37 protein-coding genes (2 of these 37 running past the window's edge) are annotated in these 57,671 nt (G+C 71.9%); 20 read left to right on the top strand and 17 right to left on the bottom strand.

Annotation, left to right across the window (positions count from 1 at the left end):
* From K8640_RS11415 to K8640_RS11425, 3 genes are all read left to right on the top strand, one after another.
* On the top strand, positions 1 to 141 hold the end of the coding sequence (locus K8640_RS11415; RefSeq protein WP_223747077.1) for a TIGR04013 family B12-binding domain/radical SAM domain-containing protein. It extends 1,143 nt beyond the left edge of the window; 141 of the gene's 1,284 nt are visible here — the last part of the coding sequence; the start codon falls outside the window, past its left edge; the stop codon is at positions 139 to 141.
* 57 nt (positions 142 to 198) lie between these two features.
* Positions 199 to 534, top strand: a complete 336-nt coding sequence (locus K8640_RS11420; RefSeq protein WP_141325406.1) for a hypothetical protein — start codon at positions 199 to 201, stop codon at positions 532 to 534.
* A gap of 104 nt (positions 535 to 638) precedes the next feature.
* A complete protein-coding gene (locus K8640_RS11425; RefSeq protein ID WP_223747078.1) occupies positions 639 to 890 on the top strand; it encodes a hypothetical protein in 252 nt (83 codons plus the stop codon).
* Between the two features lie 9 nt (positions 891 to 899).
* Here K8640_RS11425 and K8640_RS11430 read toward each other — a convergent pair whose 3' ends face one another.
* The 3 genes from K8640_RS11430 to aceB form a co-directional block, all read right to left on the bottom strand.
* Positions 900 to 1,331: a hypothetical protein gene (locus tag K8640_RS11430; RefSeq protein ID WP_223747079.1), complete on the bottom strand. Its 432-nt coding sequence runs from the start codon at positions 1,329 to 1,331 to the stop codon at positions 900 to 902.
* Between the two features lie 193 nt (positions 1,332 to 1,524).
* Positions 1,525 to 2,811, bottom strand: coding sequence for an isocitrate lyase (aceA, locus tag K8640_RS11435; RefSeq protein WP_223747080.1), 1,287 nt, complete (start codon positions 2,809 to 2,811; stop codon positions 1,525 to 1,527).
* A 40-nt stretch (positions 2,812 to 2,851) separates the two neighbouring features.
* A complete protein-coding gene (aceB, locus tag K8640_RS11440; protein ID WP_223747081.1) occupies positions 2,852 to 4,477 on the bottom strand; it encodes a malate synthase A in 1,626 nt (541 codons plus the stop codon).
* 270 nt (positions 4,478 to 4,747) lie between these two features.
* On the opposite strand from aceB, the gene K8640_RS11445 reads away from it, so the two are divergent.
* From K8640_RS11445 to K8640_RS11460, 4 genes are all read left to right on the top strand, one after another.
* Positions 4,748 to 5,098: a PspC domain-containing protein gene (locus K8640_RS11445; protein WP_223747082.1), complete on the top strand. Its 351-nt coding sequence runs from the start codon at positions 4,748 to 4,750 to the stop codon at positions 5,096 to 5,098.
* A 231-nt stretch (positions 5,099 to 5,329) separates the two neighbouring features.
* On the top strand, positions 5,330 to 6,724 hold the full coding sequence (gene fumC / locus K8640_RS11450) for a class II fumarate hydratase (RefSeq protein WP_223747083.1): 1,395 nt from the start codon (positions 5,330 to 5,332) through the stop codon (positions 6,722 to 6,724).
* A gap of 151 nt (positions 6,725 to 6,875) precedes the next feature.
* Complete coding sequence (gene clpP, locus K8640_RS11455) at positions 6,876 to 7,484, top strand: ATP-dependent Clp endopeptidase proteolytic subunit ClpP (RefSeq protein WP_141325392.1); 609 nt, start codon at positions 6,876 to 6,878, stop codon at positions 7,482 to 7,484.
* A 182-nt stretch (positions 7,485 to 7,666) separates the two neighbouring features.
* Positions 7,667 to 8,089, top strand: coding sequence for a hypothetical protein (locus tag K8640_RS11460; protein WP_141325391.1), 423 nt, complete (start codon positions 7,667 to 7,669; stop codon positions 8,087 to 8,089).
* Between the two features lies 1 nt (position 8,090).
* On the opposite strand, the gene K8640_RS11465 is transcribed toward K8640_RS11460, so the two are convergent.
* The 3 genes from K8640_RS11465 to K8640_RS11475 form a co-directional block, all read right to left on the bottom strand.
* Complete coding sequence (locus tag K8640_RS11465; RefSeq protein ID WP_223747084.1) at positions 8,091 to 9,878, bottom strand: bifunctional UDP-sugar hydrolase/5'-nucleotidase; 1,788 nt, start codon at positions 9,876 to 9,878, stop codon at positions 8,091 to 8,093.
* Between the two features lie 137 nt (positions 9,879 to 10,015).
* Positions 10,016 to 11,971, bottom strand: coding sequence for a bifunctional UDP-sugar hydrolase/5'-nucleotidase (locus K8640_RS11470; RefSeq protein ID WP_223747085.1), 1,956 nt, complete (start codon positions 11,969 to 11,971; stop codon positions 10,016 to 10,018).
* 121 nt (positions 11,972 to 12,092) lie between these two features.
* Positions 12,093 to 12,551, bottom strand: coding sequence for a DUF3293 domain-containing protein (locus K8640_RS11475; RefSeq protein ID WP_223747086.1), 459 nt, complete (start codon positions 12,549 to 12,551; stop codon positions 12,093 to 12,095).
* Positions 12,552 to 12,807: 256 nt separating this feature from the next.
* Between K8640_RS11475 and K8640_RS11480 the strand changes: the two genes are divergently transcribed.
* Positions 12,808 to 13,437, top strand: coding sequence for a hypothetical protein (locus K8640_RS11480; RefSeq protein WP_223747087.1), 630 nt, complete (start codon positions 12,808 to 12,810; stop codon positions 13,435 to 13,437).
* A 12-nt stretch (positions 13,438 to 13,449) separates the two neighbouring features.
* Here the strand turns inward: K8640_RS11480 and K8640_RS11485 are convergent, their stop codons facing one another.
* Together K8640_RS11485 and K8640_RS11490 are read right to left on the bottom strand one after the other, a co-directional pair.
* Positions 13,450 to 13,962, bottom strand: coding sequence for an ester cyclase (locus tag K8640_RS11485; RefSeq protein ID WP_223747088.1), 513 nt, complete (start codon positions 13,960 to 13,962; stop codon positions 13,450 to 13,452).
* A gap of 68 nt (positions 13,963 to 14,030) precedes the next feature.
* Positions 14,031 to 16,370: an acyl-CoA dehydrogenase gene (locus K8640_RS11490; RefSeq protein ID WP_223747089.1), complete on the bottom strand. Its 2,340-nt coding sequence runs from the start codon at positions 16,368 to 16,370 to the stop codon at positions 14,031 to 14,033.
* Between the two features lie 143 nt (positions 16,371 to 16,513).
* On the opposite strand from K8640_RS11490, the gene K8640_RS11495 reads away from it, so the two are divergent.
* Entirely contained in the window at positions 16,514 to 17,794 is a 1,281-nt protein-coding gene (locus K8640_RS11495) for a phosphatidylserine/phosphatidylglycerophosphate/cardiolipin synthase family protein (protein ID WP_223747090.1), read from the top strand.
* A 3-nt stretch (positions 17,795 to 17,797) separates the two neighbouring features.
* Here the strand turns inward: K8640_RS11495 and nth are convergent, their stop codons facing one another.
* Both nth and K8640_RS11505 read right to left on the bottom strand, forming a co-directional pair.
* Positions 17,798 to 18,487: an endonuclease III gene (gene nth / locus K8640_RS11500; RefSeq protein ID WP_223747091.1), complete on the bottom strand. Its 690-nt coding sequence runs from the start codon at positions 18,485 to 18,487 to the stop codon at positions 17,798 to 17,800.
* A 186-nt stretch (positions 18,488 to 18,673) separates the two neighbouring features.
* Entirely contained in the window at positions 18,674 to 19,180 is a 507-nt protein-coding gene (locus tag K8640_RS11505; RefSeq protein ID WP_223747092.1) for a GNAT family N-acetyltransferase, read from the bottom strand.
* A gap of 201 nt (positions 19,181 to 19,381) precedes the next feature.
* On the opposite strand from K8640_RS11505, the gene K8640_RS11515 reads away from it, so the two are divergent.
* Complete coding sequence (locus tag K8640_RS11515) at positions 19,382 to 25,498, top strand: hypothetical protein (protein WP_255652922.1); 6,117 nt, start codon at positions 19,382 to 19,384, stop codon at positions 25,496 to 25,498.
* A 71-nt stretch (positions 25,499 to 25,569) separates the two neighbouring features.
* Positions 25,570 to 26,484 (top strand): NlpC/P60 family protein, encoded by a 915-nt coding sequence (locus K8640_RS11520; RefSeq protein ID WP_223747093.1) that lies wholly within the window; start codon positions 25,570 to 25,572, stop codon positions 26,482 to 26,484.
* A gap of 14 nt (positions 26,485 to 26,498) precedes the next feature.
* On the opposite strand, the gene K8640_RS11525 is transcribed toward K8640_RS11520, so the two are convergent.
* Positions 26,499 to 26,849, bottom strand: a complete 351-nt coding sequence (locus K8640_RS11525) for a DUF2019 domain-containing protein (RefSeq protein WP_141324046.1) — start codon at positions 26,847 to 26,849, stop codon at positions 26,499 to 26,501.
* Positions 26,849 to 28,204, bottom strand: coding sequence for a hypothetical protein (locus tag K8640_RS11535; protein WP_223747094.1), 1,356 nt, complete (start codon positions 28,202 to 28,204; stop codon positions 26,849 to 26,851). Before K8640_RS11535 ends, K8640_RS11525 begins: the two co-directional genes overlap by 1 nt.
* A gap of 162 nt (positions 28,205 to 28,366) precedes the next feature.
* On the opposite strand from K8640_RS11535, the gene K8640_RS11540 reads away from it, so the two are divergent.
* On the top strand, positions 28,367 to 28,789 hold the full coding sequence (locus tag K8640_RS11540) for a hypothetical protein (RefSeq protein ID WP_223747095.1): 423 nt from the start codon (positions 28,367 to 28,369) through the stop codon (positions 28,787 to 28,789).
* Between the two features lie 39 nt (positions 28,790 to 28,828).
* Here K8640_RS11540 and K8640_RS11545 read toward each other — a convergent pair whose 3' ends face one another.
* Positions 28,829 to 31,363: a protein kinase domain-containing protein gene (locus K8640_RS11545; protein WP_255652969.1), complete on the bottom strand. Its 2,535-nt coding sequence runs from the start codon at positions 31,361 to 31,363 to the stop codon at positions 28,829 to 28,831.
* Positions 31,364 to 31,586: 223 nt separating this feature from the next.
* Between K8640_RS11545 and K8640_RS11550 the strand changes: the two genes are divergently transcribed.
* From K8640_RS11550 to K8640_RS11580, 7 genes are all read left to right on the top strand, one after another.
* Positions 31,587 to 41,144 carry a flagellar hook-length control protein FliK gene (locus tag K8640_RS11550; RefSeq protein WP_223747097.1) on the top strand — a complete coding sequence of 3,186 codons (9,558 nt, stop codon included), beginning with the start codon at positions 31,587 to 31,589 and terminating at the stop codon, positions 41,142 to 41,144.
* A 21-nt stretch (positions 41,145 to 41,165) separates the two neighbouring features.
* Positions 41,166 to 41,765: a hypothetical protein gene (locus K8640_RS11555; protein WP_223747098.1), complete on the top strand. Its 600-nt coding sequence runs from the start codon at positions 41,166 to 41,168 to the stop codon at positions 41,763 to 41,765.
* Positions 41,765 to 42,463 carry a 7-cyano-7-deazaguanine synthase QueC gene (gene queC, locus K8640_RS11560; protein WP_141324036.1) on the top strand — a complete coding sequence of 233 codons (699 nt, stop codon included), beginning with the start codon at positions 41,765 to 41,767 and terminating at the stop codon, positions 42,461 to 42,463. Before K8640_RS11555 ends, queC begins: the two co-directional genes overlap by 1 nt.
* Complete coding sequence (gene ddpX, locus K8640_RS11565) at positions 42,460 to 43,119, top strand: D-alanyl-D-alanine dipeptidase (RefSeq protein ID WP_223747099.1); 660 nt, start codon at positions 42,460 to 42,462, stop codon at positions 43,117 to 43,119. Before queC ends, ddpX begins: the two co-directional genes overlap by 4 nt.
* Before the next feature lie 73 nt (positions 43,120 to 43,192).
* The gene (locus K8640_RS11570) at positions 43,193 to 44,605 is read left to right on the top strand and encodes a von Willebrand factor type A domain-containing protein (RefSeq protein WP_223747100.1); all 1,413 of its coding nucleotides are present in this window, start codon (positions 43,193 to 43,195) and stop codon (positions 44,603 to 44,605) included.
* Positions 44,606 to 44,613: 8 nt separating this feature from the next.
* Entirely contained in the window at positions 44,614 to 46,437 is a 1,824-nt protein-coding gene (locus tag K8640_RS11575; RefSeq protein WP_223747101.1) for a HAMP domain-containing sensor histidine kinase, read from the top strand.
* Positions 46,434 to 47,138: a response regulator transcription factor gene (locus K8640_RS11580; RefSeq protein ID WP_223747102.1), complete on the top strand. Its 705-nt coding sequence runs from the start codon at positions 46,434 to 46,436 to the stop codon at positions 47,136 to 47,138. Before K8640_RS11575 ends, K8640_RS11580 begins: the two co-directional genes overlap by 4 nt.
* 6 nt (positions 47,139 to 47,144) lie before the next feature.
* Here the strand turns inward: K8640_RS11580 and K8640_RS11585 are convergent, their stop codons facing one another.
* Positions 47,145 to 48,059 carry a hypothetical protein gene (locus K8640_RS11585; RefSeq protein WP_223747103.1) on the bottom strand — a complete coding sequence of 305 codons (915 nt, stop codon included), beginning with the start codon at positions 48,057 to 48,059 and terminating at the stop codon, positions 47,145 to 47,147.
* Positions 48,056 to 49,891: a protein-arginine deiminase domain-containing protein gene (locus K8640_RS11590; protein ID WP_223747104.1), complete on the bottom strand. Its 1,836-nt coding sequence runs from the start codon at positions 49,889 to 49,891 to the stop codon at positions 48,056 to 48,058. The genes K8640_RS11585 and K8640_RS11590 overlap by 4 nt, the downstream gene beginning before the upstream one ends.
* A gap of 163 nt (positions 49,892 to 50,054) precedes the next feature.
* Here K8640_RS11590 and K8640_RS11595 point away from each other — a divergent pair, with 163 nt between their 5' ends.
* Positions 50,055 to 51,659, top strand: a complete 1,605-nt coding sequence (locus K8640_RS11595) for a DUF1800 domain-containing protein (RefSeq protein ID WP_223747105.1) — start codon at positions 50,055 to 50,057, stop codon at positions 51,657 to 51,659.
* A 6-nt stretch (positions 51,660 to 51,665) separates the two neighbouring features.
* Here K8640_RS11595 and K8640_RS11600 read toward each other — a convergent pair whose 3' ends face one another.
* Complete coding sequence (locus K8640_RS11600) at positions 51,666 to 56,495, bottom strand: alpha/beta fold hydrolase (protein WP_223747106.1); 4,830 nt, start codon at positions 56,493 to 56,495, stop codon at positions 51,666 to 51,668.
* Positions 56,496 to 56,801: 306 nt separating this feature from the next.
* Positions 56,802 to 57,671, bottom strand: the 3' portion of a protein-coding gene (locus K8640_RS11605) for a LysR family transcriptional regulator (RefSeq protein ID WP_223747107.1). Its footprint extends 51 nt past the window's final position; the window shows 870 of its 921 coding nt (coding positions 52-921); the start codon falls outside the window, past its right edge — the gene reads right to left on this strand; the stop codon is at positions 56,802 to 56,804.

Below are 57,671 nucleotides of genomic sequence, written 5' to 3' on the forward strand. Positions count from 1 at the left end.
GCGCCCCCAGGACGCGTGGACGCCGAGACGCAGACGAAGCTGGACCGGCTCGCGTCCCAGGGGCGGCTGTACGGCCACTGGAAGCAGCAGGTCGCCCTCGCGGAGGGCATCGCCCAGCGTCGCCGGCCCCGAGCGGGCTAGCGTCCCCCGTCACTTCGTCGGGCCCCCCGGCGGCGAGGCGCTTAGGATGGGAGCGCGATGTCCTCCGACGAGACTCCCTACTGGCTGCTCATCTCCGTCCTCTTCAGCTCCCAGCCGCTGACGCCCTCGCTCGCCATGACGCTGCACCAGACGGCGTACGAGCTGCACGAGCGGGGTGAAGGGGTGAAGGAGGTCGCCGGCGACATGCTCAGCGGCAAGGTGCACAACCTACGCAAGAACGTCGCCCTGGGTGGCATCGCGGGCCCCGCCTTCGAGGCGGAGATCGAGACCGAGCGCGGCTCCGGCGTGGTGCGCTTCATCCTCACGCGCCAGGGACTGGAGATGATGCGTCAGCAGCCCGCGACGCCGCCCCGTCCGAAGTACCTCAACTGAGGCCACGGGCTCCCGGTCGCCTGCTCCCTGTGCTGCGTGCGGTGCCCGGTGTCTCCATCTTCGAGGCACGGGCTCACCTCAGCACCCTCGAAGGAGCGACAGCCATGGACCCGAAGGACTATCTCAAGAAGCCGCTCGGCATCCCCCTGGACCCCGCGAAGCAGAAGGACCCGGAGGAGGATGGAGACCACGTGCCCGCGGAGGGCCGCGCCGAGTTCCTCAATGACGTGACGGAGCAGGACGGCGGCCAGCGCACCGACGTGGGGCCACCGTATGACGGCTCGGGAGACTTGCAGCAGGGCCAGCGCGCCGAGTACCTCCAGCGCGCCGAGCGCAAGGAACCGAAGAAGGACTGACTCGCGACGCTACTCGCGGTCCAGCGACACCTTGTTGCGATTGCCCATGTGGAAGATGGAGTTGTTCAGCGTCGCCGCGGACAGCTCGGCCAGCTCCATCATCACCTTCTGCTCCTCGGCCTCCTTGGAGCCCGCGGCGGCGGTGGGCGACTGCGCCTTGCCCTGCCCGGAGGCGCCGTCCTGGATGGGAGGACGGCCCACGGCGGCGAGGTAGGAGTTCATGATGCCGCTGTGCGGCGCGCTGCCCACCGAGTTGAGCGCCGACTGCACCACCAGCCCGCCGGTGGACATCAGCGGATCACCCGGCCGGTTCGCGGGGGACATCGCCGCGCGCTGGTTCTGCTGGATGAGCGAGCCGAACCCGACGTTCGCCGACTGCACGCCGGCCTGGGGACGGGGGACCTGGACCTGGGGACCCGTGAACGAGTTGATGCGGCTCATGGCTGGCTCCGTGGCGGTCCGAGGGCGCAATTGGCGCGGATCTCGGAGGTCTGCCCACATTATCGGGCAACCCCGGGAGAAGTTGCGTCCGGGGGCCTGACGCCTGCTCGAAGGGCGGAAAAACGACCAGAGGCCGCGGGGTTAGGACCCCACGGCCTCCGGTGTCAGGCGTCTTCAGGCGCCGCCAGGGCGATTAGAACTGGTGGGCCTCGGTGGACTCGTGGAGCGCCAGGGTGCTGGCGGAGCCGCCGGAGATGACCTCGGCGACCTGGTCGAAGTAGCCGGTGCCGACCTCGCGCTGGTGACGCGTGGCGGTGTAGCCGTCCTTCTCGGAGCCGAACTCGCCCTGCTGGAACTCGCTGTAGGCCGCCATGCCGCGGTCCTTGTACTTGCGCGCCAGCTCGTACATCGAGTGGTTCAGCGCGTGGAAGCCGGCCAGGGTGACGAACTGGAACTTGTAGCCCATGGCGCCCAGCTCGCGCTGGAACTTGGCGATGGTGGCGTCGTCCAGGTTCTTCTTCCAGTTGAAGGACGGCGAGCAGTTGTACGCGAGCAGCTTGTTGGGGAACTTCTCGCGGATGGACTCGGCGAACTTCTTGGCCTGGGCGAGGTCCGGGGTGCTGGTCTCGCACCAGACGAGGTCCGCGTACGGCGCGTAGGCCAGGCCGCGGGCGATGGCGCAGTCGAGGCCGCCGTTGATGCGGTAGAAGCCCTCGGAGGTGCGGCCGTTCTTGCGGTCGATGAAGGCGTGGTCGTACTCGTCCGCGTCGGACATGAGCAGCTTGGCGCTGTCCGCGTCCGTGCGAGCGACGAGCAGCGTGGGCACGCCCATCACGTCGGCGGCGAGGCGAGCGGCGGTGAGGGTGCGGATGAAGTGGCTGGTGGGCACCAGCACCTTGCCGCCCATGTGGCCGCACTTCTTCTCGCTGGCCAGCTGGTCCTCGAAGTGGACGCCCGCGGCGCCGGCTTCGATCATGCCCTTCATCAGCTCATAGGCGTTGAGCGGGCCGCCGAAGCCGGCCTCGGCGTCCGCCATGATGGGCGCGAACCAGTAGCGGTCGCTCTTGCCCTCGGCGTGGTCGATCTGGTCCGCGCGGCGCAGGGCGTTGTTGATCTTCCGCACCACGGTGGGGACGGAGTCGACCGGGTAGAGGCTCTGGTCCGGGTACATCTGCCCGGCTGAGTTGGCGTCGGCGGCGACCTGCCAGCCGGAGAGGTAGATGGCCTTGAGGCCCGCGCGGACCATCTGCACGGCCTGGTTGCCGGTGAGGGCGCCGAGCGCGTTGATGTAGTCCTCGGTGTGGAGCAGCTCCCACAGCCGCTTCGCGCCGACCTCGGCCAGCGTGTAGCTGATGGGCAGCGTGCCGCGCAGCTTCAGGACGTCCTTGTCGGTGTAGTTGCGCTTGATGCCCTCGAAGCGGCGGGCGTGGAGCTTGGCGTGAGGGGAGGCGTCCGGGGTGGTCGTGGTGGCGTCGTACATCGCAGGCTCCTCGGTGAGGCGTTGAAGGGTTGGAAAGGGTTCAGCGGTTGGCGTCGAGCGCCGCGTAGGCGGGCAGGGTGAGGAAGTCCTCGAAGGCGGGCGCGGTGGACAGGCGCTCGAAGAGCTCGCGGGCGCGGGTGACGTGCTCGCGGCCGTACTTCTCGTGGACGCCCTCCTTCTCGAGGTGGGCCATCTCCTCGGAGAGCAGCGTCTGGAACAGCTCGGGCGTGACCTTGCGGCCGTCGTCGAGCGAGGCGCCGTGGTGCAGCCACTGCCACACCTGGGCGCGGGAGATTTCGGCGGTGGCCGCGTCCTCCATGAGGTTGTAGAGGGGCACGCAGCCCAGGCCGCCGAGCCACGCGGCGGTGTACTGGATGCCCACGCGCAGGTTGTGGCGCAGGCCCTCCTCGGTGCGGGTGCCGGAGGGGACCTTGAGCAGGTCGGCCTCGGTGACGCGCACGTCCTCGCGCTTGTTGGCGAGCTGGTTGGGCCCCTTCATGTTCGCGTCGAAGATGTCGCGGGCGATGGAGACCAGGCCCGGGTGGGCGACCCACGTGCCGTCGTGGCCGTTCTTCACCTCGCGCAGCTTGTCGGCGCGGACCTTCTCCAGGACGGCCTCGTTGGCGGCGGCGTCCCCCTTGATGGGGATGAAGGCCGCCATGCCGCCCATGGCGTGCACGCCGCGGCGGTGGCAGGTCTGGATGAGCAGCTGCGAGTAGGCGTTGAGGAACGCCTTGTCCATGGTGACCTGGCCGCGGTCGGGCAGCACGACGCTGGTGTCGGACTGGAGCGTCTTGATGAAGCTGAAGATGTAGTCCCAGCGGCCGCAGTTGAGGCCGGCGGAGTGCTCGCGCAGTTCGTACAGGATTTCGTCCATCTCGAAGGCCGCGGGGAGCGTCTCGATGAGGACGGTGGCCTTGATGGTGCCGCGGGGGATGCCGAGCGTGTCCTGGGCCATGAGGAACACGTCGTTCCAGAGGCGGGCCTCCAGGTGGCTCTGCATCTTGGGCAGGTAGAAGTAGGGGCCGGTGCCGCGGGCGAGCTGCTCGCGGACGTTGTGGAAGAAGAAGAGGCCGAAGTCGAAGAGGGAGCCGGAGATGGGCTTGCCGTCGATTTCGACGTGGCGCTCGGGCAGGTGCCAGCCGCGAGGGCGCACGAAGAGGACGGCGGGCTTGTCGACCAGGGCGTAGTGCTTGCCGTTGTCGCCGGTGAAGGAGATGGAGCGGCGCACGGCGTCGCGCAGGTTGACTTGCCCGCGCACGACGTTGTCCCAGGTGGGGCTGTTGGCGTCCTCGAAGTCCGCCATGAAGACGTTGGCCCCCGAGTTGAGGGCGTTGATGATCATCTTCCGGTCCACCGGGCCGGTGATTTCCACGCGGCGGTCCTGGAGGTCCGGAGGCAGCGGGGCGACCGTCCACTGGGCGTCCCGGACGGACTTCGTCTCCGGGAGGAAGTGGGGGCGCTCACCCTTGCGCCAGGCGGCCTGGACCTGCTTGCGGCGCTCCAGGAGGCCCTCGCGGCGCTCCCCGAAGGCGCGCACCAGCTTCGCCACGAAGTCCAGGGCGGCCGGGGTGAGCACCTCGGCGTAGTCGGGGTGCCACGGCCCCTTCACCTCTACGCCAGCGCTGAAGGCCGGGCTCTTCGAAGAGGGGACTTCCGTGGGCATCTCGGCTCCTTGGCTTGGTGCGTTGTAAATCTACGGCAACGGGTCGGAAAATGAATCTTCCGAGGGCGAAATGGAAGTGCGCGTCAATTTCTGCCTGCTTGCCTGTAATGCTGTCAACAGCCGGCGGATTAAATCTGTAAATCAACAGACGTGACGCGGGGTTGCGAGCAGGGGGGCGCCGGGTGCCGGGGACGCAATCAGCGACGGCGAGGTGCGTAGGTAGGGTCGAGGGTGCTCGCCGCCAAGGGGTCCCCTCACGGGAGACACGTCATGGACGCGATGAAGCGGTGCTCGGGGTGCGCGGAGGAGATTCGGATGGAGGCCTCGCGCTGCGCCCGGTGTGGAATCCGGGTGGAGCGGCTGCACCGCGGCGTCGAGGGCCGCGCCGTGGCCGGCGTCTGCGCGATGCTCGCTCGCGAGCTGGGAATCGACGTGGCCCTGGTGCGCGTGGCCGTCGTCGTGGCCACCTTGTTCTCCGGCGGCACGCTTCCGCTCGTCTACGTCCTGCTCTGGGCGTTCACCCCGACCTCCGCGTTGGGGCGGGCTCCCCTGCAGCGCACGCTGAACTGGTTGTCGCGCTTCGGGGAGTCGGAGACGCCTCGCTTGGAGCGGCGGGTCTAGGCACACGGCCAGGGGGCACGGCTCGCGGGCCCCTCGGCTCGCCGTGGGTCCCCCCGCCAGCGGGCGGGGCCCCCCACGCCGGCCGTCCCGCTCCTCTGTGTCACGCGTTCGCGGTGTCCTGCTTATCGGCGCGTTCTGCTCACGGCTCGACGGTTCTCCTCGTCTCCCGGTGACCCGTTGACCGGCCTGTTATGCGTGGGCTCCAGGATTCTCTCCTCCAGGAGCCCGCCCTTGAGCACTCGCGACGTCCGCATCGAGAAGGACACCTTCGGCCCCATCGAGGTCCCCGCCGACCGCCTCTGGGGCGCCCAGACGCAGCGCAGCCTCCAGAACTTCGACATCTCCACCGAGCGCATGCCTCCCGCGCTCATCCGCGCGCTCGTGCTCGTCAAGAAGGCCGCCGCCCTCGTCAACGTCGAGAACGGCTCGCTCTCCCACGAGAAGGGCGACGCCATCGTCCGCGCCTCCGACGAGGTCCTCGCCGGCAAGCATGACGCGGAGTTCCCGCTCAGCATCTGGCAGACCGGCAGCGGCACCCAGACGAACATGAACACCAACGAGGTGCTCGCCAACCGCGCCTCGGAGCTGCTCGGCGGCGAACGCGGTGAGCAGCGCCGCGTCCACGCCAACGACGACGTCAACAAGGGGCAGAGCTCCAACGACGTCTTCCCCACCGCGATGAGCGTCGCCGCCGCCACCGCCATCGCCGAGCGGGTGCTCCCCGAGCTCGACGCGCTTCGCGACGTGCTCGCCGACAAGTCCCGCGCCTTCATGGACGTGGTGAAGATTGGCCGCACCCACCTCCAGGACGCCACGCCCCTCACCCTGGGCCAGGAGCTGAGCGGCTATGTCGCGCAGCTCGCCCATGCTCGCGCGCACCTGGAGCGCGTGCTTCCCCACCTGCACGAGCTGGCCCTGGGGGGGACGGCTGTCGGCACGGGGCTCAATGCCCCCAAGGGGTACGCCGAGCGCGTCGCCCAGGAGATTGCCCGCCTCACCGGCCTGCCCTTCGTCACCGCCCCCAACAAGTTCGAGGCCCTGGCCGCCAACGACGCCCTGGTCCACGCGCATGGCGCCCTCAAGGGCCTGGCCTGCGCGCTCTTCAAGATCGCCAACGACATCCGCTGGCTGTCCTCCGGCCCCCGCTCCGGCCTGGGCGAAATCACCATCCCGGAGAACGAGCCCGGCAGCTCCATCATGCCCGGCAAGGTCAACCCCACCCAGAGCGAGGCCCTCACCATGCTCTGCGCCCAGGTCATGGGCAACGACGTCGCCGTCAGCGTGGGCGGCGCCTCCGGCAACTTCGAGCTCAACGTCTTCAAGCCCCTCATCATCCACAACGTCCTGCAGAGCTGCCGGCTGCTGGCCGACGGCATGCGCAGCTTCCGCCTCCACTGCGCCGTGGGCATCGAGCCCCACCGCGCCCGCATCCAGGAGAACCTGGAGCGCAGCCTGATGCTCGTCACCGCCCTCAACCCGCACATCGGCTACGACAACGCCGCGCGCATCGCCAAGAAGGCCCACAAGGACGGCAAGACGCTCAAGGAAGTCGCCGTCGAGCTGGGCCTCGTCACCGCCGAACAGTTCGACCAGTGGGTCCGCCCGGAGAAGATGACCGGCCTGTAGGCGCCGGGTGTCCTACACGCCGTCGTCCCTCCTCCGGACGCCCCGTCGAGGGCCCACCGGGGGAGGGGACGGGGTGGAACCGTGGGCCAGCGCACGCTGCGGGAAGAAGGGGCGGGCGCGCGCGCGGCAGGACGATTAGGGTAGGGGAGCCATGAACGTCCCCTTCGTCATCGAGACCACGCACCGCGGCGAGCGGGCGTACGACCTGTACAGCCGGCTCCTCAAGGACCGCATCATCATGCTGGGCACGCCCGTCAACGATGACGTGGCCAACATCATCGTCGCCCAGCTGCTCTTCCTCGAGTCCGAGGACCCCGACAAGGGCATCAACCTCTACATCAACTCGCCCGGTGGCTCCGTCACCGCCGGCCTGGCCATCTACGACACCATGCAGTACGTGAAGTGTCCGGTGTCCACCATCTGCGTGGGACAGGCCGCCTCCATGGGCGCGCTGCTCCTGCTTGCCGGCGCCAAGGGCAAGCGCTACGCCCTGCCCAACAGCCGCATCATGATTCACCAGCCGCTCGGCGGCGCCCAGGGCCAGGCCACCGACATCGACATCCAGGCCAAGGAAATCCTCCGCCTGCGCAGCTACATCAACGGCCTCATCGTCAAGCACACCGGCCACACCATCGAGCGCATCGAGAAGGACACCGAGCGCGACTACTTCATGAGCGCCGAGGACGCGCGCCAGTACGGCCTCATCGACGAAGTGGTGGAGAAGCAGCGCCTCATCTCCCCGACGCCGTCGAACAAGTAATCCGTCCTCGCACCCCCGCTCCTCATGGCGGAGCGGGGGCGCCTGGAGACGTCGCGCGGGATTCCCGACGCCCCTGGAGGCGCAGGTTCCGCGCTGGTGCTCCGAGCAGGCGCAAGACTCGCGCGCCTCCGAAGTCGCTCTCCAGGGATGCGGGTGGCACGTCCCATGCTCAACTTGTGGACATGTCCAGGCTCAGCTCGCGCCCCCTCCCTCGACTCCTGCTGACCGCCGCCTTCCTGGCCGGAGCGGGCTGTGTCGGGCCCACCGGCCGGCCGCCCCAGCCTCCCAGCTCGGCCTCCGTGCAAGCGGAGCTGGGCGAGCGTGACGTCATCCAGGCCGGCGAGGAATACGCCCGCAACAACAGCCTGGTGCTCTCCGAGGCCGGCGAGGCCGTGGAGATACGCCCCAACTACTGGCGCATCCGCTTCGGCCTCAAGGACCAGCCGGGCCGCGGCATCGAGCTGGAGTTCGACGAGGTGGCCCGGCGTGTGACGCGCACCCAGGAGATTGAAATCCTCCCGGGCTCCACCGTGTCGCCCGACAACGTGCCCGGACGGGGCGCGGATGTCCCGGCCGGGGGGCAGGGGCGCGGTCCCGTCCCCTGACTCAGGGCAGCGCGGTGATGCGGTCCAGCGCGGGCGCCGCCAGGGGGCTCGACTGGGAGCTGTGCGCTTTCAGGTAGGCCTCCAGCGCGTCACTGTCGATGGCGCCGCCCAGGCGGTTCGTCCCCTGCGTGAGCACCGCGAAGCCATCCCCGCCGCCCGCGAGGAAGTTGTTCACCGTCACGCGGTAGGTCGCCGCTGCATCCAACGGCTCGCCGTCGAGGCGGATGGACGCCGGGTCGATGCGACCGCCGATGGGCGCCGACGCGCTGAACGCGTACGTGAACCCCGCCGAGGGGTGGAGGATGCGGGTGACGACGTTGGGGCCCACCTGCTGCCACTGTCGCTCCAGCAGCTCCTCGATTTGCGCGCCCGTCAGCGTCAGGGTGACCAGGCTGTTGCCGAAGGGCTGCGTGGTGAAGGCCTCGCCGAAGGTGACCTCGCCCTGGGCGATGTCCGCGCGCACGCCGCCCGGGTTCATGAAGGCCACCCGCGCTCCGCCCAGGTTCGCCGCCCGCGTCGCCGCGAGCTGCGAGTCCGCGATGACGAAGCCCAGCGTGGACTGCCCCGCCGGGTCCGCCTGGGTGAAGGGCGTCTTGAGCGTCTCGGCCACCCAGCCGATGACCCGGTTGGCCAGGGGCGTGGCGAGCTGCTGGTAGCGCGTCACCAGCTCCTTCACCGGCCCGTCCTCCGTCACGTCGCGCGTGACGATGAGGTTGTTCGCCTTGGTCTCCACCACGTCGCCGGTCGCCTTGCTCAAGGTCAGGTCGATGTCGGTGACGAGCCGCCCCGCCGACGCGGCGCTCGTGACGACCTTGCCGTCGATGACGCAGTTGTAGGCCTGGTGCGTGTGGCCGGTGACGATGACGTCCACCGCGTCGTCGAGTCCCTTCGCGATGGCCACGATGGGCCCGGAGATTCCGCCGCCCTCGCCCTTGCCCCGGCACTCGTTGATGAGCGAGCCCGGCGCGGGCACGCCGCCCTCGTGCACCACGACGATGATGGCCTCCACGCCCTGCTGGCGCAGCTGGGGCACCAGCGCGTTCACCGTCTCCACCTCGTCCTGGAAGGCGAGGCCCGCGACGCCCGTGGGCGTGACGATTTGAGGTGTGCCCTCCAGCGTCATGCCGATGAAGGCGACCTTCACGCCCTCGAACTCGCGCACGTCGTAGCGGGGGAACAGCGTGCGGTCCGCGCCCGTGGCCACGTTGGCCGCCAGGAACTTGAACTTCGCGCCCGCGAAGCCATCCCCGTCCAGGCAGCCATCCACCGGGTGGCAGCCGCCCGCCTGCATGCGCAAAAGCTCCGTGCTGCCCTCGTCGAACTCGTGGTTGCCCACCGCGACCAGGTCCAGGCCGATGAGGTTCATCGCCTCGATGGTGGGCTCGTCGTGGAAGAGCCCTGACAGCAGCGGGGAGGCGCCGATGAGGTCTCCTGCCGCCACCACCACCGTGTTGGGGTTGGTGGCCCGGAGGTCCGCCAGGTGCTTCGCGAAGTACGACGCGCCGCCCGCGCTCACGCGCACCGGACCGCCGTCGGCGTCCACGCCCGTCTGAATCTGCCCGTTGCTGCCCCCGGGCGGCTCGAGCTGCCCGTGGAAGTCGTTGAACGCGAGGACCTGCACGCTCACCGTCTCGGAGCCCGCGTCCGCCGTGGGCCCCTGGGTGGGTCGCTGGGCGCGAGCTGCGCCTTGGCAGCCGCCGTGGGCGAACAGGAGCACGCCGGTGAGGAAGGCTCCGGCCAGGAGGAAGACGCCGGGGAGCGCGCCCAGGCGCGGGGTGGACCGTGACATGAGGAGGGGGCTCTCGAGGGTCAGGACAGGGGCGGGAACCTACTCCGCCCGGCGCACCCTGGCGCGTCTTCGTGGAGGCCGCTCGAGGCCCGTGGCGCGCGGGGGACAGGGACACGGCCCCGTCCCCCGGAACGACGCTACGGCAGCCGGGTGACGCGATTGAGCGCCGGGGCGGGGAGCGGGTTCGCCGCGCTGCTGCGCACCTTCAGGTAGGTCTCCATCGCGTCGACGTCCATGGCGCCAGTCATCCGGTTCGTCCCCTCGGTGAACACCGAGAAGCCATCACTCCCACTCGCGATGTAGTTGTTCGCGGTGACGCGGTAGTTCGCCGCCGGGTCCACCGTCACGCCGTTGATCCGGATGGACGCCGGGTCGACGCGGCTCCCGACGGGCGCCGACGCGCTGAACGAATAGGTGAAGCCCGCCGACGGAAGCAGCATGAGGGTGGCTCCCGACGGCCGCCACTGTTGCTCCAACACCCCATCGATTTGCGCGCCCGTCAGCGTCATGGTGACCAGGCTGTTGCCGAACGGCTGCGCGGTGAAGGCCTCGCCGTAGGTGACCTCGCCCTGGGCGATGTCCGCGCGCACGCCGCCCGGGTTCATGAAGGCCACGTGCGCCCCACCCAGGTTCGCGGGCTTCGTCGCCTCCAGCTGCGAGTCCGCGATGACGAGGCCCAGGGTGGACTGGCCCAAGGAGTCCGACTGGTTCCTGAGCGTCTGCGCCACCCAGCCGATGACCCGGTTGGCCAGGGGCGTGGCGAGCTCCTGGTACTTCGTCACCAGCTCCTTCACCGCGCCGACCTCCTGCACGTCGCGCGTGACGATGACGTTGTTCGCTCGCGCCGCCACGACGTCGCCCGTCGCCTTGCTCAACGTCAGGTCGATGTCCGTGACGAGCTGCCCCATCGACGAGGCGCTCGTGACGACCTTGCCATCGATGACGCAGTTGTAGGCCTGGTGCGTGTGGCCGCTGACGACGACATCCACCGCGTCGTTGAGCCCCTTGACCAGGCCCACGATGGCACCTGAGATGAGGCCGTCCGCACCCGCGCCCTTGCAATCGTTCACCAGGGAGCCCGGGGTCGCGACGCCGCCCTGGTGCACCACCACGATGATGGCTTCGATGCCCTGCTGCCGCAGCTCCGGCACCAGCGCGTTCACCGTCTGCACTTCGTCCTTGAAGGTGAGCCCCTCCACGCCCGAGGCAATGACGCTTGCCGGCGTTTCCTCCAACGTCATGCCGATGAAGGCGACCTTCACGCCCTCGAACTCGCGGATGTCGTAGCGGGGGAACAGCGTGCGGTCCACGCCCGTGGCCACGTTGGCCGCCAGGAACTTGAACTTCGCGCCCGCGAAGCCATCCCCGTCCAGGCAGCCATCCACCGGGTGGCAGCCGCCCGCCTGCATGCGCAAAAGCTCCGTGCTGCCCTCGTCGAACTCGTGGTTGCCCACCGCGACCAGGTCCAGGCCGATGAGGTTCATCGCCTCGATGGTGGGCTCGTCGTGGAAGAGCCCCGACAGCAGCGGGGAGGCGCCGATGAGGTCTCCTGCCGCCACCACCACCGTGTTGGGGTTGGTGGCCCGCAGGGCCGCGATGTGCCGGGCGAAGTACGTCACGCCGCCCGCGTTCACCCGCACCGGTCCACCGTCGGGGGCCACGCCCGCCAGAACCTGGCCCGAGGGCTGCTCGAGCTGCCCGTGGAAGTCATTGAAGGCCAGGATCTGCATGCTCACCGTGGTGGGGCCTGAGTCCGGCGCCCCCGCGTCGGGCCTCCCCGCGTCGGGGCTCCCCGCGTCAGGCGTTCCCGCGTCGGGAGCCCCCGCGTCGGGCGTCCCCGCGTCCGTGCCCGCATCCGGGGGCGGCTGCTGGACGGGGTGCTGCACGCAGCGCTGTTCCTCGCAGGCCCACTCCTTGCCCTCGTCCGGTGCGCCGTTGTCGTAGCGGCAGTCGGTGGCGTTCCGGCAATCGCGCTCATCACCTCCGCAGCCGCCATGGACGAAGAGGAGCATGCCGGTGAGGAACGCTCCGGCGAGCAGGAAGGGGCTGGGGCGCGCTCCCAGAAGGGACGAGCGCGGTGTGGCTTGAGGCATCGAGAGAACTCCAACGCACGGGGGCGGTGAAACCTACCCCGGTTCGTGGATGGATGGCTCGACTTCACGGCGGAACGGTGGAACCCGTGTTGCGACACGGGGTTGCTGCTGTGGCCCTGCTTCAAGGAACGGGCGGCGGCGCTTCGCAGCCGCACAGCAGCAGCTCCGCGGGGCCTCCGGTGCGCCCCACCAGGATGGCCACCTGGCCATGGGCGCGACCGAAGCGCTCCGCCTCCGAGCGAGGCAGGCCCGGGACGAAGAGGCTCTGCTCGGACCAGCTCCCGTCCTCGGCCTCGCCGATGGCGGGGGCGATGACGAAGCCGCCCGCGACCAGCTGGGAAATCAGTCGTTCCTGGGCTCGCTGGTTCTCGTCCTTGCCGCGAGGCCTTGAGCCTGGATTCCACGCGGTCAGGAACGCCCATTCGCGGTGGCCGCGCGCGGTCAGCTCCGCGTCGAGCGCGGGGTGGAGCCGGCCGACTCGCAGCACCTGCTCCACGCCTCCGGTGGAGGCATGAGGACGGATGACGTAGCGCGTGGCCCGGTATGCCCCCAACAGCCGCTCCTGGTCGAGCTGTCTCATTCCCGCATTCTCGCGTCGGCGCCGCCTCCGTGTCAGCCCCCCGGGCCTCATCAACGTGAGCCGCGGTGTGTCACATGTCTTCCCCGACACGTGTCTTGAATCACGCAGTGGGCGGAGCGCTCCTGGGGACGCGCGCCGCGAGGGCGGGGGCCAGGTCCGGTCGGGGCGACGCTCCGGGAGCGCGGGCGGCCCGGTCCGCCTTCCGCTAACGTGCGGTGCGTCAGACGCGTGGAGCGCTCCGACGGGAGGCACGAAGATGGATTCGCTGGATGCTCGGTTGGAGCGACTGGAGCGCCGCTGCCGGCGGCTGCAGGGGCTGACCTTCTCGGCGCTCGCGGTGGCGGGGCTCGGGCTGGGCGTGGCCGCGCTGAAGCCCGCGCCGACGCTGGGAGGCGGAGAGCTGGTGGCCTCGCGTCTGGTGCTCAACGATGCGCACGGACAGCGGCGCGCGTCGCTCGGACTGGATGACGCCGGCACCACGGGCCTGGTGCTGCATGACCAGGCGGGGCGTCCGCGCGCGCTCCTCGGCGTGGCCCAGGACGGCTCGCCCCGGCTGCGCTTCTCCACCGCGGAGGGCGAGTCCCTCGCCGAGCTCACCGTCTACTCGGACGAGGCCCCGCGCCTCACCCTGTCCAAGCCAGGGGGCGTGGACCTGTTCGCGGTGGGCCTCCAGGTGGATGGCTCCTCGCGCCTGGAGCTGGCGGACGCGGATGGCCGACCCCGCGCGATTCTCGGCGCGGATGAGCACGGCTCCCCGGGCCTGCTGCTGGTGGACCGCCGGGGGCAGCCGCGCGTGGAGCTGCGCGTGAGCCCCTCCGAGGGCGCCAGCCTCCGCGTGGAGGGCCGCGACGGCGAGGTCTTCCAGGCGCCCGCCGTCCTTCAGTGAGCCGCCGCCCCGCTACGGCTGGGGCGGGACGACGCGGTAGCCGCGCTGGAGCAGGGGCGTGAGTCGGTCGGAGATGTCCCACGACTCGACCACCTTCCCGTCGCGCATCCGGTACAGCGAGTGCCCGGCGAGCGCGAGCGGCCGGGGCTTGCCCGCGTCGTCCAGGTTCAGCGGGTCCGTGCCGGCGGCCTTCCAGTGCACCAGCACCAGGTCCTGGTCCGCCACCACGTGGAGGATGTCGAAGCGCAGGTCCGGGAACGTCTGGAAGGTGGCCTCGGCCTGCTGGAGCACCACGGCCGGGCCCACCACGTCCTTGGGCGCGCCCTGCGAGTGGTCCACGTAGTCCTCGGCGAACAGCTCCGGGACGCGGTCCAGCTTGCGCAGGTTGTAGAGCTCCTCGGTGAGCAGCCGGGCCCGTTGACGGTTCTGCTCCTCCTGCTGTGCGGCGCGCTCCACCGGAGACACGGACGCACACGCGGACAACATTCCAAGAACGCAGAGCCACAGCGTCGTGGTGGTTTTCATGGCCCGGGAAGCTGGGCAGCCTCGCCCAGCCCGTCAGCCCCCCAGGGCCCCCAATTGTTCAGCGGGCGTCACGCCGACAGATGCCCCAGTCCGATGGGCGCCGCGATGCACGTGTCCGGAATCCCGAAGGCATCCACCAGCGCCACCGCGTCCGGCCGCAGCTCCGTGCACAGCTTCACGATTTCCTTGCGGATGGCCAGCGCCTTGCCGCCCTCCATGAGGCTGTTCTCCTGGAACCAGCCGCTCGCGGCCTCCAGGCAGGACAGGCCGTAGAGGTCGCACAGCCGCCCGAGCACCACCTTGAGGCCCGGGTCCTGGACCGTGTTCACCCCGTGGATGAACTGCTCGAGCACCACGCGCTCGATGTGCGCGTGCGCCAGGGCGACCAGGTGCGCCTGGACCTGGTTGAAGGCGGCGAAGGCCTCCACACCCGCCGTCAGCCGCTTGCGGATGCGCCGCGCCACCGAGGCGAGCAGGTCCTCCTCGCGGTAGCGCAGGAAGCGCAGCTGGAAGTCGTCGTCGCGCAGGTGCTCGCTGCCCGTGCGCCGCACGGCGATGGGGTTCTTGTCCGCCATGGCCGTGGCCTTGTCCGCGATGAGCTTGAGCACCGCGTAGACCCGGTCGTCCTCGAAGCGCTGGCGGTAGTCCGTCAGCAGGCTCTTGGCGACCAGCTGCATCAGCACCGTGTTGTCGCCCTCGAAGGTGGTGAAGATGTCCGTGTCGTCCTTCAGCGCCGACAGCCGGTTGGCCTCCAGGTAGCCCTGGCCGCCGCACGCCTCGCGCGCCTCCTGGAGCACCGCCGTGCAGTTCCAGGAAGCATACGCCTTGAGGCCCGCCGCCAGCGCCTCCACCTCCATGGAGTCCTCCTCGGTGCGCTTCACGTAGCGCTCCACCAGGTGCTCCAGCGCGAAGTCGAGCGCGTACGTCTTCGCCAGCGGCTTGAGCAGCCGCAGCTGGTGCGTCTGGTGGTCGAGCAGCCGCACCTCGGGCGCGCCCGGCGGGCCGAACTGGCGGCGCAGGTCCCCGTAGCGCACCGCGATGGTCAGCCCGCTCTTGGCCGCGCTCAAGGACGCGCACGCCACGCTCACCCGGCCCGCCACCAGCGTGCCCAGCATGGTGAAGAACCTGCGCCCGTCGCTGGAGATGGAGCTGGTGTACTCGCCCTCGGCACTGACCTGTCCGAAGCGGTCCAGCAGGTTCTCCCGGGGCACGCGCACGTGGTCGAACCAGATGCGGCCGTTGTCCACGCCGTTGAGGCCCATCTTCCGGCCGCAGTCCTCGATGCGCACGCCGGGCAGCACCTGGCCGCGCTCGTCGCGCAGCGGCACCAGCAGCGCGTGCACGCCCAGCCCCTTGCCGCCGACCTCCAGCTGCGCGAACACCGTGGCGATGCGCCCGTGGCGCGCGGCGTTGCCGATCCACTCCTTGCGCGCGCCCTCGGACGGGGTGTGCACGATGAAGTCGCCGGCCTCCGCGTCGTAGCGCGCCACCGTCTCCACGTCGCGCACGTTGGAGCCGTGGCCCAGCTCGCTCATGGCGAAGCAGCCGGGCAATTCCAGCGTGGCGACCTTGGGCAGGTACTCGCGGTGGTGCTTCTGGGTGCCGAGAAAGAGGATGCTCGCGCCGAACAGGCCGAAGTGCACGCCCGCCTTCACCACGAGGCTCAGGTCGAAGAGGGCGAGCGTCTCGAACGAGGCGATGAAGGCGCCCAGGTCCGCGCCGGCCTCGTCGCCCTCCGGGAACGCGATGCGGCCCAGGCCCTGGTCGGCCAGCTGCTTGAGCCAGGCGAAGACCTGCTCGCGCTGCTTGTCCGTGTCGAGCGTGCGCTGATAGCGGAAGGTCGGGTCCTCCAGCCACTTGCGCACCTGGGAGCGGACCTCCGGGTACTTGCGGTCCAGCACCGCGCGCAGCGCCTCGGGGGCGAAGGAGGTGGGCTCGGTGGGGCCGATGCGGCGTGGCTCGTGCGCGGCGGCGGGCACCAGGGCGCGGACAGCCTCGCGTCCGGAGACGCCCAGCACGGCCTCCAGCGAGGCCAAGGCGCGCACCAGCTCCGGCATGCTCGAGGGCAGCTCCTTCGAGTCCGCGACGAGCTCTGTCAGCTTCGCGCCCAGCTCGGAGAGGCTCTCCTGGGGGCTGAGCCTCAGGCGCTCGGCGGAGGCGCGGATGTGCTCGCGCACCAGGGCCAGCTCGTTGGAGCTGGGTGGCATCAGCGGATCCAACCAGCGGGCGAGCACGGTGTTGGAGCGCAGGTCCAACCACGGCTGGGCGCGCGCGGCGGTGCCCAGCATCCGAATCTCCGCGGGCGTCAGCTCACCGTCCGTCCAGGCCACGTACAGCATGGGGACCAGGGGGGCCAGGCGGGGCAGCGACAGCAGCTCCTTCGCGGTTGGACGAATCTCTTCCACCATCAGTCGGCTCTCCAGCAAGCGAGGGAAGAGGCCCAGTGTGGCCAGCCCGGTGCCGGGCGGCAATGGGAGAGAGCACCTGCCTGTCGGGCAGGCGGCCAGGCCCTGCATGCCGGGGCTGGACAGTGTCCCTAGCTTGCCACGTCATGGACGAGCCCCAGGACCTCTCGGAGACGGAGATTCTTCCCCAGCCCGGCGCCCACGGCTTCGATGCGGGGAGCGAGCGCGGCAAGCACGAGATGAAGGGGCCCTTCGAGCTGCCTCCAGGGCCTCAGGGCTTCTCGTTCTCTCTTTATCAGTCCACCGGCGCGGCGCTCATGACGGGCCACCGCCTGGAGCTCCTGGACAACGGCGCGGTGTTCGACCGCATGGTGGAGGACATCCGCGCGGCCCGGGAGAGCGTCCACATCCTGGTCTACATCTGGCGGCCCTGCGACGTGTCGGACCGCATCATCGACGCGCTGGTGGACCGCGCCCACGCGGGCGTGGCGTGCCGCGTGGTGGTGGACCCGGTGGGCAGCGAGGAGCTGAGCGGGGACAAGGACTTCGACCAGAAGGTGGAGAAGGTGCTCTCGGCCGCGGGCGTGGAGGTGCACTACTACCGGCTGCTCGCGGGCAAGGTGATGGGGCGGCTGCTGGGGCGCTCGCACCAGAAGCTGGTCATCATCGACGGACGCATCGCGTACACGGGTGGCTTCGGCTTCTGGAAGGTGTGGGAGGGAGACGGGCTGTCGCCGGAGGAGTGGCGCGACACCAGCGTGCGTGTCGAGGGGCCCGCCGCGCGCGACATGCAGCTGTCCTTCTCGCGCTACTGGCAGGAGTCGGGCGGTGGGCTGCTGCCACCGGACACCTTCCCGGAGCCGATGCTGGTGGGGGACGCCGAGGCGTGCTTCGTGGAGAGCGCGGGCAAGCTGGGCATCACCGACGCGGAGCGGATGGTGCGCATGGTCATCGCCGCCGCGCGCGAGCGCCTGTGGATCGCCAACGCGTACTTCTCACCGCCCAACGAAATCCTGGAGCAGCTGGAGGAGAAGTGTCGCCAGGGCGTGGAGATTCGCGTGCTGGGGCCCGGGCCCGTGCATGACGTGAAGATCATCCGCGCCTCGCAGCGCTCCACCTATGAACGACTGCTCGACGCGGGGGTGCGCATCTACGAGTACCAGCCGTCGATGATGCACGCGAAGACGATGATCGTGGACGACTGGCTCGCGGTGGTGGGCTCGACGAACATGGACTCGCTGTCGCTCAACAAGCTGGGTGAGGGCTCGCTCATCATCCACGACAAGGAGTTCGTCCGGAAGATGGAGCGGTGCTGGGCCAAGGACCTGCGCGTGTCCAAGGAGATCTCGCTGGAGAACGGCGGTCGCACCAACCCGTGGCGGCGACTGGCTCGCCGGGCCACGCAGCTGGTGGGGCACGACCGGTAATCGTCAGCGAGGGTTCGTCACGCCGACCTGCCGGCAGGCGCTGAGCACCGGGCACGTGGAGCACCTGGGGCGCGAGCCCGTGCACACGTGCTTGCCGAAGGGTACCAGCAGGCGGTTGAGCTCCACCCAGTACCTGCGCGGGAGCTGGGTCTCGAGCGCGGTCATGGTCGCCTCGGGCGTGGTGGCCTTCACGTAGCCCCAGCGGTTCGTCACGCGGTGCACGTGGATGTCCACGCTGATGGCCTCGTGCCCGCAGGCGATGCCGAGCGCCAGGTGCGCGCACTTGGGGCCCACGCCCTTGAAGGACTGGAGGACCCGGGCATCGCAGGGCAGGGTGCCCGCGAACTCGTCCCGCGTGCGCACGGCGATGGCGTGGAGTTGATGGGCCTTGGCTTCGTGGAAGGTGACGGGGCGGATGAGTGCGTCGATGGCGGCGGTGCCCAGGCGCGCGAGGGCCTTGGGTGTGGAGGCGCGCTCGAGCAGCCGGAGCGCCGCGGGCAGGCTGACTTCATCCAGGGTGCGGATGGAGAGGATGCAGGCGACGAGCTGCTCGAAGAGGCTGTCGTGGCCCCGGGCGGACAGCGCGAACATCGCCGCGTCCGCGAAGTCGCGCACCGTGTGACGTACGCGCGCGAGCACGTCGTCGATGTCGAAGGGGGCCTTGTCCGGGCGGGGCGCGGGCTCGGAGACCACGGCTGCTTCGGGCCGTGCCCTCGCGGTCCTCGCGCTCGTCGGTGACGGTGCCCTGCGGCGTCCGGGAGGCTTGGGTCCTCTTCCCGCCATTCAGTCCCCCTCCTTGTCCGAGAAGATGGGGACAGGGAGGAGCACTGACCCGAAGGGGCTCAGGGGACGGTGGCAGGGCAGGGGGGCGGGGGCGCTTCAGCTCGCGGGCTTCGTGAGGTCCAGCGCGTACCAGTGGTCGCAGCCGAAGTGGCCCGTGCTTCCCAGGGGGGCGCAGAGCGGCTCGAAGCCGAGGCGGCGGTAGAGCTTCTGCGCCTGTGTCATGGAGGCGAGCGTCTCCAGGTAGCAGCGCTGGAAGCCTGCCTCGCGCGCGAAGTCGAGACAGCGGCGCAGCATGCGCTCGCCCGCTCCCAGGCCACGCGCCTCGGGGAGGAAGTACATCTTGCGCAGCTCGCACACGCCCGGGTCTCCGCCCTCCAGCGGGGCGATGCCGCCGCCACCGATGACGCGGCCCGCGCGCTCCACCACGAAGTACGCGTGGCGCGGGCGCGCGTAGGCGGTGCTCATGGTGTCAACCTCGGGGTCGTGGATGGCGAAGCCGGGACCATCGGCTCCGAACTCGGGCATCACCGCGCGGATGACGCCCGCCACGGCGGCATCATCCGTGGGTCGGATGGGACGCAGGGTCAGCTCGTCGTTGCTCATGGGGGCGGACGCTCCCACGGAATGCGAGGTGGGGCCAGGGGGACTCCGGGCGTGACGGGTGCGTCGGAGTGCGTGCACCCGTTGTGCACCTGCCTGCACAGGTGCCACCCGGACGACGCACCTGGAATGAGGGGGCGGCTTTCCACGCGCTGGATATCCCAGGCATTCTGGGTGGCATGTCCGTTGTAGAGGGGGAGCTTCATGTACTGCCCTGATTGCCGACAGGAGCGCCTGGGTCAGTTCCACCAGTGCGCACTCTGTGGCACGGCGATGACCTCGCGGCCTCGTTCCGAGCTGGACGCGGAGCTCGCTCACGTCCACTTCCTCCTGTCCGAGCTGGCGCGCTGGGATGCCACCGAGGTTCCCCCCAACGTCCGTCGCTTCCTGTCCGAGCGCTACGAGCGTCAGGCCCGAATCCTCCTCTCCGTGCTCGCCGAGTCGCCGGCGCCGGTGACGGCGAGTCGGGTGGAGCCGCCGCGCACGGAGGACGGCGCCGCGGCGGCTGGCGGCGGAGCGCCTTCGCGCCCCGGTGAGTGGCCCGCGGTGGTTCCCGATGTGGATGGGGTGCACGCGGGGGCCACGGTGCTGCCCGTGACGGGCTTCGTGCAGGGAGCGGAGACGGTTGCCGCGGAGGCCGCGTGGCGGTCGAGCGAGGCCGTGACGCGCGATGCCGCGGAGCCGTTCGTGCGGGGCGCGGGAGATTCCGCGGCGAGCGGCGCTTCGGTGATTCGGGAGGCGGGCGGAGCGTGGGGCGCGGAGGCGTCCTCGCAGCGCTCGGGCGAGGCGGTGATTCGGGAGGCGGGCGGAGCGTGGGGCGCGGAGGCGTCCTCGCAGCGCTCGGGCGAGGCGGTGACTCGGGAGGCGGACGGAGCTTGGGGCGCGGAGGCGTCCGTGGCGAGTGGCGCCTCGGTGATTCAGGATGCCCACGGCGCAAGGGGTGTCACGGCTGGCGCTGATGTGGCCGCGGAGCATCCGCAGGCGGATCTGTCGTGGCGCGAGGGTGATTCTGTTCCTCGCGCGGACGCGTCGGTGGCGGGTGGTGCCTCGGTGGTGCGCGATGCTCACGGTGTGAGCGAGGTCACGCCGGGCTCGGAGCGTCCGAAGACGGGCCTGCCGTGGGGCGAGGGTGAGTACGTACCTCGTCCGGATGCCTCCGTGACGCGAGATGCGAGCGGCACGTGGAGCTCGGGTGAATCCGCGTCGCGTGCCGATGATGGGCACGCGTCGAGCACATCGGCGGCGTGGCGCGCGGAAGGTGCTTCCTCTGCTTCGAGAGACGAGGCGAAGCGTGAGGCCGAGCGCGCCGCGAGGGCGGCATCGACGCGACGTCCAGGTCCTCGCCCGTCGCCGCATGCTCGCGTGTCCGGTGCGGGCGCCGAGGCGCATCCGCTCCCCGAGGACGCTTCCGCGCCGTCGTTCGAGGCGCCGCAGCCTGGGGGCCCGACGGCCCGGTTCGTCGAGCAGGCCTCGTCGTGGAATCGCGTGTGGAAGCCGTTCCTCTACGAAAGCATCATGTGGTTCGTCGGGGCCTTCCTCGTCCTCTCGGGCCTGCTCTACTTCGTGTTCGAGCGTTGGGCCGGGATGAGCTCCGTCAGTCGCTCGGTGGCCATCTTCCTGGCCACGGCGGGGGCCTCCGCGTTCTTCTCCATCATGGGCGCGGTCCTCGGGCGGCGCGAGGCCCTGCGCGGTCCGGGGCGCATCCTCGGGGTCATCGGCTCGGCGGCGGCTCCCCTCGCGGGCATTGCCTTGTCGCCCACCGGGTTCGGCGACGGCAACCTGGGGCCGTGGTGGCTCACTCCGGCGCTGCTGGTCTGGGCGGGAGTCTCGGCCTGGTTCGTGCGCAAGCCCGCGGAGGCCTTCGATGCCCCCTCGCGTCCCTTCGTCCAGGCCTCGCTCGTCGCCAGCATCTTGATGATGGGACTGGCTCCGCTGGCCGCGAGGCTCGGGGGCGCCGCGCTGTGGCTCAACCTCCTGCCGTGCGTGCTCTTCTTCCTGCTGTCCTCGCGCACCCCTTCGAGTCCTCGAGAAGGGAGCGCGCTGGCCTTCGCGCTCGCCGCGCCGCTGTACCTGCTCATCGCCTACGCGGTGCGCCTGCACCTGGCGCTCGTCCACGCGGGGGCTCCGCCCGACGCGGGCCTCTATGCGCCCTTCGTCGCGTTCCTGCTCGCCTCCGCCCATCGCTTCCGTGTCCTGCCCGCCGAGCGCGCGACGGACACGCTGTCGCTGGGCGTGGTCTCCCTCCAGGCGATGTGCCTGGTCGCCGCCATCGGTGCCCCGCCGCCCACGTTCTTCGTCACCGCCGCCGTCATCACCTGGACGCTGCTGTCGCTGGCGAGCGGCGCCCTCCATCGCCTGCCATGGGTGTATCCCGCCTATGCCGCGCTCTACTTCTCGTATGCCACCAGCGGCCAGCTGGTGCCGGGGCCGCTGAAGCGGCTGCTCGACACGCTCAAGGCCTCGCTCGGCTATCCCGTCGCGGAGCGGCTGCCCGTGCAGTACGGCGCGCTGACGGCGCTGCCCTTCGTGCTCGCGGGCGTGGTGCTCGCGGTGTCGCGGCTGTGGCGCGGTGAGCGCACCGGACAGGCGCGCGACGTCGCCTTCGCGGAGGTGCTGCTGCGCTGCACGGCCGTGGCCGGCGTCCTCTTCTCCTTCCACGGAATCGCCGGTCCCGACGCGCGCCCGGCCCTCTGGAGCGTGCTCGGCATGTCGGTGGTGTGTCTGGGCACCGGCCTGCTCGTGGACCGCTTCTACCTGAAGGTCGTCGGCGCGCTGCTGATGCTGGTGGTGCCGCCGCTGGCCATCCAGGTCCTCTCGGTCGAGGCCGCGTCCGTGGTGGCCGGATTGCTGGCGCTCGGACTGTCGGGCGTGTCCCTGGTGTGCACCGCGCGCACGCGGACACTGGTGGCCCCCGTGGGGGGATTGCTGGCCACGGCCGGCTTCCTGATGGGGCTGTTCAGCGACTTCGGCTTCACGCCGATGGCGGGCGCGGTGCTGTGTGGCGCGAGCATGCTCGTCATCGCGTGGAGCCTGCGCAACGCGTACGTCGTGGCCTACGCCGTCCTGCTGGCGGCCGCCCTGGTGCCGAAGCTCGCGCTCCAGGTGTCCGTCACGGCGATGGCCTTCTCGCTGGTCTTCGTCGCGCTGGCGCTCGCCGTCGTCGCCGAGCGGGGCCGGCTGCTGCGGCAGCTGAGCGGGGTGGCGGTCTTCTACGCGCTCTTCGGCTTCCTGGCGGGAATCATCGGCACCGTGAGTGGCCTGGGCGTGGTGATGCTCTTGTCGGCCGGAGCCATCGCCGTGGTGTCTCGCACGCTCCCCCTCGCGCGGCCCCTGGCGGTGTTCATCGCGGCCTTCGCGCTGCTGCCGGACCTGGGGCGCTCGTTCTCACCCTGGGGCGGGCTGATGACGCCGGCGATGTCCATGGGGGCGTTCATCCTCTGGGCCCTGGGGTCTTCACTGAGCGCGGCGCGCTGGGGGCGCAGCCCGAGCACCACTGTCGCGGCGCTCGTGGCGTGGACCTTCCCCTTCCTCGCGGTCGCGGAGGCGAAGTCCTGGCAGGAGAACACCTTCATCCTCGCCACGGCCTTCGCCGCGCTGCTCACCGCGAGGGCCATGCCCGCCGCGCTCAGCGTCGGCGTGGCCGCGCTGTATGCCGCCATCGGCCTGTACGCCACGGGGCCCATGGCGCTGCTGGGCCTGGCCACGGTGCTCGCCGTCCTCGCGGTGCTCGAGGAGGTCCCCGCGGTGCTGAGGGTGGGCGCGGGGGGCCGCCGCTTCGCGATGGTGGCGACGGTGGCCTCCGCGCTGGTGATGGTCCCCACGGTGGTGCGCTGGGACGATGCGCCCCCCGCCTGGATGGCCCTGGGCGCCATGGTGCTGCCGCTGTTGTGGACGCGCGCCACGCGTCAGCCCTTCTTCGCGTGCCTCGGTGTGCCCTTCGCCTTCGTGGGCTTCCTGGCGATGGGTGGGGACACGCCCACGTGGGCCTTTGCGCTGCCGCTCTTGTCGCTGGCCGTGACGCGGGCGGTGGAGCATGTGCCCGGCTTCAGCACCCTGTTGCTGCGCTCGAACGAGGTGGCGGTCCGCAACCGGCTGTCGCTGGGCATGCAGGTCAGCCTCGCGCTGCTCACGCCGATGGTGCTGCTGACGTCGTGGATGGGGCCGCTGCCGGTGTACTTCCTCACGGCCTCGCTGGCGCTGATGCCCGGGCCCATGCCGTTCCTGCGCGTGTGCGGCGCCTCACTGCTGCTCATCACCGTTCCCGAGGCGCGGCCCATCGTCACGGTCCTCCTGCTGGCGCTCGCGCTGGCCGAGCACCACGTGGCGCCGAGGCTCTGGGCCTTCTTCCGCAGTCCGCCGGACGCGCAGCTGCGTCAGGTCTCCGTCATCACCGCGCTGGTCATCGCTGCGCTGCCCGTGCTGGAGGACCCGTCGCCGTCGAGGCTCGCGGGCCTCGCGGGTGTGGTGGCCGCGTCCGCGTTCCTCCTGTCCCTGCGCTGGCTGTTGGTGCCGGCGCTCCTGGGACTCGCGCTCGCGTGCGTGGGGCAGACGGAGACACGCCACTTCCTGGAGTGGCGGCCCGAGGCGGGGCTGCCCATCGTCGCGCTGGCGCTGGGGGCCGCCGTGCTGTCCGCCTTCTGTCAGTCGGGGAGCGTGCAGCGCTCGCTCAACAAGGCCGTGGAGCGCTTGATGCCCGGACTGGGCGGCACGTGGAGCGAACCTCTGTGGGCGGGGAGCACGGGCGTGTTGGGACTGCTGCTCCTGGCGAGGCTCGCGGCCACGGGGCCTGGAGCGCTCGCGCCGCACGTGGCGCTGGGGGCCGGAGTGACGTCGCTGGTGTTGATGGCGACGCGCGAGCGGTGGATGGCGAATGTGGCCACGGTGCTGCTCGGGTTGTCGCTGGTGGCGGCGGTGCCCTTCGTGTGGGTGCCCGCCGCTGTCAGTGGCGCGGGGCTGGCGCTGTGCGTGGCGGGCATGTTCCTGGATGCGCGAGGGGTGCGCGTGGGCGCGGCCCTGCACCATGGCGGTTGGGTGCTGGCGCTGATGTCGCTGTCGGCGCTGCGCGACCTGCGGCACATCGGGACGCCGCTGTGCTTCGTGTTCGGTCTGGGGGCGGCGTGGGCGGTGGTGTGGCGCCGGAGCGAGCGCGAGGCGGCGGGCTGGCTGGCGTCGCTCGTGGCGGCGCATGGCGTGATGATGCACCTGGGCGCGGTGTTCTCCACGGGGCGTGGCTCGGAGTTCATCCTCCCGTACCTGGGCGCGCTCAGCGGGCTGCTCGCCGCGCTCGCCCTGTTCGTGGCGGGCCGGGAGGTGCGTCGGGGCGTGGGGCTGGGCTTCACCGTCGTGGCGCTGATGGAGGTGATGTTCGGCCTGGGGTTGCTGGGGCCGCAAGGGGACGCGCTGCGCGAGGCGCTCGTCGCGTGCGGAGCGCTGGCGGTGCTGCTCGTCGCGCTGGTGCGCCATGCCTCCAGGGAGGAGGACGAGCCCGCCGCGTTCCTGGCGCAGGCGGTGCTCGCGCTGGGGTACCTGTCCATGCGGATGCTCGGCATGGGAGCGCAGCCGAACTCCGGAGACAGCCTGGCGGCGCTGGTGGGCGGCGCGCTCTTCACGGGCCTGTACTTCTTCGTGCAGCGCGAGGGCTCGGGGCTCACGGTCTTCCGGAGGCCCGCCTTGTGGGGCGCGTACCTGTTCCCGATGGCGGGCCTGCTCTCCGCGCCGTGGGGCGAGCCGCTCCAGGTGGCCGCGCTGCTGGTGGGACACGCCGCGCACTTCGCCGCGCTGGCCTCGCATCCGACGCGCAGGGGCTCGGCCTCGCTCGCGTCGGTGGTGGCCTTCAACGTCGCGCTCTTCCTGGTGTGGCAGGGCACGGGGCACGGCGAGCCGCAGTTCTACGTCATCCCCGCGGGCCTCTCGCTGCTCGCGCTGCTGCGCGTGTTCCGGGGCGCCATCGAGCAGGACACGTATGCGCGGCTGCGCGCGGTGGCCGTCACCGTCATCTACGTGGCCGGCGCGTGGAAGCCGCTGATGTTCGACGACGGTGGGGCGATGCTCCTGTGCGTGTTCCTCTGCGTGGTGGGCGTGGGCTTCGGCATCGCGTTGCGCATCCGCTCCTACGTGTACCTGGGCACCGCGTTCCTGGTGACGTGTGTGGCGGCGAACCTGGTGCGCTTCGGCATGAGGGACCACCGCGTCGCGGCCGCCTCGCTGTTCATCATGGGCCTGTTCGTCATCGGCTCCATGGTGATGCTCAGCGCCCACCGTGCCGCACTCCTCCAGAGGTACACGCGGGTCCGCGCACTGCTGTCCACCTGGGAGGGGTGACACTTCGAGTTCTTGGCGACGGGCCCCACCTGTGGGATTGAATGCGGCCGCCTTTGTTGGAGGGTCGTCGGTTGTCCAGTCCTCGCCTGCTCGCCATCGTTCCGCTGTGTGCCCTCATCGGCTGCGCCACCGTGAAGTCCCGCGACGTCGGGACCGCTCCGGAGGTGATGCCTTCTTCAGTGCCGGAGTCCACCGGGGAGGGCACCCAGGTGCCCGCGTCCGACACGACTCCGGCAGTGGCCCCCGAGGCTGCGTCCGCGAGCGAGATGGTGGCACCGGTGGTCGCGGAGGCACCTCGCGGCGAGCGTGCGCCGGCCGTCGTCGCCACCGTGATGTCCGAGGAGAAGGCCCGGCCGCTGGTGACGGGGGTCATCTCCGCCGCGCTGGAGGCCGTCGCGCTGGTCACGAGTCCGGCGACGGACTCCGCGGGGTTCTGGGAGGCGTACCGCACGCCGATGCAGCTGGCGCGGCTCATCGTGTCGCGCTCGATGCAGCTCGTCGGTGAGCGCAACCTGGGGCGCGTGAGCCGGGGGATGCCGAACGACTGCTCGGGCTTCGTGCGGCTGGCGTATCTCTCCGCGGGCATTGATTTGGTGGCGCACGGCTTCCTCGCCGGGGAGAACGCCGTCTCGGCCATCTTCCGCCGCGCGACGCAGGGGGGCCGGCTGCACCAGCACGCGCCGCGTCCGGGCGACCTCGTCTTCTTCCGCGAGACGTATGACCGCAACCGCGATGGTCGCCGCAATGATGGGATGACCCACATCGGCGTGGTGGAGGCGATTGGAGAAGACGGCACCGTCACCTTCATCCACCGAGGCAGCAAGGGCGTGGCCCGCAGCCGCATGAACCTGGCCCATCCGGACAAGCACCAGCTCTCCCAGGGGGGCCCCGTGGTGAACGACTTCCTGCGCCCGGCGAGCAAGGGCTCTCGCGCCTATGTCACGGGGGAGCTCTTCGTCTCCTACGCGTCTCCCGAGGGGCTGTAGATTTCCGGTGGTGGCTACTCCGGGTCCAGCGCCCAGGTTCCGTTCTCCCAGTGTTTCAGGGTCATGATGGCGTCGAGGGCACCGACGCCTCCTTCCTTCGCCGCCGCCTCCAACACGGCCTTGGCTTCTTCCGTCCGGTAGCGGAGCAGAAAGCCCGCCGCCATGGCGCGAACGTCCGTGCGGGGATGCGTCAGCAGGACTGTGAGGGCTTCTCGACCTGCGTTCCCCTGGGCTCGGAGTTGCTGAAGCGCCGCGATGTACTGCTTGGCGTGGCGGTTGCCCGTCCTGGCATCTCCTCGCCGGATGGCATCGGTCTGGGCCGCGACGTTCTTCGCGATTCGCTCGACCAGTTCCTCCAGCGTCATCACCAGAGCCCCTTGCTCACGTTCTCGATGGCCAGCAGTCCGAACTCGCGCTGCGCCTCATACGACTGCGTGCTCAGCCACTGCCTCACGGTCTGTGTATACGACTGCGTGATGGGATGGCGAATCGATGAGTAGAGGGCGCTGACCTCCGTGTGCAGGTCCTTGTTCAAGGGGATGATGTTCTCGGTGTTGTGGAGGGACTGGGGGCCGAAGCGCGTCACATTGCCCGGGGTCTGCTCGACGATGTGGTGCCACTGCTTGTCCTGGCCCGCCGGGCCCATTGCCTTCTTGAATCCACTGAACGAGCCCCAGGCCTTGTAGCCCGTAGGACGCGTCTTCGCGGAGGCTCCGCCTCCCTTGCCGCCGGCCGCCATGGCCACCGCGTTGGGCGCGAGGGCGATGGTGACGGTCTCCGCACTCACCGCCACCGTGCCGACGTCCGCGACCGCCGCGAGCCTGATGCCCAGCTGGGCTTCGGCCTGCACCGCCGCCTGCGAGGCGCCGGGAAACTTTGGCACCTTCGCCCCCAGGCCCGCCGCCGTGTTTCCAATGGCGGCGGTGGCCAGCATGGCGAACGCTCGCGCCGCGTTGCGGCCCATGACCTGGCCGTAGCGCTCTCCCGCCTCGCGTAGCTCGTCGAACGTGGTGGCCTGCTCTGCCTCCTCCACCAATCGCTTGAAGCCCACGATGAGGCTCCAGAAGGTATCGACCCCGACATAGGCGATGAGCGAGGCGGTCATCACCGCGGCCACGCCCTTCGAGAGAGGCTCGGGCACCGCGAGCAGGATGCAGTACGTGGTCCACGTCCAGAGAACCGCCGCCATCACGGCCTGTGGGTCGGCCAGGTCCTTGAAGGCATCCATCATCTCTTCCCACACGACGCCCTGTGCCAAGGCCATGGCCAGGGCGTAACGGCCATCGCCGGTGACAGTGGAGGTCTCCACCAGGATGCGCAGACAATCGCCGGGCTTGTTCGAGCGTTCGCACCAGCGCAGGTAGGCACGCGTCAGTTCCACCTCGGTCGTGGGTGGTTCGCCCTCCAGGTGGGCGCCCGGTCCCAGCGGGATGACACGATGAACGCGTGGCTCGTACAGGTACGCACCGCTGCGCGAACCCACCTCGAACAACCGCCGGGCTGCATCCTGGGGATGGGGGGATGGCCGCACGCTCTGGGTTAGCGCTTCCACGGCTTCAACGAAGTCGTCTTCGTCCAACTCCACTGGCGCGCCATCGCCGCTGGTAGGGGTGAGGATGGTGGGCTCGCCGTGGCCCGTGTGCAGGCGCACGGACTTCGTGGTGCCGCTGCATCCGGCCAGCATCACGAGCAGTAGAGGAAGCGCCCATCGTGGCGGCATGCGGAGCCCTCGCGCTGGCTTCCGTCCGCGGAAGCCCATCGTCGACCTGTGGTCGTGGAATATTAGTTGGACCAACTCCTACGCGTCTCCCGAGGGGCTGTAGATTTCCAGTCGACATCCCGCACCCCGCGTGGCTTTGAAGCTCCGCGAGGTTGTTGCGTCATGTCGGGCATGAGAATCGCCCTGCTTGTCGGTGGTCTGTTGCTCGCCTCGGGCTGTGTCGTGCACTCGCGCTCCGAGCCGCGCCCCGGTCCCTCGCGGCCTCCGCCCCGCCCGTCCTCCATGTCCTACAAGGAGGCCGTGGACCGGGGCTTCGGGGAGTGTCGCTCGCGCCGCTATGACTGCCGCCTCAAGGAGGCGCACCGCACCGGACGCGATGTCTGGAAGGTGAAGTTCGAGGCCTCGGCGCCGGGCGCCCGGGGCCACCTGCACCTCGAATACGACGCCTTCTCCCGCAACCTGCTCAGGGTGGACGAGAAGGTGAAGGCACGCCGGGACAGGGACGACGATTGGGATGACGACGACCACCACCATCACGGTCGCGGCAAGGGCAAGAAGAAGGGGCACGCCCACCGCGACGACTGACGCGCGCCGCGCCGCGCCCGGGACGGGATTCCCGGGCCTTCAGCCGCCCTTCTTGTTCAGCCGCTGCAGGGCCCGGTTCGCCTCGGCCTGACCGCAGTCTCCGCTCTTGCCGACCTCCAGCTCCGCGAGGCGGACGAGGGCGGGGACGGCGTCCATGTTGCCCAGCACGCCCAGCCTCCGCGCGGCGAGCCGGCGCAGCTCACACTCCTTGGCCTCCAGCGCCTTGGCGTAGCCCTCGACCAGGTCGAACCCGTCCGTCTCCTTCGCGGCGTCCAGGTAGCGCACCGCGCCCCACTGCTTGAGCGAGAAGTCGCTCTCCACCAGGTCGATGAAGTACGGACGCACCCGCTCCCGGGGGATGTTGCTCAAGAGCTTGCGCAACTCGTCGGAGTCCTTGCGGCCGTAGTCCTCCGCGAGCCCGTCCAGAATCGAGTCCTCCACGCCGGCGCGCCCCTCGTCGTCCAACGTGGCGAGCAGCACCCGCTCCTTGTCGTGATTGCCCAGCGCGTGGTGCGTCGCCGCGAGCGCGCGTCGCACCGAGGCCTGCTTCTGCTCCTCGTTCGACGTCGCGTTCAACAGCGCGAGCGCCTCCTCCGTCCTGCCGTCCTCCAACAGCGACAGGGCCCTCACCGCGGGGCGATTCAAGTGCCACACCCACGCGGCGACGAGCAGCAGGAGCACCCCCCCCAACGCGCCCGTGTGCTTCGGCTTCGCTCGCGCCAGGGCCACGGTGGCCTGGGCGCGTGCCTTCAACTTCGCGGGCGTCAGCTCCTCGCGCAGCCACGGACCCGCCGCGCGCAGCGCCTGTCGGGGCGAGAAGCCGCGCACGCGCTGGAGCCGCTCACGGGCCCGCTGGGTCATCGAGGCCCAGGCCACGCCCGTCCTGCGCAGCGCCGGAGCGATGTGCACCGCGAGCGCGCTCTGCTTCTCGAAGCGGCCACCGAAGGGCGGCCCCTCGGCCATCCGCAGGCAACGGTACAGCTGGAGCTGCTCCTCGCGGCCGGGCAGGGTGATGGAGCCACACGGCTCCACCTCCGCCTCGGCGCGGTTGCGCGCCAGGTTCACCGCCTCCGTGAAGGTGACCTCGCCCGCGGCGGCGACGTGCTCCACCGTCTCCACCACCTCCATGGGCTCGCCCAGCACGGTGTCGGCGGTGAGCAGCACCTCGCCCGCGTGCAGGCACACGCGCACGTTCAGCCGCTCCCCGTCGGGCAGCGCCTGGTTGTGGCGCCACAGCTTGTCCTGCATCGCCATGCCGCACAGCACCGCCGCGGTGGGCGAGCGGAACACCACCAGGAGCGCGTCCCCGCGCTTCTGCACCAGCCGCCCCTCGTGCTCCTTCACCAGCGGAATCAGCAGGCGGTCGTGCGTCTCCAGCATCCGCGCGTTCTCTTCGTGCGTCTGCCGGCTGGTGCGCTCGGTGAAGCCCTGGATGTCGGTGAGCATCACCGTCAGGTTCTGCGGCTTCACCACCGAGTTGCTGCCGGACAGGGACGGGCTCGCGCCCGACGGCCGGGTCCCGAAGGCCGCCGTGCCCGTGCGCGCCGTGCCCGGAGGCAGGCTGTGCGCGCCCGGGGTGGCCACCGCGCCATACGCGGCCGTGCCCTGGCTGATGCGCTGGGACGTGGCGGGCACCGGAGCGTCCGCGCCGCCGAACACGGAGGTCCCGGTGGGGCCGGGCGTGGCCACCACGGGCGTCTCGCCCGTGCCGAAGACGGAAGTGCCCGAGGGTGAGGTGACGGTGGCGGGCATCCCGACGTAGGCGGGCGTGCCCAGCCCCGGCGTCAGCGCGGAGAGCGAGGCGTGGGCCGCGGCGAGGGCATCCGCCAGCTCGTGCGCGCTCTGAGTGCGCTTGGCCGGGTTCTTCTCCAAGAGCTTCATCACCAGCGACAGCAGGCCGATGTAGCGCGACAGCGAGGGGGCGGCCCGGTCCAACGGCAGCGGCGCGTGCGAGGCGTGCTGCGCGAGGAAGTGCCGCGCCTGGGGCCCGTCGAACGGCAGGCGCCCGGAGAGCACCCGGTAGATGAGCACGCCGAAGGTGTACAGGTCGCTGCGCGTGTCCACCTTCGCGCCCACCGCCTGCTCCGGCGACAGGTACTCGGGGGTGCCGAGCACCACGCCCACCTGGCTGACGTTGCTCTGCGCGTCCGGCTCCACGAGTCGCGCGATGCCGAAGTCGAGCAGCCGCGCCTGCTCACCGCGCGCGCCGGGGGAGATGAAGACGTTCTCCGGTTTCAGGTCGCGGTGGATGATGCCCTTGTCGTGGATGGCGGCCAGGCCCTCCGCGAGCTGGTGGAGCAGCGGCAGCGCGCGCCCCGGCGGCATGGGCCCCCGGGTGAGCACGTCGTAGAGGCTCTCGCCCTCCACGAACTCCATCACCAGGCATGCGTGATCTCCCGACTCGCCGAAGTCGACGATGTGGACGACGGCGGGGTGCTCGACGGCGGAGAGGAGGCGGGCCTCGCGCTTGAAGCGCTCGGCCATGCCGGGCTGGGCGTTGAGGTCGTGGTGCAGGACCTTGATGGCCACCTTGCGGCCCAAGGAGACCTGTTCACCCAGGTACACTTCCCCCATGCCGCCCGAGCCCAACGGACGGAGGACTCGGAAGCGACCGTCGAGGACGAGAGAGTCGGGAGCCAGCACGCCGGGCGCATCTTGTCCGACTTCGCGCTCGCGCGCATGACGAACCGCACGGGGGCGGCCCTGGGGCCGCTCTGCCCCTCCGGCTGCCCCCCGGGCGGGGGATTGCCATAAATTTCGGGGGCTTGGGCACCGTGGTAGCGTCCAGGCTCCCGCGATGGCCAACGAGAGCGACTCCCCCAAGCCCACCGCGGCGCCCGATGCGCGCGCCGCCGCACCCGAGCTGCGCCTGCTGGACCGCAGGGCCTTCGTGGGCTTCCCCGCGCTCGAAGTCACGCCCGGGCTGCGCATCTCCGACTTCGCCCTCCAGATTCCGGACGTCAGCTTCCCCTTCAACGTCAGCGCCGGGGCCACGCGTTATCAGCGCAAGAAGCTGAGCTTCGGCTTCCTGGAGCTGAGCGTCGACGCGGACCTCGTCACGCGGCGGGTGGCGGAGCTGGCCGGGAAGCTGGCGGGCATCGAGGAGCTGCGGCTGCACTTCCGTCCCGGCTACCTGGAGGGCCAGGGGCGGCTGCCCGCGCCGGAGCGCACGCCGTTCACGTTCAAGGTCGCCTTCGACGCGGATGGCGAGAAGCTCGCCATCTACCTGTACGACGTGCGGCTGTACGGCTTCTCGTCGACGCCGTCGGTGCAGGTGCCGGGGCTGTTGTCCGCGGCGGTGGGCGCGCTGGCGCTGGTGCCCGACGTGGAGGTGCGCGGGGCCTCGGGGTTCTCCACGCGCGTGCTGCCCGCGCTGTGTCAGCTGGCGGCGGTGAGCCGTGGCTACAAGATGCCGTCCCTGGACACGGCGCGCCTGTCCGCCGCCGAGGTGTCGAGCACGGGCCTGCGGCTGCGCTTCGCGGCGGGGGGCCTGCCGCCGCCGTCCGCGCCGGACGAGGAGCTGCTGCTCACGCTCGAGGGCGCGCGGGCGTTCGCGGACGCGGAGGGGCTGGTCGCCCAGGGCCGTCTGGCCGAGGCGCGGCAGGTGTATCTGCAGGCCGGGGACGCGCAGGACGCGCACCCGTTCGCGGCGGAGCGGCTGTTGTCGCTGCTGGTCGCGGACCCCCAGGCGCACGAGCTGGCCCTGGACGTGGCGGCCACGCTCCAGCGCAGGCGGGACCGGAGCCCCGCGGCGCTGTGGGGCGAGGCGGTGGTGCGCGAGCGCCGGGGCGAGGGGGCTCGCGCGGCCGAGCGCTATCTGGCGCTGTGCGCGCTGGCCCGGCGCACGTCCGAGGAGGCCGCGGCCTTCTTCTCCGCCGAGGCCGCCGCGCGCTGCTCTCGCGACACCGCGCCCCAGGTCGCGGTGAAGGCGCTGCACGAGCTGCTGGGGCTCAAGCCGGACCACCTGCCGTCGCTCAAGGCGCTGGCGCGCGCGTCGGACCAGGCGCGCGACAGGGCCGGCGCGGTGCGGGCCTATCGCCGGCTGGCGGCGCTCGCTCGCGACCCGCACGAGGCCGCCGACGCGCACGTGCACCTGGCCCGGCTGTGCGCGCAGACGGAGGACGACATCGCCGGCGCGCGCCTGCACTGCGAGGCCGCGCTGCGACTGGCGCCGGACCAGGCCGATGCGCTGCTGCTGCTCGGTGAGCTGTGTCACCGCGGCGGCGAGCATCTGCGCGCGCTGAAGGCGTTGGACCGCCTGCGCGAGGTGTCCATGGCCCGGCACGAGCTGGACCGGGTGGGCCACGCCGACCTGATGGCCGGCCGCGTGTGGGAAGAGGGCCTGAAGCAGCCGGAGAACGCGCTGCTGCGCTACCGCGAGGCGGTGTCGCTGCTGCCCGGCGAGCCCGAGCCGCTGTTCGCCGCCGCGCGCGTGGCGGAGGGACTGGGCCGGCTGCAGGAGGCGCTCGCGGGCTACCAGCAGGCGCTGGAGCTGGCGGGGCCGGCGCCGCGCTCGGAGGGCATCCGCCACGCGGCGCATGCCAGCCACCACGCGTTGGCCAGGCTGTACCGCTCGCGGCTGGGAGACCCGGCGCGCTCGCGCGAGCACCTGGAGTCCGCGCTCGCGCTGGACCCTCGCGACGCGCTGGCGCTCGAGGAGCTGATTCCGTACTTCCGCATCACCGGCAAGTCGCTGGAGCTGGCCGACGCGCTGGAGAAGTCCGCCGCGCTCCAGGACGAGCCTGGCAAGCGCGCCGCGGCCTGGGCGGAGGCGGGCGAGCTGTACCGCGGGCGGCTGCAGCAGCCGGAGAAGGCGGAGCGGCTGCTGCTGCTCGCGCTGGAGGCGGACGCCGACCACCGGCCGTCGCTGGAGTCGCTGCTGGCGCTGGCCGAGGCGCGCCGCGACGGTCCGCTGCTCACGCGGTGCCTGTCCGCGCTGGCGCGGCTGTCCACCGACGTGAAGGAGCGCGCGCAGAAGTACCGGCGCCTCGCGGTGGCCGCGCGCGACCTGGCGTTCGACCTGGACCTGGCGGTGCACTCGCTGCAGGAGGTGCTCCGCGCGGAGCCGGATGACCTGCCGGCGCTGGGTGAGCTGTGCGCCCTGCAGCGCAAGCGCGCGGACATGGCCGGGCTGGCCGTGGCGCTGGAGGAGCGCGCGCGGGTGGCCGAGGCACAGGGCGACAAGCGTCTGGCGGCGGCCGCGCTGCGAGAGCTGGCCGGAGTGCTGGAGGCCCGGCTGGGGCGCGTGGGCGATGCGCTGGTGGCGCTGGAGAAGGCGGCGCGGCTCGCGCCCGACTCCGCGGTGCTGCTGGACCTGGCGGACCTGTCCCTGCGCTGCGACCGCCCCGAGCATGCGCGGCGCGCGCTGGAGTCGCTCTTGTCCACGCTGCCTCGCACGGCGGCGCCGGAGAAGCTGGCGGACGTGCGGGCCCGACTGGGACGCGCGTGCGAGATGCTCGGCGACCGCGAGGGCGCCATCGCCGCGTACGCGCAGGCGTTGCCCTTGCGCCGGCTGGACGACGCGCTGGCCGCGCGGCTGGAGGCCCTCTACACGGAGGCCGGCGAGACGCAGGCGCTGGCCGAGCTGTGGGCGGGCCGCGCGCAGGCCCTGATGGGCGCCGAGCGCGCCGAGGAGGCCGCGCCGCTGTTCCTGCAGAGCGCTCGCGCGCTGCTGGAGCGGGGCGAGAAGTCCGCGGCGCTGCTGCGCCTGTCCGCCGCGCTGGAGGCGAGCCCCGAGGGCCCGCTGGCGGCCGAGGTGCTGGAGTCGCTGGCCGAGCTGGAGCTGGAGCGGGGCGAGAAGCTGGAGGCCGCGCGCCTGTACGCGCGCCGCGCCGTGCTGGTGCCCGAGGACCGCGCGGGTGCGCGGCTCCTGTTCCGCGCGTCGCTCCTGGCGGCGGGGACCAGTCGCGAGGAGGCGTTCCTCGCCGAGGCGCTGGAGCGCGATGCGTCCTTCGCTCCCGCGCGGCAGCGGCGGGGTGAGCTGAAGCTGCCCACCGATGCGCGGGCCGCGCTGGACGACTTCGAGGCGGTGCTGGCGCTGCCTCCCGTGGACGCCGACGCGCCTCGCGAGGCGGAGCGCGTGTCCCTCACGCGCAAGGCCGCGGGCGCCGCCGTGCGCGCGGGCCGGACCGACTCCGCGCGCCGCCTGTTGGCCGAGTACTGCATCCGCGCGCCGGAGGACCTGGACGCGCGCGTGGAGCTGGCCAGCCTGCACCGCAAGGCGGGCGCCCGCGAGGCGCTGGCGGACCTGCTGGTGGAGCTGTGGCCGCGCCTGTCCGGCGAGCCTCGCCGCGCGGCCCGTCGCGAGCTGGCGGAGCTGTCGCTGTCGCTGGGGCGCGCGGGCGCGGCGATGGACTCGCTGCGCAGCCTGCGCCTCGAGGAGCCGCACGACACGTGGGCGGCGCAGGCGCTGCTCGACTTGCTGCCCCCGCCGGGCACGGGCTCCGTGGAGGAGGAGGCCGAGCGTCTGGAGCTGTTGGGCGCCCTGGTGACCTCGTCGTCGGGAGAGGAGCGCGCGGAGTTGCTCGCGCGCCGCGCCGTGCTGCACCGCGCGGCCCACCGGGTGTCCGCCGCGCGAGAGGACTTCTCCGAGGCCGCCACGCTGTCTCGCCGCCCCGCGCCGCTGCTGCTGGCGCTGGCGGAGCTGGCGCGTGAGTCCGAGGACGAGGCGGGTGAGCTGGAGGTGTGGCGTCGCGCGGTGGTCGCCGATGCCCAGCTCGGCGCGCGCGCCCGCGAGCGACTGCTCGCCCTGGGGACGACGCTGGCGGAGAAGGACGTCCGGCCGCTGGCGCGCGAGGCGCTGCTCGCCGCCGTCGCCCTGTCGCCCTCGGAGGCGGAGCGCTGCGACGCCTGGTTCACCCTGGCCGACCTGGCCCGCCGTGACGAGCGTCCGGACGAGGAGGCCACCGCGCTGGCCGAGGCCGCGAGGCAGGGCCCCACGCCCCGCCGCGTCGAGGCGCACCTGGCCCGCGCCGCGCTGCTCGAGTCGCGCGGAGCGCTGGCCGATGCGCGCGAGAGCCTGCGGGCGGCGCTGGCGCTGGCGCCCCGACACGCGGGCGCCACGGCGTCGCTGCTGCGCGTGCTGCGCACCCTGGGAGACTGGGCCGCGCTGGCCGAGGTGCTCGCGGCCGAGGCGCCCCACGCTGGCGCGGGCGAGGCCGCGACGATGTACTCGGAGCTGGCGTCGCTCTACCTGGAGCGACTGGACCAGCCGGGCCCCGCCGAGGCGGCGCTGCGCCACGCGCTGCGGCTGACCCCGGACGACGCGAACGCGCGGCGCCAGCTGGTGTCCCTGGTCGCGGGCCGGGGCGAGCTGCGCGAGGCCGCTGCGCTGCTGGAGACCGCCGCCGAGAGCGCGAGCGCGACGGAGGCCGCCACGCTGCTGCGCGAGGGCGCCGCCTACGCGCGCGACGCGGAGGACCTGGAGCGCGCGCTGAAGCTGTCGCGCAAGGCGCACGCCCTGGTGCCCGCGCGCGGCGCGGAGCTGGCCTCGCTGGCGGAGCTGCTCTACCTGCGCGGCGCGGTGGTGGAGGCGCTGCCGCTCCAGGAGACGCTGGCGCTCGCGGTGGACTTCTCGGGCGACGCCGCGTCCGTCGACGCCGCCGAGGCCACCTGGCTGCGGCTGGGCGAGCTGGCGGAGAGCGCGGGCGAGACGAAGCGCGCGGTGGGCGCGTACCGGAAGCTGCTCGCTGAGCGGCCCCTGTGCGAGGCCGCGGTGCAGCGGCTCTCCGCGCTCCTGGAGAAGGACGACCCGCGCGGCGCCTTCGAGGTGCTCGTCACCCACGCGCGCTCGCTGGCGCCGTCCGAGGACACGGTGCGGCGGCTCGTGGTGCTGGCGGACAGGGCGCGCGCGTCGCTCGCGGACGCGGGCGTCGCGGCGTCGCTCTTGTCGCACGCGGCGCAGATGGCCCAGACGCCGCTGCCCCTGCGACTGCGGCTCGCCGCGCTGTACCGCGAGACGGGTCGCTCTCTGGAGCTGCTCACGGAGCTGCGTCAGGTGGCCGCGCTCAGCCTCCAGGTGGGCGACGTGGCGGCGACGCTCGCGGCCTACGACGAAGAGGCCCGGCTGGCCGAGTCCACCGGCCGCGCGGACGACGCGCTGCGCGCGCTCGCGGATGCACGCGACCTGCTGGAGTCGCGTGGCCGTCCCGCCGAGGCCGCCGTGTCCGAGCGCCGCCGCGCGGAGCTCTTGCGCGACGTGAAGCTGGACCTCTCGGCCGCGGAGGGCGCGCTGGACCGGGCCTTCTCGCTGGCGGAGGACCTGGGCACCGCCCGCCTGGGCGCCGCGCTGGCCGAGCGCCGCGACGACGCCGAGGCCGAGGCCCTGTGGCTGGAGCGCGCGCTGCCGCTGCTGGACGACGCCAGGCAGGCCGCGGCGCTGCGGCTGCGGCTGGCGAAGCTGCACCTGGGCGTGCTCGCGGACGCGGAGGAGGCGGAGCGCTTCCTGCGCGAGGCGCTGCGCGAGGACCGCTCGCTCGAGGAGGCCGAGTCGCTGCTGGCCCGGCTGCTGGAGCGCGACGGCCGCATGGCGGAGCTGGCCGCCTGGTACGAGGAGTGCGCCGAGGGCGAGCCGGACGCGGAGCGCCGCGCCGAGCTGCTCCAGCGCGCCGCCGTGCTTTACCGCGACAGGGCGGGGCGCCCCGACGCGGCCGCCGCGGCCTTCATCGCCGCGCGCTCGGCGCGCCCGGACGACCTGGACCTCACCGCGCAGGCCGCGGAGCTGTTGCACGAGGTGAAGCGGCACGCGGACGCCGCCGAGTTCGACGCGGTGCTGCTGGAGGCCGACCCGTTCCGCGAGCCCGTCTTCACCCGGCACCGCGCCTTCCTGGAGGAGTCCGAGGACAACCAGTCGCTCGCGGAGCTGATGTTGCGGCGCGCCCAGCGTCAGTCCGACGTGGACGCCGCGGCCAGCTACCTGGCGGCGGCCCGGGCCTTCCGCGCGGGAGGCGCCCGCGAGCGCGCGCTCTTGTGCGAGGACCGCGCCTTCGAGCTGGACCCCGCGAGCGTCGAGGCCTTCGAGCAGGTGCGCGAGCGCGCGGCCACGGACGTGCGCCGGTTGTCGGAGCTGCTCGCCCAGCGCGCGCGAGCCCTGCCTCGCGAGCAATCGCTGCCCCTCCTGCGCGAGCGCGCCACGCGCCTGCTGGACGCGGGAGAGGCGCTGCTGGCCGCCGAGGCCTTCGACGTGTACCTGGCGAGCGCGGGCGACGATGTGGAAGTGCTGTCCGCCCGCGCGGAGCTGGCGGCTCGCAGTGGTGGCCCCGCCGCCGCGCGGCCGTATGACCGGCGGCTCCTGGACGCGGGGGGAGACGCGCTGCCGGTGCCGGTGCGCGCGCGGACCTGGCTGCGGCTGGGCCACGCGTCGCTGGGCGCGAACGCGTACCACGACGCGGCGGATGCCTTCGAGTCGGTGGTGTCGCTGGAGCCTGACGGCGAGCGCGGCCGCGAGGCGCTGTCGCTGCTGGCGGAGGTGCACTCGCGCACGGGCAACGCGCCGGGCCTGTACCGCGCCTCGCTGCAGCTGGCCCGGCGCGCGGAGGACACGGCGACGGCGGAGGTGCTGTACCGCCGCGCGGCGGACCTGTTCGAGGACCCGAGGGAGGCCATCGACGCGCTGCTGCCCCTGGCGCGGCTGCGTCCCGCGGACGCCTCCGTCATCGACCGCGCCGTCGCGGGCCTGCGCGCGATGGGCCGCCACGGCGACCTCTTGGCGGTATACGAGTCCGGCGCCGAGGCCGCGGGAGGCGCCCGCGCCGCCGAGCTGCTCCTGGCCGCCGCCACCGTGGCCGCCGAGTCGCTCGCGGACGCGGACGCGGCGTGGGAGTTCACCCAGCGCGCCGCCGAGGCCGCGCCCGAGGACGTCACCGCGCTGCGTGCCCTGGTGACGGGGCTGCGCGAGCGCCGCGACACGGGCCGGCTGCGTCAGGCCCTGGAGCGGCTGGTGCCGCGCCTGGAGGACGCGGACGAGGCGGCCCTGCTGCGGCTGGAGCTGGCCGCGCTGCTGGAGGCCGAGGGCGAGACGGCCACGGCCCGCGAGGCGCTGGAGGCGGTGGTGGAGCGCGGCGCCGCGGGCGCGGGCTACGCCGTCGCGCTGGAGGAGCTGGAGAAGCTGCTGACGGACGCGCCCGCGCGCCGGGCCGAGGTCCAGGTGGCCCGCGCCGAGCTGACGTCGGGGCGCGAGCGTCGCTCGCTGATGCTCGCGGCGGCCCGTGCCTTCGAGAGCGCGGGGCGGCTGCCGGACGCGCTGAAGGCGGCGAAGGCCGCGGCGGCCGTCGAGCCGGACGTGGACGCGACGCTGCGGGTCGCCCACCTGTACCGGGCCTCGGGCGAGGCGCCCAAGGCCGCGACGGCGCTGCTGCAGGCGGCCCGGCTCGCGTCTCCGGACGAGCGTCCGCCGCTGCTGCTGGAGGCCGCGGACCTCTGGGAGAAGGCGGGCGAGCACGGCGAGGCGCTGGAGGTCATCGAGCGCATCGCCACCGAGGCGCCGGACATGCTCGCGCCGTCGGAGCTGGCGGAGCGCTTCGGACGGCTGGGCGCCTTCGCCCGCGCGCTCGAGGTCGGCTTCGCGCCCGCGATGCTGGCCGGCGAGCTGACGGACGCGCTGGCCATGGCCGCGCAGGCCGGCGACGCGGCCCGCACGCGCGAGGCGCTGTGGGCCCTGGTCGCGCAGGCGGACGCGGACCCCGCCCACGCGTCCGCGCTCGCGGACGGGCTGCGCGCGGAGCATGACGCGGAGGGGCTGCTGGAGCTGGCGGCCCTGTCCGTGTCCAGGGACGCCGCCTTCGCCGTGGCCCTGCGCGACGAGGTGCTGCGCGACCCGGACGCGCCCGAGCTTCAGCGCCTGCGCGCGCTGGAGGAGCTGTCGACCGACGCGGGCTTCGCGGCCCGGCTCACGCTGCTGTTGCCCGGCCTGGAGAAGCACCCGGAGGTGTTCTCGGAGGCGGTGCTGAACCGGGTGCGCGCGCTGCCGGACGCGTCGCGTGTGGAAGCGCTCGCCATGGCGGCGGAGGGCTGGACGTCCCGCCGCAAGTCGCTGCTGCTCGAGCGCCACATGCTGGAGTTCAGCCTGGGCCGCTTCGACGCCGCCGCGCGCACGCTGGGCCAGCTCATCGAGGTGGAGGAGGACGCGCGCGCACGCGCCACCCTGCACCTGGAGCAGGGCGAGCTGTTGCTCAGCCCGCTGGAGCGGACCGACGAGGCCCGCGCGGCCTTCGAGCGCGCGCTGGAGGATGACGCCACCTGCGTGACGGCGCTGCACAACCTGCTCGCGCTGGTGGACGAGGCCGAGGACCCGGCCGTCTTCGTGTCCCTGGCCGAGCGCCTGGTGGCGACCGAAGGGCCCGCCGCCGCGACGCAGCACCGCGAGCGCTGGGCGGACGCGTACGAGATGCTGGGCCAGGTGGCCGAGGCCGCCGCCCAGCTGGAGGCGCTGCCGGAGACCGAGGAGCGCCTGGCCCGCCGCGCGAGGCTCGCGGAGGAGCGGGGCCTGACGGGCGAGGCGCTGCGGCTTCGCGAGCGGCTCACCGACGAGCCGGGGATGCTGGAGTCCATCCTGCGCGGCTACCTGGACGCGCAGCTGGTGGCGCCCGCGGCCCGGCTCGCCGAGCGCCTCTTCGACGGCGCCGGCCTGTCGCCGGAAGTCCTCCGCCTGGCCTGTGAGCGGCTGTCGCCCGTGTCCGAGGGCGCCGTGTTCGCCACGCGCGTGTGGCCGGGGCTGTTGCGCGCATCCCCGCTGGACGTGGATGGCTGGACGCTCTACGCCGAAGCCCTGCGGCTCGTCGGACGTCAGGACGCGGCCGAGCGCGCGGATGGCATCGGCGCGGCGCTGTCCTCCAGCACGGCGCTGGTGACGCGCGTGCCGGTGTCGCCGCTGCCTTTGCCCTCGGGTTTCCAGCACGCGCCGCCCGCCCGGGTGCTGCCGGTGACGACCGAGAGCTTCCCGCGCCTGTTCGCCGCGCTGCGGCCCGCGCTGACGTCCCTGGGCGCCGGGGCGCTGTCGGTGGGCGTGGACCCCATCGGCGGGGTGGAGGCGTACCTCACCGCGCCGGACGCCCTCGTGCTGGGCGCGGGCGCGCTCGCGTGCTTCGACGCGGTGGAGCTGGGCTATCTGTGCGCGCTGGCCCTGGCGCTCGGAGAGGCGGGCGTGAAGCTTTCCCGCCCGGGCGAAGTCCCCGGCTTCGACGAAGCGGCCGTGGCGGCCTTCCGCGCGGTGCCCTCGTCGCTCGCGGCGGGGCGCGTGCTGGCCCGGCTGGATGCCAAGGTGCGCGGGGGTGACCCGGCGCGGGTGGATGTGGGCGCGGTGCTCGCACAGGGGGAGACCTTCCGGGCGGTGGCCCTTTGCGTGCTCGACCTCGGGTAGCCGTGTAGCCTGCCCGGCCGTATGCGCCTGAAGCCCCTGCTGCTCTCCGTCCTCCCCGCCGCCGCCGTCGTCGCGGCCATGGCCTGCAACACGGACCCGGTGTACCCAGGCAACCAGTTCCTGGGCACCTTCCAGTTCGAGGCCCGACTGGACCCGGCGAACACCACCTGCGACGCCTCCATGCCGGAGTTCGCGCAGGTGGACGACGCGGGCGTGTTCCGCTTCGAGGGCACGTTCTCCCGCAACGAGGACGGCGGCCCGGGGTGGTTCACCGTGCAGGGCTTCAACCGCGACGCGAAGTTCGAGGGGCAGCAGGTCGACTCCATGCTCCGCGCGACGTCGCTGCGCGCGTCCTGTGGCAGCACCTGCAAGGACTCCCAGATTGAGGAGTCCCTGAAGGTGACGCTCTTCAGCGACAGCCAGGCGCGGCTGCTCAACCGCGACTGCAACGGCTTCGACGGCGGCATCCCCGACGCCAGCCCGCCGGCCCCCACGGAGAGTGGCTACGACGTGGCGCTCGCGTGTGGCGCGCTGACGGACGTCTTCCTGCCGGGCTCGTGTACGTGTAATCCGACGACGTGCAGGACTGCGTACAAGGTGCAGGGAGTGCGGAGGGACTGATGACGAAGCGTGCGGTGGTGCTGACCTCGGGGGGCCTGGACTCGACGACGTGCGTGGCCATGGCGAAGGCGAAGGGCTTCGAGCCGGTGTGCCTGGCGGTGGCGTATGGCCAGCGGCACGCGGTGGAGCTCGAGCGGGCGCGCGAGGTGGCGACGGCCCTGGGCGTGAAGGACTTCCGGGTGGTGGGCATCGACCTGCGCCAGGTGGGCGGCTCCGCGCTGACTGCGGACATCGACGTGCCCAAGGACCGGCCCGCGGACGAGATGAGCCACGGCGTCCCGGTGACGTACGTGCCCGCGCGCAACGCGCTGTTCCTCTCGCTGGCGCTGGGACTGGCCGAGGTGGTGGGCGCCACCGACATCTACATCGGCGTCAACGCGGTGGACTACAGCGGCTACCCCGACTGCCGGCCGGAGTTCATCCGCTCCTTCGAGGCGATGGCCAACCTGGCGACGAAGGCGGGCGTCGAGGGCGCGCGCTTCACGGTGCACGCGCCGCTGTCCGGCCTGACGAAGGCGGACATCATCCGCGAGGGCGTCCGTCTGGGCGTGGACTACGGCATCACCCACTCCTGCTACGACCCGGACGCGCAGGGCCGCGCCTGCGGGCGCTGTGACAGCTGCCTGCTGCGCAAGAAGGGCTTCGAGGAGGCCGGCGTGCCGGACCCGACGCGCTACACGGTGGAGGCCGGAGCATGAGGACGTGGGTACTCGTGGCGGCGCTGGGCCTGTCGACTCCGGTGCTCGCGGAGGATGCGGGGAAGAAGAAGGCCAGGCCCGCGAGCACCTCGCCGCTGGTGGACGCCTCCACGGTGGTGGAGGACCTGGCGCTGGACCTGCGCTATGCGACGGAGGACAACTTCCTGAAGAAGAAGGTGTACCCGGACACGGCGCGCTGTCTGCTGCTGCCGGAGTCCGCGCGCAAGCTGAAGGCGGCCGCGGACGTGCTCCGGCCCAAGGGCTACCGGCTCAAGGTCTACGACTGCTACCGGCCCCGCGCGGTGCAGTGGGAGATGTGGAAGATCATGCCCGTGCCCGGCTACGTGGCGGACCCGCGCAAGGGCTCCAACCACAACCGGGGCGGCGCGGTGGACCTGACGCTGGTGACGCTGGACGGGCAGGAGGTGGAGATGCCCACCGCCTTCGACACCTTCACGCCCGCCGCGCACCACGGCTACGCGGGAGGCACCGAGGCGTCGCGCCGTCATCGCGAGGTGCTGCGCGAGGCGATGCTGGGCGCGGGCTTCACGCCCAACCGCATGGAGTGGTGGCACTACGACTTGCCGGACGCGAAGTCGCGGCCGGTGCTGGATGTGCCCTTCACGTCGGAGAAGCAGGGCGGGCAGGCGGGCTGACGGCGCCATGATGGAACCGTGATGATGCCGGCGGGCCGCCTGCGGCAGGCTTCGCACCATCCCAAGGAAGGCCGTGCCCGGTGTCCGCGTGAAGCCCTCGACGAAGAGCGCCCTGCTTCGCTCCCTCTGCGGAGTCCTCCTGTGCCTCGCCGCTCCGGCGTGGGCCCAGGTGGGCGAGGTGACGGGCGTGGTCTCCGAGGCCAAGGACGCGCGTCCCCTGGCGGGCGTGAAGGTCCACGCCACGTCCCCCGTGCTGCCCTCACCGCGCACCGTGACGACGGATGAGCGGGGCCAGTATCGGCTCGCGTCCCTGCCGGTGGGGCTCTACACGCTGCGCTTCGAGAGGGAGTCCTTCCAGCCCGTCACCCGCGAGGGCGTGCGCGTGGAGGCGGGACGGACGCTCGGCGTGGCGGTGGCGCTCCAGGCGCTGCCCGTGTCGCATCATCCCTTCGCGTCCCTGACGCCGTTCGCGCCGCCGCTGCGACTGGAGTCGGACGGAGTCGCCTGGATGGCGGTGCCCCGCGAGGGAGACATCCGGGACCGCGCGCCGCCGTGGGCGCTGCCTCAGGTGTCGCTGCTCGCCGCCGAGGGCTCCGGTGAGCGCCGCTATGTGCCGGGCAGCAAGTTCCTGCGCGACTCGGACCTGCGGGGCCATGGCGTCAACCCCACCATCGACACCGAGGAGGAGAACGCCTCCACGTACCCGCTGCGGGTGAGCACGGCCTCGTACGCGCTGACGCGGGGCCACCTGGAGCGCGACTCGCTCCCGGCCGAGGAGGCGGTGCGGGTGGAGGACTTCGTCAACAGCTTCTCTCCCAAGGAGGGCGGCGAGAACGCGGGTCCGTTCATCGTCGACGTGGAGGGGTTCCCCTCGCCCAGCCGCAAGGGCTACCACGTGGTGCGCGTGACGCTGCGCACGCGCGCGGCCTTCAGCGACGTGGGCGTGCAGCTCGAGTTCGACAAGCGCGCGGTGGCCCGCTATCGCCTGGTGGGCTACGAGAATCCGTCCGCGACCCCTCCGGAGCCGCTCGGCGACGACGTGACGCCGGACCCCGTGCCCCTGGCCGCGGGCGCGTCCGTCACCGCCATCTACGAGGTGAAGCTGATTGCTCCGGCCATCGCCTTCGGTGTCCTGCGCATCCTCTACGAGGAGGGCGAGGACACCATGTGGCGCCGCGCGCACAAGCTGTTGCCCTCCAGCGCCCTGCGCTCGTCCATGGCGCGCGCCTCGGCCGACACGCGGCTGGCCTACGTGGCCGCCGCCTTCGCGGAGAAGCTGCGCGGCTCACCGTGGACGCGCTCGCTCGACTGGGCGCGGCTGCACGCGCTCTGGCAGGACCTGGGTGAGCCGCTGGTGAGCCGGCCGGACGTGGCGAACCTGGGCGCGCTCATCAAGAAGGCGGGGACGCTCGACACGCGCAAGGAGCGCCCCGGCGCGGATGGCGCGAGCCTGGACCCCGACCTGCTCCCGAGCTCCGGGAGGTAGCCGCGACGATGCTCCGCCGGCTGCTGCCCATGCTCGTCGCGCTGGTGCTCGGTCTCCTCGGGCTCGCCTGGGGACTGGGCTCCCTGCACCGCATCTTCGCCGAGGAGCGCGAGGACGCCCGGCGCTCACTCGACTCGCGGCGCGAGGCCCTGGAGCAGTACGCCCGCGCGTCCCTGACGCAGACGCTGAGGGACCGTCTGGAGGCGGCGAGGCCCGCGCTGGAGGCCGCGGTGACGGACCCGCTGGCGCCCGCCACGGGACTCTACCTGCGCGAGCGCGGCACCCAGGTGCTGCCCCGGCTGGCGCTCCACGACACCGGCGAAGACGCCCCCGCGAGCGAGCGGTACGCGCGGCTGCGCGCGGGCACCGAGGTGGCGGAGGACAAGGACGACCCGTGGGCGGAGCGGCTCGCGAGGACCCGCGCGGTGGAGACGGCGCTCGCCCGAGGCGACCGTCGAGCCTCCACGGTGGCGTTGATGGCGCTGCTCCAGCACCGCTCGCAATACGTGCTCGCCTCGACCCGGGATGTGCCCGGTCTGCTCGTGGTGCTGGAGGCCCTGGCGGAGAAGGGCGACCCGGTGCCGCAGCTCATGCAGGCGCTGGTGCGCGAGGGGCTGTCGGACGGCCGCGGGGGGCGGTTGGACGGCTTGCAGCGCCTGCTGTTGTCGCGCCGCTCGCGCTTCACGCCCACGGACTTCCAGTTCCTGCTCACGCGCGTGGCGGCGCTCTCGTCGAAGGTGGGCGCGCCTGTTGAGGACTTGCGGGCCCGCGCGAGCGAGCTCGTGAAGAGCCCCTTGCCGCTGCCGGACTCGCTCCCCGGCCCGGCCCTGGTGCGCGCGGGGTGGTACCTGGAGCCGCGCGGAGGCAACCAGGTGCGCGGCGTGGCGGTGGACGCGGGTGTGCTGCTCGCGTCGCTCACGCGGGAGATGCGCGAGCGCGGGCTCCTGGACGTCGAAGGAACGGTGAAGCTGCTCGGTGACGCGCCCGTGGTGGCCGTGGACGCGCTGCCCTTGTCGGTGGTGACGCCCGAGTGGGGCCGCGCCGAGACGGCGCTGGAGCGGCGCTACCGGCTGAAGACGGGCATGGTGCTGTTGTGCGCGGGGCTGGCGGTGGGCATCGCCGCGCTGGCCTTCCTCGCGCAGCACCGCAAGTACCGCTTCCTGGAGCTGAAGAGCGACTTCGTGGCCACGGTGTCCCACGAGCTGCGCACGCCGCTGGCCTCCATCCGCCTGCTCGCGGAGACGCTCGAGTGGCGGCTGGCCGAGGGCGCCGAGGCGCGTGACTACCCGGGCCGAATCGTCCGCGAGGCGGACGGCCTGGGCTTCCTGGTGGAGAACCTGCTGTCCTTCAATCGCATCGACAAGGGCCGCTGGGTGGCGCGGCTGGAGCCGGTGCGCCTGGAGGAGCTGGTGGCGCTGATGCGTCGTGACTTGGAGGCCTGGTCCAAGGTGCCGGTGGAACTGGAGGCGCACGTGGGCGAGCTGTCCCTGCGCGCCGACTCCCAGCTGCTGCGCCTGCTGCTCTCCAACCTCGCGCGCAACGCGTGCGCCTACAACACCCGGCAGCCGGTGCGCCTGCGCGTGGAGGCGCTGCCCGGCGGGCGCGTGCGCTTCTCCGACAACGGCGTGGGCATTCCGCCCCAGGACTGGGAGCGCGTCTTCGGCGAGTTCGTCCGCCTGCCCGGCCAGGGCCGCGAGGTGCCCGGCAGCGGCCTGGGCCTGGCGCTGTGCCGGCGCATCATGCGTCTTCACGGAGGCACCCTGCGCGTGGTGGCCTCCAGTCCTGAAGGCACCACCTTCGAGCTCTCGTTTCCTCCGACTGCGACGATATGAACCCCACCCAGCCCACCATCCTCCTCGTGGAGGACGATCCGAACCTGCGGCTCGCGCTGCGTGACAGCCTGGAGCACCAGGGCGGCTACGCCGTGGAGGAGGCCTCCTCCGTGCGCGAGGCCCGCGAACACCTCTCCCGCGGCGCCTTCCAGCTCATCCTCCTGGACGTCATGCTGCCGGACGGCGACGGCTACTCGCTGTGCCGCGCGCTGCGCGAGGAGGGCGTCGGCACGCCGGTGTTGATGCTCACCGCGCGCACGCTGGAGGACGACGTGGTGCGCGGCTTCGAGGCGGGCGCGCAGGACTACCTGGGCAAGCCCTACCGGCTGCGGGAGCTGCTCGCGCGAGTGGGCGCGCTGGTGCGCCGCGCGGGAGGCGCCGCGCCCGCCAAGCAGGTGCGCTTCGGCGGCTACCGGATGGACCTGGACCGCCGCAAGGTGGAGAACCCCGACGGCGCGAGCGTGGAGCTGACGCGCACGGAGTTCGACCTGCTGGCCTTCCTGGTGAAGGAGCGCGAGCGGGTGCTGCGCCGGGACGACATCCTGGACGCGGTGTGGGGGCGCGACGTCGTCGTGGACCCGCACACCGTGGACAACTTCGTCTCCAGCTTGAAGAAGAAGCTGGGGTGGAACAGCGCCTCGCGCTTCGCCATCCAGACGGTGCGCGGGGTGGGCTACCGCATGGAAATCGAGGCGCCCTGAGGTCCCTCAGCGCAGCGGGTTGTTGACCACCTGCCGCTCCAGGGACTCCAGGCCCGCGCGCTGCGCATCCGGCGTCCGCGTCCGGGCTGTCTGGACGAGCGTGAGCGTCTCCGGCGCGTCCACGCGCAGCACCGCCTGGGTGAGGGCGCGCTGGGTGTCTCCCGAGTAGTCCGTCCACGCGTGGACCAGGGCCTCCGCGGCCATGCGGCGCACGGCGCCTTCCTCCTCGCGGTGCTTCACCTGCGGCGTCTTCCAGGCCCACGCGGAGCCGATGTCACCGAGTGCCTGCGCGACGCGGCGGGCGACCTCCGGCTCGGGCCGTGCCGCGAGCGCCTCCGCCAGCCGCTGCGCCACCGTCAGCCTGCGGCAGGACCCCATGGCGCGCAGCACCGTGAGCCCGCGAGTGCCCGACTCGCCAGACAGCGTGATGAGCAGCGTCGCGGCCTCGTCCGACTCCAGCTTCGCCAGCGCGGTCGCCGCCGCACGGCGCGCGGGACGTCGGGTCTCCGGACCTTCGAGCAGGTGCTTCCACAGGGGCAACAGCCGCGCGTCCCGCAGCTCGCCGGTGGCTTCAATCATCCCCACTTGAAGGGCCAGCTTCGCGGAGTCGCGCTCGGGCTGGGATGCCTGCCCCGTGTCGAACGCGAGCCGCTCCACCATGGGCCACAGCCCCTGGGGGCCGAGCTGGCGGAACAGCGGCGCGACGGCGGCGAGGGTCCCGCGCTTGCGCGCATCCCAGACGCCCACCTGGGCGACGGCCGCCTCCAGCCGCGTGAAGGCCTCGGGCGTCTGCTGACGCGCCTTCGCCACCTCCTCGCGCAGCGCGCCCAGGCCGTCCGTCTGCGCGAGGGCGGGCAGGGTGAGCAGCATCACCATCAACGACAGGGCGGCGCGCGGGCCGCGTGACAGCACGGAACTCATCGGTCGCCCTCCCACCACTTCACGGGGGACGGGACGCGCGCGGCGTTCGTCGCGCAATGCACCTCACCACCCCCCACGTGGTAGAGGTCCCAGGTGTCGGACCAGTGCACGCGGATGCCGTGCGGTGCCAGGGCCTGCTCCAGTTGCGCCTTGAAGAGGTCCTTCCCGTCGATGACGGGGCCATGCGGGTCCGGCGCGATGACGAGCGAGCGAGACACCGACAGCAGGTTCACCGTGCCGGGCTGCAGCGCCGTCGCGCCGTGGGTCGAACCCTGGAAGAGGAAGGGCACACGGACGAGCTCCGCGTCGGTGATTCCCGTCTCCTCGCGGAGCACGGCCAGCTGCTCCTCGATTTCGAGCGCGGCCATCGCGTTGGTGTCCATCACCCCGGCGTGGTCCAGCAGCATCGACACCGTCATCTCCGCCGGCTGCTCCAGCACCCAGCGCTTGCCCTCGAAGAGCTTCGCCTCGCCATGGCCCCGCGCCCGCGCGTCCATCAACATGCGCCGCGCCAGGGCCGGGTCGGCCACCAGGGCAATCCACCCGCGCGGCGAGTCCACCGGCAGGAAGCTCACCGTCTCATCCACGTGCGCCACGGCGAGCCACGACGTGTCCAGGTACACCACCGGCTGGACGGCCTGCGCGTCGAGCATCCGCGTGAAGCTCGGGTCCAGCTGGAAGTCCGGCTCGGAGTCAGGGCCCCTGCCGCGCAGCAGCCGGCCCAGCGGATACTTCACGCCGTCCTTCTCGTAGGGCGGGATGACCTCCGTGTTGCCCATGGAGTTGAGGGTCTGCGATTCGGGCGACAGGCCCGACTGGTACTGCTGCACCGCCGCCTGGTCCCGGCCGCGCAGCCAGTAGACGATGCGGCCGGCCTCGCGCAGCGGCACCGGGCGCTCGTTCGTGTTGACGTTGGCCGAGCGGAGGTTGACCTGGATGACGTGCTGTCCGCCGCCCTCGGTGGGCAGCGCCATGTACGCGGGCTCGAAGTAGTCCTGGGCCCACAGGTCATCCACCGCGAACTCGGAGAAGAGCGTGGGCTCCCGCGAGCTGACGAGCGCGCCGCCCAGGTCCTCGCGGAAGAGCGCAGACGCCTCGGTGTCCAGGCGCGACACGTAGACGTTGCGCACCGGCGTCAGGTGATGGAACAGCACCACGGGCGCCACGCGCATCATCACCGTGTCCCGGAACAGCTCCTGCGGCCGGTCCACGTGGTAGATGGTCAGCGTCACCTCCACGCGGCCATCCCACACCGCGGCGTCCCGGACGATGTCGTTCGCTTCGATGGCCAGGTCCACGCCCTCGCGCAAGTCCCGGGCCGACAGCGGCAGCACGTTGGCGATGCGGAACGACAGGAACTCCCCATCCATGCGCTTGAACAGACGCACCTTGTCCGAGCCCGCGCCCGTCACGGACACGCTGCCCACCGCGTAGCTCGGCGCTCCGGGCCACGGCGCGACACGCAGCCGCGCGAGGTCCTTCAAGTCCTCCTCGCCGTTGACCTCGGTGTCCTGCGCGTCGTTGCAGCCGGCGAGCTGCTCGTCGCTGAGCTGGGTGAAGGACGGACTGAAGGGACAGGCCTTCTGGTCGTCGTCGATGTTGGCCAGGAAGATGGCGCCACGCTCGGCGCTCCAGGTCTCCTCGCCGGCTTCGTCCCGCTCGTCGACCACGCCGTCGCGGTTGACGTCCGCGAGCAGGTCCACGTGCGGCTCGAACGGCGCGGTGAGCCGGTCCGAGTTGCTGCCGGTGTCACCACCGGAATCGAAGAGGGCGGAGCACCCGCCGAGCATCACCAGCGAGAGCAGCCACCCCAGGGGCGCGGGGGTCTTCATCGTTGGCCTCCATACGAAAAGCAGCGGGGCTCGGGTACAAGCAACGGTTGGTGCGAGCCAGCAGGTGTTCAGGAGGCAAGGGATGTTTGACAGGGTGGGCGAGCAGGCATCTCGGAGCGCGGGTCGTAACCTCGCGCGTGCTCGTGGGTTCTCGGAGGCAGCCATGCGCCTCGTGTCCCTCGGTTTCCTGTCGGCCTTGCTGCTCTCATGTGCGAGCACTTCACACCCGGCGCGGAGTGAGGCGCCTGTCGAGGACTTCGGACCGGGCGCGGAGGTGCACCTGCTGCAGCGATGGGCCTTCGGTCCGTCGGCGCGGGAGCTGGCGGAGGTGCGTCGCCTGGGCGTGCGCGGTTGGGTGGAGGCGCGGCTCGTGCGTCGGGACGCGCCGATGTCACCGGCGCTGGCCGGGAAGCTCCAGGCCCTGCCCACGTTGGAGATGTCGATGCCCCAGCTGCTCGACGCGTACCCGAACCGGAAGGAGCGGGAGCAGGCGCTCCTGGATGGCCGCGAGCTGGAGCGCCCGGCGCGAATCGGTGAGGAGCTCTCCGCGGCGAAGCTGCTGCGCGCCGTCGAGGGACCGAATCCGCTCGAGGAGGTGCTGGTGGACTTCTGGTTCAACCACTTCAACGTCTCCGCGGACAAGGGCGTGGTGCGGTGGATGGTGACGTCGTACGAGCGCGACGCCATCCGTCCGCATGTCTTCGGGCGCTTCCGGACGTTGCTCGGCGCCACGGCGCGCCACCCGGCGATGCTCGTCTATCTGGACAACTGGAGGAGCACGCGTGACGGCATGCCGGAGCGGGGCCGCGCGCGGAGGGACGTGGAGGACGAGGGCGAGGCGGAGATGGACGCCGAGCCCAGACCGGGGCTCAACGAGAACTACGCGCGGGAGCTGCTGGAGCTGCACACGTTGGGCGTGGAGGGCGGCTACTCGCAGACGGACGTCCGCGAGGTGGCGCGGTGCTTCACGGGGTGGAGCGTGAAGAAGCCGCGCGAGGCGCCCCAGTTCGTCTTCCGTCGTCGGGCGCATGACCCGGGGGCGAAGCGTGTGCTGGGGCAGGAGTTCGCGGCGGGAGGTGGGGAGGCGGATGGGGAGCGGGTGTTGGACGTGCTCGCGCGGCATCCGTCCACGGCGCGGCATCTGGCGACGAAGCTGGCGCGGCGCTTCGTGTCGGACTCGCCGCCGCCGGCGCTGGTGGACCGGTTGGCGAAGGTGTTCCTCGACACGGACGGGGATTTGTCGTCGGTGTATCGCGCGCTGTTGGACGCGCCGGAGTTCTGGGCGCCCGAGGCGCGTGGGGCGAAGGTGAAGACACCCTTCGAGTTCGTGGTGTCCGCGTTGCGTGCGACGGGGGCGGAGGTGCAGGTGCAGCCCCGGCTGGTGCAGGCGGTGGCGAAGATGGGGGAGCCCCTGTACCGGGCGCCTGCGCCCACGGGCTTCCCCGAGGTGGCGGCGCCGTGGGTGAACAGCGGCTCGCTGGTGGCGCGGCTGAACTTCGGGTTGGACCTGGTGTCCGGCAGGATGCCTGGAGCGCGCGTGGTGATGGAGACCGTCGCGTGGCCCGCAGCGCCCACGGCGGAGGCGTGGCTGGAGGCGCTCGGGCTCGCGCTCCTGGGCACACCGCCGTCGGAGGCGACGAAGGCGACGGTGCTCGACGCGCTCTCCCGCCGGAAGGAATCGGCGAGCGCCGAGGCGGAGCGAGGGCCCGTCGACGTGGCCCTCATCGCCGGCCTGCTGCTGGGCTCACCGGAGTTCCAGCGGCAGTAGGGGCCGTCACTCCGCGGACGCGCCTTGCTGGAACCCCTCGCCTCGGGACTTGAAGGGCGTGGCGCCACCCACGATTTCATTCCGGGGCGGAGGGGTGTTCGTGGGGCACTCGACGCCGGAGAGGTAGTCGAGCCCGTGGAGGTCGTGGTTCTGGAGGAAGCGGCGGATGAGGTCGGCCATCTCCTCGGGACGCTCCATCAGGACCAGGTGGTCGGCCTCCCGGATGGTGGTGAACAGCGCGCCGGGAATCGTCGCGGCCAGGTTGCGCACATGGGCTGGCGGAGTGAGCGGGTCGAACTCGCCGGTGAAGGCGAGGACGGGGCGCTTCAGGATGCGCAGGCTCGGGTCCCGGGCCTCGGCGATCAACCGGTTCTGCACGTCGGCGTAGCGAAGCGCCTCGCGCGGCGTGACGGCATGGAAGGCCTTCTCCACCAGCACCCGCGTGGCCTCCGCTTCACGCACGTGGTTGCGCGGGTCCTGGTTCATGGTCGCCTCCACCAGGCCCTGGACGAACGTGTCGAGCTCTCCCTCCAGGATCTGCTCGGCGCGGATGTCGATGCGCACGGCGGACTGGTCGGGGAGCTCCGTCGCCGCCCCCACCAGGATGAGGCGGTCGATGCTGTCCGGATAGCGGTGCGCGAACTCGTAGGCCGTCGAACCGCCGTAGGAGATGCCGATGACGTTGATGCGCGGATGGCCCAGGTGCGCGCGCAGGTGCTCCAGACAATCCGCGAGGAAGTCGAAGCCGAACTCCGGCGCCAGGTCGTCCGCCACGCCCGTACCGGGCAGGTCCGCCATGATGAGCGTGCCGAGCGGATGCAGCAGGTGCTCGAGCTTCGGCAGCGCATACATGTCCTGGAAGGCGCCGCTGATGATGAGCAGCGGCGACTCGATGAGCGGCTTCTCGGGACCCGGCACCACGCGGTAGGCGTAGCGCAGCCCCCGGAAGCTCACGAACTGCGTCTCGGACGTCGAGTCCCCCGCGAGCAGCGCCGCCAGCGCGTTGACCGTGCGGCAGCGCAGCACCTCCGCCCAGCGGACCTCGCGCTCGAAGGCCGTCTCCAATGCACGGTGCAGCTGCGCCAGTTGGATGGAGTTGCCGCCCACATCGAAGAAGTCGTCGTCGACGCCGACGTCGGGCTGTCCGAGCGCGTCGGCGAAGAGGCGGCGAATCTTCCGCGTCGAGTCCGTCGCTTCCACCACCGGCTGGATGGCCTCGGTGGCCTCGGCCGCAGAGATGGAGACCGGAACCCCCGCCGCGTCCACGATGCGAATCGGCGCGAGGGAAATCTTCGCCAGCTCGACATGGCGCGAGGCGCCCCGAGCGACGATGCGGCGCAGCGCGCGCGGACGGCCGTCCAACCTCGCGCGGAAGTGATGTCCTCCCGAAAGGAACCCGACCCAGCTGACGGTGTGCGGCGCGGCGGCGGCGATGGCCAGCGACTCCAAAGCCTGCGCGGGCTCCATGATGGCGTGGCCCCGCGCCGCGGCCTGCCCCGTCACCTCCAGGTCCGCGGTGCGCTCATCGCGCCAGTAGCTCCAGCCGATGCTCTGGCAGACAGGCGCGTCCGCCGCCCCGCGGCTCTGTGCGTGACACTGCTCGGCGAAGGCCTCGAGCGTGGCGTTGCCGGCGGCATGCGCGCCCTGGAGCGCCCCGCCCACGGCGCCGACGACCGAGGAGAACAGGATGAGGCGACAACCAGGACGGTGCTTCGCGACGCGCCACAGACTCCATGCACCCGCGAGCTTCGGGTCCAGCGTGGCGGCCAGGTCTCCGGGCGCGAGCTGGAGCAGGGTCTTCTCCGCGTAGTGCCCCGCCAGGTGCAGCATCCTGTCGACCGGCCGCGACCAGTGCGCCTCCGCCTGCTCGATGGCGGCGCGCACGGCGTCCGCGTCTCCGACGTCGACGGCGCGATACAGCACCTCGCCTCGACTCCGCAGCGCCGCCAGGGCCGCGCGTGACACCTCGGGCAGGCCCGCCTCGGGCGTACGGCCGAGCAGCAGCACCCGGGCCTGGTACCGGGTGACGAGCCACTCGGTGAGGACCCGACCCACGTGACCCAGCCCCCCGGTGATGACGAACAGGCTGTTCGGCTCGAAGCCGGGCACGTCGATGAGCGAGCCCTCCGCGTGCGTGGGCACCATCCTCGCCACGTGGCGACCCTCCGCCCTCCAGGCGACGAGGGGCTCGACGCTGAGCGCATCGACCTCGGCCAGGATGCGGCGCGCGTTGCCCTCCGAAGCTCCAGCGGGCAGGTCCACGTGGCTCGTGCGCAGCCAGGGCAGCTCGAGCTGCGCGGTCGCCAACAGGCCGCGCAGGGGCGCGTGATGCACGGCGACCTGGTCGTCCTCACCGACGCGCAGGCTGTGGCTGGCGATGACCTTCAACAGCACCTGCTCGGGCCGCTGCGCATCGAGGGCACCGAGCAGCGGGACGAGCCAGCCACACGCCCGCAGGCAGGCCTCACGCTGCGCCTCGAAGGACTCGGGGACGCCCATCGCGGAGGGCGCGGAGAGGTGGAGGATGTGTCGGGGCAGCAGCCCCTCCTCGCGCAGCTGCTTGAAGAGCTGGAGGTGGTGGACCGGGTTCTCCACATCCAGGCGATAACGGCGCGGTCCCTCTTGGATGAGCCCGGGCGTCGAGGCCGGGATGAGGGTGACATGCGGCTGGTCGCGACGCTCCAGCTCCTGGCGGAGGGCCTCACCCAGTCGCGCGTCATCCTCGATGAGGAGCGCCACGGAGGTCCGCTCCGCGCCATGCACGTCGGTGTCCAGCGGCGCCGCGGGCCAGGTGGTCCGGTAGAACCACGCTGGCAGCCGCTCGTGCGTGTCCGCGCGAGGCTTCGCCGCCTCCAGCTTCGCCGCGTAGCGACTGGCGAGCTGCGTGCGCTGAATCTTGCCCAGGTCCGTCTTGGGGATGTCCGCGCGCTCGACGGGGACGAGGTGGTGGGGCTGGACGCCATGGTTCCTGGCCACCGCGGCGCGGATGCTGCGCAAGGCCTCCTGCTCGTTCGTGCCCGGCAGCAGGTGGAAGAAGAGCGCGAGCTGGTCCGTCGACGCTCCACTCAAGCGGAGCGCACACGCGGCGGTGAACGAGCGGTCGATGAACGGCAGCTCCTCCACGGTGGCTTCAATCTCGTGGCCGAAGTGGTTGGCGCCGTTGATGATGATGGTGTCGCGCGAGCGGCCGGTCAGCGTCAGGCGCCCGTCGCGCAGGAAGGCGCGGTCCCCGGTGCGGAACCAACCATCCTGCGTGAAGGACTCGCGGTTGACGGCGTCGTTGTCGACATAGCCGCGCAGCACCGACGGCCCCTGAATCTGCAGGGCGCCAATCTCCCCCTCGGGCAGCACCTGGTCCACGTCGTCCACGATGCGCAGTCGCACGCCCGGGATGGGCGGCCCGAGCGCGACGACGGAGTCCTCATCCGACGACGTGGAGAGGTTGAAGTCGGAGTGGTAGGTGACGCCCGACGAAGTCTCCGACATCCCCCATGCCGGCCATATGGCGGAGTCGCGCAGGCCGTGGGACGAAAGGGCCCGCAGGAACTCCCGCGCCGTCCTGGAGACGATGGCCTCGCCCCCGTTGACCAGGATGCGGACCCGGGAGAGGTCCCACCGCCGCGCCGACGGCTTGCGACCCAGCTCACCGACAATCAACCCGAAGGCGAAGTGGGGCGCCCAGCTCAGCGTGGCGCCGTGGCGCTCCATCCAATCGAGCCAGCGCAGGGGCTCGCCGAGGATGAGCTGCGTGGGGACATGCACCTCGGCGCAGGAGGAGAGGATGTCCCGGGTGTGGACCATCGCCAGGCTGCCGCCGTGCTCCAGCGGCATCCAGTGGAAGGACACGTCCTGGGGGCCCGTGTTCATCACCCGCGCGGTGCCACGAGCCTCGGTGAGGATGGCCTTGTGGCTCAGGGGCACTGTCTTGGGCGTGCCCGTGCTGCCGGAGGTGAACAGGAGCAGCGTGATGTCGTCGGGCGTCGCGTCCAGGTGCGGCTTCGCCGGCTCATGGCGGGCGAGCTCCTCGACGGTGGCCGTCCTCACCGTGTGGCCGTGGCTCGTGGCGAACGCCTGGAGTGAGGCCTGTTGCGAGGCGTCGATGAGGACGAGGGGCTCGCGCAGCGCCTTCCAGGCCGCCAGCAGCTTGCTCACCCCGGGAATCCCCTCGGCGTACTCGGCGGGAGTCGCGATGGGCGCGGGCACCAGGCCCGCGAGGATGCAGCCCCAGAACGCGGTGATGAAGTCGCGCGTCCCCGGCAACTGGAACATCACCCGCTGGCCCGCCGTGAGCCCCTCACTCCGCAGCCCTCCGGCGACTCGCAGGGCCCTCGACAGCAGCTCGCGGTAGGTGTCGGTCCGCTCCACGCCCTCCGCCTCGACGTGGACGATTCTCTGCTCCGGCGTCCGCGCCACCGCCGCGAGCAGGACCTCGGTCAACGTCCGCTCCGCGCCAGAAAGGGCCGGGCCACCGTCGGCGAGCGCTTCCCGGACCGAGTGTCCGGCAGTGCTCGTCGCGATGGCCGGAAGGTTGCTCCGGTCAACCATGGGGGAGGAGTCCGGCGCGCGTCGGAGCCTCAAGGCTCCGGGCGTGGAGTCCGCGTCGCCGACGGACACCTGGAAGTGTCCGGAGCCCAGCAGGGCGTCGACGACGCGTTGGCAGTGCATGACGAGTGTCTCGTCGAGCACCGCGAGGCCCAGGTCCTCCAGGTCACCTGGACGTCGCGAGGGCGGCAGGGCATGGACGAGGACGATGTCCAGGGGCCCGAGCTGTCGAGGACAGTGGGCGCGCAGGTGCTCGAGGACGGCTTGCTCGGTCAGGGGGCCTCGGGTGGCCACGTGGACCCGGAACCCCTCCTGGGCCGTCCCCGAGCTGGCGGTGCGAGGGGTGACGACACAATCCGCGACGGTCCTCATCTTCAAGACTGCGGCGCGAACGACGGCCTGCGTTTCGGGGTCCTGGTTCGACGACAACCGCATGGGCGCTCCCCCTCGAAGAATTTTGAGGGGGGATGGATAGGCAAGGCCTTGGGCACCGCCTACCGGTCCTGGCGTACGAGGCGGGTATCCGTGATTCCTTTCCAGACACGGCCGCTCCGCGCCCCGTCGGAGATTCGACGCTCCAGCGGGCCGTGACAGAACCCTTCATGCACGCTGGCCACGTCTGTCCTTCGTCAAGAGCCAGTCGCGGACCGCGAGGAATCGCGCGGTGGGCGCGGCGGCCTTGCGCCAGGCCACCCAGAGGGTCCCCGAGGGACGACGCGCTGCGCGTCGCGGTGCCTCGAGCGCTGCGACTCGGCCCTCGCGCAGTGCCGGCTGGACCAGGTAATCGGGCAGCACCGCCAACCCCACGCCCGCCTCCGCCAGCGCGAGCATCTCGTCGAGGTTGGCGATGCGGCAGACCACCTGCGTCGGCAGCGGCTCCTTCGCGCCGAAGGCCGCGCGCCACCAGGGCAGGAGCATGGCCAGGTCCGAGTCGAAGGCGACGAAGCGATGCGCGGCGAAGTCGCGGGCGCTCCTCGGTGTCCCCCAGCGCTTCAGGTAGCCGGGGGAGGCCACGGCGACGAACTGCTCCTGGGCCACCGGGTGCAGCTCCAGACCCGGAGCCTCGGGCAACAGACCGACGATGCCCAGGTCCAGCTCGCCGTCGAGGAGCCTGCGCGCGACGCGGCTGGGGACATCGAAGCGGACGTCCAGTCGCAGCTCGGGATGCGCCGCCAGGAGGGACGGCAGCCGCGGGCGCAGCCAGTAGCGGAAGAAGGGCCAGGGGCCGCCCAGCGCCACCTCGCCGCGCACCACGCGATGCGTCTCGGAGGCCTCCTCCACGGCGGCGTCCAGCGCGGGCAGGTGCTCTCCCAGTCGAGCGACGAGCGCCGCTCCGGCGGAGGTGAGCCGGGCCCTGCGCCCCACGCGCTCGAACAGCGCGACCCCCGTGTGTCGCTCGAGCGCCTTGAGCTGCTGTCCCACGGCGGACGCGGTGATGCCCAGTCGCGCCGCGGCGGCGGCGTGGGTCCC

The organism is Myxococcus sp. XM-1-1-1, from assembly GCF_020037095.1.
Classification (GTDB): Bacteria; Myxococcota; Myxococcia; order Myxococcales; family Myxococcaceae; genus Myxococcus; species Myxococcus fulvus.

Excerpts from the sequence above, each read along its gene's own strand:
- K8640_RS11495 (WP_223747090.1), top strand. The coding sequence starts at position 16,514 with ATGGACGAGCCCCAGGACCTCTCGGAGACGGAGATTCTTCCCCAGCCC.
- K8640_RS11420 (WP_141325406.1), top strand. The coding sequence starts at position 199 with ATGTCCTCCGACGAGACTCCCTACTGGCTGCTCATCTCCGTCCTCTTC.
- K8640_RS11460 (WP_141325391.1), top strand. The coding sequence starts at position 7,667 with ATGTCCAGGCTCAGCTCGCGCCCCCTCCCTCGACTCCTGCTGACCGCC.
- K8640_RS11505 (WP_223747092.1), bottom strand. The coding sequence starts at position 19,180 with ATGAGCAACGACGAGCTGACCCTGCGTCCCATCCGACCCACGGATGAT.
- K8640_RS11430 (WP_223747079.1), bottom strand. The coding sequence starts at position 1,331 with ATGAGCCGCATCAACTCGTTCACGGGTCCCCAGGTCCAGGTCCCCCGT.
- K8640_RS11445 (WP_223747082.1), top strand. The coding sequence starts at position 4,748 with ATGGACGCGATGAAGCGGTGCTCGGGGTGCGCGGAGGAGATTCGGATG.
- K8640_RS11535 (WP_223747094.1), bottom strand. The coding sequence starts at position 28,204 with ATGCCGCCACGATGGGCGCTTCCTCTACTGCTCGTGATGCTGGCCGGA.
- queC (WP_141324036.1), top strand. The coding sequence starts at position 41,765 with ATGACGAAGCGTGCGGTGGTGCTGACCTCGGGGGGCCTGGACTCGACG.
- K8640_RS11470 (WP_223747085.1), bottom strand. The coding sequence starts at position 11,971 with ATGCCTCAAGCCACACCGCGCTCGTCCCTTCTGGGAGCGCGCCCCAGC.
- K8640_RS11590 (WP_223747104.1), bottom strand. The coding sequence starts at position 49,891 with ATGAAGACCCCCGCGCCCCTGGGGTGGCTGCTCTCGCTGGTGATGCTC.
- ddpX (WP_223747099.1), top strand. The coding sequence starts at position 42,460 with ATGAGGACGTGGGTACTCGTGGCGGCGCTGGGCCTGTCGACTCCGGTG.
- clpP (WP_141325392.1), top strand. The coding sequence starts at position 6,876 with ATGAACGTCCCCTTCGTCATCGAGACCACGCACCGCGGCGAGCGGGCG.
- K8640_RS11515 (WP_255652922.1), top strand. The coding sequence starts at position 19,382 with ATGTACTGCCCTGATTGCCGACAGGAGCGCCTGGGTCAGTTCCACCAG.
- K8640_RS11580 (WP_223747102.1), top strand. The coding sequence starts at position 46,434 with ATGAACCCCACCCAGCCCACCATCCTCCTCGTGGAGGACGATCCGAAC.
- K8640_RS11595 (WP_223747105.1), top strand. The coding sequence starts at position 50,055 with ATGCGCCTCGTGTCCCTCGGTTTCCTGTCGGCCTTGCTGCTCTCATGT.
- K8640_RS11525 (WP_141324046.1), bottom strand. The coding sequence starts at position 26,849 with ATGACGCTGGAGGAACTGGTCGAGCGAATCGCGAAGAACGTCGCGGCC.
- aceA (WP_223747080.1), bottom strand. The coding sequence starts at position 2,811 with ATGTACGACGCCACCACGACCACCCCGGACGCCTCCCCTCACGCCAAG.
- K8640_RS11550 (WP_223747097.1), top strand. The coding sequence starts at position 31,587 with ATGGCCAACGAGAGCGACTCCCCCAAGCCCACCGCGGCGCCCGATGCG.
- K8640_RS11585 (WP_223747103.1), bottom strand. The coding sequence starts at position 48,059 with ATGAGTTCCGTGCTGTCACGCGGCCCGCGCGCCGCCCTGTCGTTGATG.
- K8640_RS11490 (WP_223747089.1), bottom strand. The coding sequence starts at position 16,370 with ATGGTGGAAGAGATTCGTCCAACCGCGAAGGAGCTGCTGTCGCTGCCC.
- K8640_RS11475 (WP_223747086.1), bottom strand. The coding sequence starts at position 12,551 with ATGAGACAGCTCGACCAGGAGCGGCTGTTGGGGGCATACCGGGCCACG.
- K8640_RS11540 (WP_223747095.1), top strand. The coding sequence starts at position 28,367 with ATGTCGGGCATGAGAATCGCCCTGCTTGTCGGTGGTCTGTTGCTCGCC.
- K8640_RS11425 (WP_223747078.1), top strand. The coding sequence starts at position 639 with ATGGACCCGAAGGACTATCTCAAGAAGCCGCTCGGCATCCCCCTGGAC.
- K8640_RS11485 (WP_223747088.1), bottom strand. The coding sequence starts at position 13,962 with ATGAAAACCACCACGACGCTGTGGCTCTGCGTTCTTGGAATGTTGTCC.
- K8640_RS11555 (WP_223747098.1), top strand. The coding sequence starts at position 41,166 with ATGCGCCTGAAGCCCCTGCTGCTCTCCGTCCTCCCCGCCGCCGCCGTC.
- K8640_RS11575 (WP_223747101.1), top strand. The coding sequence starts at position 44,614 with ATGCTCCGCCGGCTGCTGCCCATGCTCGTCGCGCTGGTGCTCGGTCTC.
- K8640_RS11480 (WP_223747087.1), top strand. The coding sequence starts at position 12,808 with ATGGATTCGCTGGATGCTCGGTTGGAGCGACTGGAGCGCCGCTGCCGG.
- K8640_RS11545 (WP_255652969.1), bottom strand. The coding sequence starts at position 31,363 with ATGGGGGAAGTGTACCTGGGTGAACAGGTCTCCTTGGGCCGCAAGGTG.
- K8640_RS11465 (WP_223747084.1), bottom strand. The coding sequence starts at position 9,878 with ATGTCACGGTCCACCCCGCGCCTGGGCGCGCTCCCCGGCGTCTTCCTC.
- aceB (WP_223747081.1), bottom strand. The coding sequence starts at position 4,477 with ATGCCCACGGAAGTCCCCTCTTCGAAGAGCCCGGCCTTCAGCGCTGGC.